42 protein-coding genes and 2 tRNA genes (1 of these 44 only partly in view) are annotated in these 45,354 nt (G+C 60.3%); 16 read left to right on the top strand and 28 right to left on the bottom strand.

The genetic code is table 11. The features are described from left to right. Positions 1 to 172 precede the first annotated feature (172 nt). The 3 genes from AAEZ09_RS15150 to AAEZ09_RS15140 are packed head-to-tail and all read left to right on the top strand — an operon-like array spanning position 173 to position 3,738. Positions 173 to 832 carry a paraquat-inducible protein A gene (locus tag AAEZ09_RS15150; RefSeq protein ID WP_045059200.1) on the top strand — a complete coding sequence of 220 codons (660 nt, stop codon included), beginning with the start codon at positions 173 to 175 and terminating at the stop codon, positions 830 to 832. After that, positions 819 to 1,442, top strand: coding sequence for a paraquat-inducible protein A (locus tag AAEZ09_RS15145; RefSeq protein ID WP_122838723.1), 624 nt, complete (start codon positions 819 to 821; stop codon positions 1,440 to 1,442). The genes AAEZ09_RS15150 and AAEZ09_RS15145 overlap by 14 nt, the downstream gene beginning before the upstream one ends. Next, positions 1,435 to 3,738 (top strand): PqiB family protein, encoded by a 2,304-nt coding sequence (locus tag AAEZ09_RS15140; protein ID WP_350599899.1) that lies wholly within the window; start codon positions 1,435 to 1,437, stop codon positions 3,736 to 3,738. The genes AAEZ09_RS15145 and AAEZ09_RS15140 overlap by 8 nt, the downstream gene beginning before the upstream one ends. A 114-nt stretch (positions 3,739 to 3,852) precedes the next feature. On the opposite strand, the gene mksF is transcribed toward AAEZ09_RS15140, so the two are convergent. From mksF to mksB, 3 genes are read right to left on the bottom strand one after another with little or no spacing between them, the layout of a single operon-like run. Next, positions 3,853 to 6,693, bottom strand: coding sequence for an Mks condensin complex protein MksF (gene mksF, locus AAEZ09_RS15135; RefSeq protein WP_350599898.1), 2,841 nt, complete (start codon positions 6,691 to 6,693; stop codon positions 3,853 to 3,855). Continuing rightward, a complete protein-coding gene (gene mksE, locus AAEZ09_RS15130; RefSeq protein ID WP_045059204.1) occupies positions 6,690 to 7,391 on the bottom strand; it encodes an Mks condensin complex protein MksE in 702 nt (233 codons plus the stop codon). The genes mksF and mksE overlap by 4 nt, the downstream gene beginning before the upstream one ends. Next, positions 7,381 to 8,658, bottom strand: a complete 1,278-nt coding sequence (gene mksB / locus AAEZ09_RS15125) for an Mks condensin complex protein MksB (RefSeq protein WP_045059205.1) — start codon at positions 8,656 to 8,658, stop codon at positions 7,381 to 7,383. Before mksB ends, mksE begins: the two co-directional genes overlap by 11 nt. Positions 8,659 to 8,863: 205 nt before the next feature. Here mksB and AAEZ09_RS15120 point away from each other — a divergent pair, with 205 nt between their 5' ends. Together AAEZ09_RS15120 and rimI are read left to right on the top strand one after the other, a co-directional pair. Then, positions 8,864 to 9,604, top strand: coding sequence for an energy transducer TonB (locus AAEZ09_RS15120; RefSeq protein WP_205891703.1), 741 nt, complete (start codon positions 8,864 to 8,866; stop codon positions 9,602 to 9,604). Continuing rightward, positions 9,597 to 10,049 (top strand): ribosomal protein S18-alanine N-acetyltransferase, encoded by a 453-nt coding sequence (rimI, locus tag AAEZ09_RS15115; protein ID WP_007942632.1) that lies wholly within the window; start codon positions 9,597 to 9,599, stop codon positions 10,047 to 10,049. The genes AAEZ09_RS15120 and rimI overlap by 8 nt, the downstream gene beginning before the upstream one ends. Before the next feature lie 119 nt (positions 10,050 to 10,168). Here the strand turns inward: rimI and AAEZ09_RS15110 are convergent, their stop codons facing one another. Further along, complete coding sequence (locus tag AAEZ09_RS15110; RefSeq protein ID WP_350599896.1) at positions 10,169 to 10,573, bottom strand: serine kinase/phosphatase; 405 nt, start codon at positions 10,571 to 10,573, stop codon at positions 10,169 to 10,171. Positions 10,574 to 10,714: 141 nt separating this feature from the next. On the opposite strand from AAEZ09_RS15110, the gene can reads away from it, so the two are divergent. After that, positions 10,715 to 11,350, top strand: a complete 636-nt coding sequence (gene can, locus AAEZ09_RS15105; protein ID WP_045059208.1) for a carbonate dehydratase — start codon at positions 10,715 to 10,717, stop codon at positions 11,348 to 11,350. Positions 11,351 to 11,362: 12 nt separating this feature from the next. On the opposite strand, the gene AAEZ09_RS15100 is transcribed toward can, so the two are convergent. After that, complete coding sequence (locus AAEZ09_RS15100; RefSeq protein ID WP_350599895.1) at positions 11,363 to 12,532, bottom strand: hypothetical protein; 1,170 nt, start codon at positions 12,530 to 12,532, stop codon at positions 11,363 to 11,365. A gap of 174 nt (positions 12,533 to 12,706) precedes the next feature. Further along, on the bottom strand, positions 12,707 to 14,125 hold the full coding sequence (locus AAEZ09_RS15095) for a short-chain fatty acid transporter (protein WP_045059210.1): 1,419 nt from the start codon (positions 14,123 to 14,125) through the stop codon (positions 12,707 to 12,709). Positions 14,126 to 14,328: 203 nt separating this feature from the next. On the opposite strand from AAEZ09_RS15095, the gene AAEZ09_RS15090 reads away from it, so the two are divergent. Then, positions 14,329 to 15,672 carry an MFS transporter gene (locus AAEZ09_RS15090; RefSeq protein ID WP_350599893.1) on the top strand — a complete coding sequence of 448 codons (1,344 nt, stop codon included), beginning with the start codon at positions 14,329 to 14,331 and terminating at the stop codon, positions 15,670 to 15,672. Between the two features lie 44 nt (positions 15,673 to 15,716). After that, on the top strand, positions 15,717 to 16,316 hold the full coding sequence (locus tag AAEZ09_RS15085) for a flavin reductase family protein (protein WP_045059212.1): 600 nt from the start codon (positions 15,717 to 15,719) through the stop codon (positions 16,314 to 16,316). A 97-nt stretch (positions 16,317 to 16,413) separates the two neighbouring features. Here AAEZ09_RS15085 and ggt read toward each other — a convergent pair whose 3' ends face one another. Next, positions 16,414 to 18,246, bottom strand: coding sequence for a gamma-glutamyltransferase (gene ggt, locus AAEZ09_RS15080; RefSeq protein WP_350599892.1), 1,833 nt, complete (start codon positions 18,244 to 18,246; stop codon positions 16,414 to 16,416). 152 nt (positions 18,247 to 18,398) lie between these two features. On the opposite strand from ggt, the gene AAEZ09_RS15075 reads away from it, so the two are divergent. After that, the gene (locus tag AAEZ09_RS15075; protein ID WP_350599890.1) at positions 18,399 to 19,508 is read left to right on the top strand and encodes a DUF2817 domain-containing protein; all 1,110 of its coding nucleotides are present in this window, start codon (positions 18,399 to 18,401) and stop codon (positions 19,506 to 19,508) included. Positions 19,509 to 19,666: 158 nt separating this feature from the next. Here AAEZ09_RS15075 and AAEZ09_RS15070 read toward each other — a convergent pair. Beyond that, positions 19,667 to 19,743: transfer RNA gene (locus AAEZ09_RS15070), tRNA-Met, on the bottom strand. Between the two features lie 116 nt (positions 19,744 to 19,859). Beyond that, entirely contained in the window at positions 19,860 to 21,917 is a 2,058-nt protein-coding gene (locus AAEZ09_RS15065; protein WP_350599889.1) for a methyl-accepting chemotaxis protein, read from the bottom strand. Between the two features lie 332 nt (positions 21,918 to 22,249). Between AAEZ09_RS15065 and AAEZ09_RS15060 the strand changes: the two genes are divergently transcribed. Further along, positions 22,250 to 23,467 (top strand): MFS transporter, encoded by a 1,218-nt coding sequence (locus AAEZ09_RS15060; protein ID WP_045059216.1) that lies wholly within the window; start codon positions 22,250 to 22,252, stop codon positions 23,465 to 23,467. A gap of 145 nt (positions 23,468 to 23,612) precedes the next feature. Here AAEZ09_RS15060 and ychF read toward each other — a convergent pair whose 3' ends face one another. From ychF to AAEZ09_RS15020, 8 genes are all read right to left on the bottom strand, one after another. Continuing rightward, on the bottom strand, positions 23,613 to 24,713 hold the full coding sequence (gene ychF, locus AAEZ09_RS15055; protein ID WP_045059217.1) for a redox-regulated ATPase YchF: 1,101 nt from the start codon (positions 24,711 to 24,713) through the stop codon (positions 23,613 to 23,615). A gap of 22 nt (positions 24,714 to 24,735) precedes the next feature. Beyond that, positions 24,736 to 25,320: an aminoacyl-tRNA hydrolase gene (pth, locus tag AAEZ09_RS15050; RefSeq protein ID WP_008037207.1), complete on the bottom strand. Its 585-nt coding sequence runs from the start codon at positions 25,318 to 25,320 to the stop codon at positions 24,736 to 24,738. Positions 25,321 to 25,480: 160 nt separating this feature from the next. After that, positions 25,481 to 26,089 (bottom strand): 50S ribosomal protein L25/general stress protein Ctc, encoded by a 609-nt coding sequence (locus AAEZ09_RS15045; RefSeq protein ID WP_045059218.1) that lies wholly within the window; start codon positions 26,087 to 26,089, stop codon positions 25,481 to 25,483. Positions 26,090 to 26,230: 141 nt separating this feature from the next. Continuing rightward, the gene (locus AAEZ09_RS15040; protein WP_003208392.1) at positions 26,231 to 27,172 is read right to left on the bottom strand and encodes a ribose-phosphate pyrophosphokinase; all 942 of its coding nucleotides are present in this window, start codon (positions 27,170 to 27,172) and stop codon (positions 26,231 to 26,233) included. Between the two features lie 45 nt (positions 27,173 to 27,217). Further along, positions 27,218 to 27,292, bottom strand: a tRNA-Gln gene (locus AAEZ09_RS15035). Between the two features lie 36 nt (positions 27,293 to 27,328). Continuing rightward, positions 27,329 to 28,180 (bottom strand): 4-(cytidine 5'-diphospho)-2-C-methyl-D-erythritol kinase, encoded by an 852-nt coding sequence (gene ispE / locus AAEZ09_RS15030; protein WP_350599908.1) that lies wholly within the window; start codon positions 28,178 to 28,180, stop codon positions 27,329 to 27,331. Positions 28,181 to 28,182: 2 nt separating this feature from the next. Then, positions 28,183 to 28,800, bottom strand: a complete 618-nt coding sequence (lolB, locus tag AAEZ09_RS15025) for a lipoprotein insertase outer membrane protein LolB (protein WP_045059220.1) — start codon at positions 28,798 to 28,800, stop codon at positions 28,183 to 28,185. Between the two features lie 4 nt (positions 28,801 to 28,804). After that, positions 28,805 to 30,529: a tetratricopeptide repeat protein gene (locus AAEZ09_RS15020; RefSeq protein WP_350599886.1), complete on the bottom strand. Its 1,725-nt coding sequence runs from the start codon at positions 30,527 to 30,529 to the stop codon at positions 28,805 to 28,807. A gap of 282 nt (positions 30,530 to 30,811) precedes the next feature. Between AAEZ09_RS15020 and hemA the strand changes: the two genes are divergently transcribed. The 6 genes from hemA to AAEZ09_RS14990 all read left to right on the top strand — a co-directional run bounded on the left by hemA (position 30,812) and on the right by AAEZ09_RS14990 (position 36,182). Further along, a complete protein-coding gene (gene hemA / locus AAEZ09_RS15015; protein ID WP_045059222.1) occupies positions 30,812 to 32,101 on the top strand; it encodes a glutamyl-tRNA reductase in 1,290 nt (429 codons plus the stop codon). Next, positions 32,098 to 33,180, top strand: coding sequence for a peptide chain release factor 1 (gene prfA, locus AAEZ09_RS15010; protein WP_045059223.1), 1,083 nt, complete (start codon positions 32,098 to 32,100; stop codon positions 33,178 to 33,180). The genes hemA and prfA overlap by 4 nt, the downstream gene beginning before the upstream one ends. Beyond that, positions 33,181 to 34,011 carry a peptide chain release factor N(5)-glutamine methyltransferase gene (prmC, locus tag AAEZ09_RS15005; RefSeq protein WP_350599885.1) on the top strand — a complete coding sequence of 277 codons (831 nt, stop codon included), beginning with the start codon at positions 33,181 to 33,183 and terminating at the stop codon, positions 34,009 to 34,011. Beyond that, a complete protein-coding gene (locus tag AAEZ09_RS15000; RefSeq protein ID WP_350599883.1) occupies positions 34,005 to 34,760 on the top strand; it encodes a molybdopterin-synthase adenylyltransferase MoeB in 756 nt (251 codons plus the stop codon). The genes prmC and AAEZ09_RS15000 overlap by 7 nt, the downstream gene beginning before the upstream one ends. Next, positions 34,753 to 35,544, top strand: coding sequence for a glutamate racemase (gene murI, locus AAEZ09_RS14995; RefSeq protein ID WP_045059308.1), 792 nt, complete (start codon positions 34,753 to 34,755; stop codon positions 35,542 to 35,544). The genes AAEZ09_RS15000 and murI overlap by 8 nt, the downstream gene beginning before the upstream one ends. Positions 35,545 to 35,663: 119 nt before the next feature. Beyond that, positions 35,664 to 36,182 carry an acyloxyacyl hydrolase gene (locus AAEZ09_RS14990; RefSeq protein WP_045059226.1) on the top strand — a complete coding sequence of 173 codons (519 nt, stop codon included), beginning with the start codon at positions 35,664 to 35,666 and terminating at the stop codon, positions 36,180 to 36,182. A gap of 55 nt (positions 36,183 to 36,237) precedes the next feature. Here the strand turns inward: AAEZ09_RS14990 and AAEZ09_RS14985 are convergent, their stop codons facing one another. The 11 genes from AAEZ09_RS14985 to AAEZ09_RS14935 all read right to left on the bottom strand — a co-directional run. After that, positions 36,238 to 36,543 carry a YkgJ family cysteine cluster protein gene (locus AAEZ09_RS14985; RefSeq protein WP_045059227.1) on the bottom strand — a complete coding sequence of 102 codons (306 nt, stop codon included), beginning with the start codon at positions 36,541 to 36,543 and terminating at the stop codon, positions 36,238 to 36,240. A 53-nt stretch (positions 36,544 to 36,596) separates the two neighbouring features. Continuing rightward, positions 36,597 to 37,100, bottom strand: coding sequence for a DUF2878 domain-containing protein (locus AAEZ09_RS14980; RefSeq protein WP_350599882.1), 504 nt, complete (start codon positions 37,098 to 37,100; stop codon positions 36,597 to 36,599). Continuing rightward, a complete protein-coding gene (locus AAEZ09_RS14975) occupies positions 37,093 to 38,364 on the bottom strand; it encodes a class I SAM-dependent methyltransferase (protein ID WP_350599881.1) in 1,272 nt (423 codons plus the stop codon). The genes AAEZ09_RS14980 and AAEZ09_RS14975 overlap by 8 nt, the downstream gene beginning before the upstream one ends. After that, positions 38,351 to 39,166, bottom strand: a complete 816-nt coding sequence (locus AAEZ09_RS14970; protein WP_350599879.1) for a DUF1365 domain-containing protein — start codon at positions 39,164 to 39,166, stop codon at positions 38,351 to 38,353. The genes AAEZ09_RS14975 and AAEZ09_RS14970 overlap by 14 nt, the downstream gene beginning before the upstream one ends. Beyond that, positions 39,163 to 40,410 carry an NAD(P)/FAD-dependent oxidoreductase gene (locus tag AAEZ09_RS14965; RefSeq protein ID WP_350599878.1) on the bottom strand — a complete coding sequence of 416 codons (1,248 nt, stop codon included), beginning with the start codon at positions 40,408 to 40,410 and terminating at the stop codon, positions 39,163 to 39,165. Before AAEZ09_RS14965 ends, AAEZ09_RS14970 begins: the two co-directional genes overlap by 4 nt. After that, the gene (locus AAEZ09_RS14960) at positions 40,407 to 41,189 is read right to left on the bottom strand and encodes an SDR family NAD(P)-dependent oxidoreductase (RefSeq protein ID WP_122838750.1); all 783 of its coding nucleotides are present in this window, start codon (positions 41,187 to 41,189) and stop codon (positions 40,407 to 40,409) included. The genes AAEZ09_RS14965 and AAEZ09_RS14960 overlap by 4 nt, the downstream gene beginning before the upstream one ends. A gap of 69 nt (positions 41,190 to 41,258) precedes the next feature. Next, positions 41,259 to 42,704: a deoxyribodipyrimidine photo-lyase gene (phrB, locus tag AAEZ09_RS14955; RefSeq protein ID WP_350599876.1), complete on the bottom strand. Its 1,446-nt coding sequence runs from the start codon at positions 42,702 to 42,704 to the stop codon at positions 41,259 to 41,261. 20 nt (positions 42,705 to 42,724) lie between these two features. Next, the gene (locus AAEZ09_RS14950) at positions 42,725 to 43,666 is read right to left on the bottom strand and encodes a MerR family transcriptional regulator (protein ID WP_045059234.1); all 942 of its coding nucleotides are present in this window, start codon (positions 43,664 to 43,666) and stop codon (positions 42,725 to 42,727) included. After that, the gene (locus AAEZ09_RS14945; RefSeq protein WP_045059235.1) at positions 43,666 to 44,625 is read right to left on the bottom strand and encodes a YbgA family protein; all 960 of its coding nucleotides are present in this window, start codon (positions 44,623 to 44,625) and stop codon (positions 43,666 to 43,668) included. The genes AAEZ09_RS14950 and AAEZ09_RS14945 overlap by 1 nt, the downstream gene beginning before the upstream one ends. Before the next feature lie 273 nt (positions 44,626 to 44,898). Continuing rightward, positions 44,899 to 45,114 (bottom strand): TIGR02450 family Trp-rich protein, encoded by a 216-nt coding sequence (locus AAEZ09_RS14940; RefSeq protein ID WP_045059236.1) that lies wholly within the window; start codon positions 45,112 to 45,114, stop codon positions 44,899 to 44,901. After that, positions 45,111 to 45,354 carry the end of an NAD(P)/FAD-dependent oxidoreductase gene (locus AAEZ09_RS14935; RefSeq protein WP_045059237.1) on the bottom strand. 743 nt of this gene lie beyond the right edge of the window, so 244 of the gene's 987 nt are visible here — the last part of the coding sequence; the start codon falls outside the window, past its right edge; it ends in the stop codon at positions 45,111 to 45,113. The genes AAEZ09_RS14940 and AAEZ09_RS14935 overlap by 4 nt, the downstream gene beginning before the upstream one ends.

Genomic DNA, 45,354 nt, shown 5'->3' with positions numbered 1-45,354 from the left:
ATGTGAGAGTAGGTCATCGTCAAGATTAAATTCCGAAACCCCTATCTGCGTATGCAGGTAGGGGTTTTGTTTTTGTCTGGAACAAAAGCAACTATTTGCAGCACAAATAGGCACAGTTATTTTCAGTTCAGGACACTAGAATAGGTCCAACTATTTCGGAGCCAGCGCCTTTATGCCAGATTCGGTTGACGCCCCCGGGCTGTCAGAATTACCGCTGGAAGACTTGGTAGCCTGTCATGAGTGCGACCTGCTGATGCGCAAGCCGCAGCTCGCCCATGGCGAGAAAGCGCTGTGTCCTCGTTGTGGCTATGAACTCTACGCGCACCGGCATAACGTCGTGCAACGCAGTCTCGCCCTGGTGATCGCCGCTCTTCTGTTGTTTATCCCGGCGAACTTTTTACCCATCATGGAGCTCAATCTACTCGGACAATCGTCGCAAGACACTGTCTGGAGCGGTGTTGTGGGGTTGTTCGACACCGGCATGCAAGGTGTGTCGGTCGTCGTGTTCCTGTGCAGCATGGCCATCCCGCTGCTCAAGTTGCTGTGCCAGCTGGCGGTATTGCTGAGCATCCGCTTTGACGTCGGCCGCAGTTACGGTTTGTTGCTATATCGCATTTATCACCATTTGCGCGACTGGGGCATGCTTGAGGTCTATCTCATGGGCGTCCTGGTTGCGATCGTGAAGCTGGCAGATATGGCAGCGATTACCGTCGGACTCGGTTTGGCATGTTTCATCAGTTTGTTGTTGGTTCAGGTCTGGCTGGAAGTGGTGATGTCGCCCCACCAGATCTGGCAGGCTCTATCAGGAGAGGATGCCCATGCGGGCGATTGATGCAGGCATTCTGATTTGCACCGAATGCCATGAGTTGAACAGGCAGGACGCTGACACCGACGAGCAGGTCTGTACTCGATGTGGTGCGTTGGTCCATGAGCGCCGTCCGAACAGCCTGGTGCGAACCTGGGCGCTACTGATTACTGCTGCGATTTTGTACATCCCGGCCAATGTATTGCCCATCATGACGGTTACCTCCCTGGGGCAGGGCGATCCCAGCACCATCATGTCCGGGGTGATCCAGTTGGTTCAGCACGGCATGATCCCCATTGCAGCCGTGGTGTTCATTGCCAGCATCGTCGTGCCGACCTTCAAACTGGTAGGCATTGCATTGCTGTTGTTCTCGGTACAACGCCACCAGCCGCTGTCGGCCCGCCAGCGCATTCTGATGTACCGCTTTATTGAATTCATTGGCCGCTGGTCGATGCTCGATATCTTTGTGATCGCCATTCTCGTGGCGGTCGTGAATTTCGGACGGCTTGCCAGCGTCGAAGCCAATCTTGGTGCCATTGCGTTCGCCAGTGTGGTGATTCTGACAATGCTTGCTGCAGTTACTTTCGATCCCCGACTGATTTGGGATAACACGGAGTCGGACGACGACCATGACTGATTTGCCAACAGCTAAAACCCGACCGGCCTCGAACTGGTCGGCTATCTGGGTGTTACCCCTGATCGCCCTGATCATCGGCGGCTGGCTCGGCTGGCGAGCCTATAACGAGACCGGCATCGAGGTTCAGGTGCGGTTCGAAAGTGGTGAAGGCATTCAGGCCAACAAGACCGAAGTCGTCTACAAAGGCATGTCGGTGGGTAAGGTCAAGACCCTTAAACTCGACGACGAAGGCGCCTCCAAAGGCGTGATCGCCACCGTCGAGATGAACAAGGATGTCGAGCAATACCTGCGCACCAGCACCCGCTTCTGGCTGGTCAAGCCAAGCGTCACCCTGGCTGGTATTACCGGCCTGGAGACCCTGGTTTCGGGTAACTATGTCGCGATCAGCCCGGGCGAAGGGGAGCCCACTCGCAAGTTCAAGGCGCTTGCCGAAGAGCCACCGTTATCCGACGCCAAGCCCGGCCTGCACCTGACCATCAAGGCCGACCGACTGGGTTCGCTCAACCGCGGCAGCCCGGTGTTCTACAAGCAGATCAAGGTCGGCCAGGTGAAAAGCTACCTGTTGTCTGAAGATCAAAGCACTGTTGAACTCAAGGTCTTCATTGAGCCTACTTACGCCAATCTGGTGCGTAAACATACTCGTTTCTGGAACGCCAGCGGCATCAGCATCGACGCCAATCTTTCCGGCGTGAAGGTGCGCAGCGAATCCCTGGCCAGCATCGTTGCAGGCGGTATTGCCTTTGCGACCCCGGAAAACCGCAAGGACAGCCCGGCAACCGATCCGAGTCTGCCGTTCCGGCTCTATGAAGATTTCGACGCTGCCGCAGCCGGTATCCGTATCAAGGTCAAGCTCAGTGATTTCGAAGGTTTGCAGGCTGGTCGTACGCCGGTCATGTACAAAGGGATACAGGTCGGCAACCTGAAGGCGCTCAAGGTCGATCCTGACCTGACGGCGGCCACTGCCGAGCTGACCCTGGACCCGCTGGCCGAGGACTATCTGGTCGATGGCACTCAGTTCTGGGTGGTCAAACCCTCGATTTCCCTCGCTGGCATCACGGGTCTGGAAGCGCTGGTGAAGGGTAACTACATCGCCATACGCCCCGGCGACAAGGGGGCGGCGCCGCAGCGTGAATTTGTCGCAAGACCCAAGGCTCCGCCTCTGGACCTGCGCTCACCCGGGCTGCACCTGGTCCTGTTTACCGAGAACCTCGGCTCGCTGGAAGTGGGCAGCCCGATTCTCTACAAGCAGGTGAAGGTCGGTTCGGTCCAGAGCTATCAATTCTCCAAGACCCGTAAACAGCTGGTGATTGGCGTTCACATCGAGAAGGAATATGAAGGCCTGGTCAATGCCTCCAGCCGATTCTGGAATGCGAGTGGCGTCACCCTCACGGGTGGGCTGACGGGTGGCATCCAGGTCAAGAGCGAGTCACTGCAAAGCCTGATGGCCGGTGGTATTGCTTTTGAGACCCCGCAAGCCAAGGCGCCGTTGCAGAAGCGTATCCCTCGGTTCCGCCTGTTCCCTAGCCACGACGAGGCCAACCAGAAAGGCACCCTGGTCACCATCAAGGTCGACCGCGCCGACGGTTTGCGCACCGGCACTCCTGTGCGGTTCAAGGGGCTGGATGTCGGCAAGATCGAGGACGTTGATCTCACCGATGACCTGCAGTCCGTGGTGCTCACCGCGCGAATTACCGAAGTGCCGGAGCGTATTGCCCGGGTCGGCAGTCAATTCTGGGTGGTCAAGCCGGAGTTGGGTCTGATCAAGACCGCGAACCTGGAAACCCTGGTAACCGGTCAATACATCGAAGTGCAACCCGCGCTGAAGAGCCAGGGGCCGCAGAAGAGTTTCGTGGCCTTGTCCAGCCCGCCAGAAGTAGCCAAGGTGGAGCCTGGCTTGAGCCTGGTGTTGAGCGCGGCTCGTCGGGGCTCGTTGAAGATCGGCGTGCCGGTCACCTACCGGGAAGTGGCGGTAGGCAAGGTGACGGGGTACGAGTTGGGGCAGACAGCGGATCGCGTGCTGATCCACATCCTGATTGAACCCAAGTACGCGCCGTTGGTGCGCAGCGGTACGCGGTTCTGGAACTCCAGCGGTTTCGGATTCGACTATGGACTGTTCAAGGGAGCGACGATGCGCACCGAGTCTCTGGAAACCCTGATTCAGGGTGGCATTGCGTTCGCCACCCCGGATGGCGAGCGCATGGGTAACCCTGCGCGAGCGGAACAGACATTCCCGTTATTTGATAAGTTCGAAGATGAATGGCTGACCTGGGCGCCGAAGATCGCGATCGGTAAATAATTATCGGCGGCGGTGCTGCCGTCATCGCGAGCAGGCCCTCGCATTCACCGAGCAGCTTGGACAAAAAAGGCCGCGGTCCATTGGATCGCGGCCTTTTGTTTGGATCAGGCAGGATCAGACCGCATCCAGCTCCGGTTCATCGGCTGCCACATTGACCACAGGCTTCACTTCATCGTGACGGCGAATGTACTTCCAGTCCGCCTCGTCGATGTAAATCCCATTCGGTCCGCTGCCGCCTTCCAGGTCAATGGCGACACTGGCGCAAACCTGCGGTTTAACACTCGCCAGAATCGGCACGAAACCCAGTTGCAGGCTGGTTTCCAGCAGGGCTGCCTGGTTCTTCTCGTCGATGTCCGCCGCTTCGTCGAGGTAGTAGGGCAAGCGCACCCGGCCGGCCTGGTCGCGGTCCATCAAGTGCAACAACAGGTACATGTTGGTCAACGCCTTGATGGTCATGGTGGTGCCGTTGGACGCAGCACCATCGATGTCGGTGTGGATGACGGGCTGGCCGTTGACCTTGGTGATCTCGAATGCCAGTTCAAACAGGTCCTTGAGGCCCAACTGGTTGTGGTTGGCAGCAACCAGGCGTGCCAGATACTCCTTGGCCTCCTCGTTCCTGTTGTCCTGATCGGCGCTCTGGCTGAGGTCGAATACCGAGAGGGTTTCACCTTCTTCGTACTGGCCGGCACTGTGGATGATCTGGTCAATGTGTTTCAAAGCTTCCTTGTTCGGCGCTAGCACGATGCGGAAGCTCTGCAGGTTGGACACCTGGCGTTTGTTGATCTCGCGGTTGAACAGGGCCAGTTGATGCTCAAGGCTGTCGTAGTCGCTGCGGATATTGCGCAGTGTCCGCGCGATGTCAGTGACCGCGGCGCGGCGGGCCTTGCCCAGGGTCAGCGCTTCGTCGGTGCGATGCGCGTAGGCATTGATCAGCAGTTGCAGGCGCCGCTCCATGTCGTCTTCGCTGTCGAACTTGGCAACACCCTTGAGACGCACCTGGGCGTAGAGTGCATCGATCTGCCCATCGCTGCGCAACAGTCCCTGCCAGCTGTCCTGGTAGTCATTGAGCAGCGGCAGCAGGTTGTCCATGGAATCGTCGATCGGGTCCATGAACGGCGTACCGAACGGCAGGTCTGCCGGCAGCAGTTGGCGGCGGCGCAAGGCGTCGTCGAGCGTGCGCTGCTTGGCTTCCATGTCGCCGATCTGCCGCCCTACCAGTTGCAGCTTGGCCGACAGTTGCTGGACTCGCTCGGTGAATGCATCGCTGGAGCGTTTTAATTCGTCCTGCGCGGCTTCCATCTGGGCCAGCTGTTCCAGCTTGTCGCCTTCTTCTGCGCTCAGGGTTTGCGAGCGACGGAAATCCTCCAGCGCCTTTTGCGCGTCCAGCACTTGCTGGTACAACGCTTCGGTCTGGGTCTTGCTCGCCGCGCGGTCGGCGGCCACGGCAGCTTGAGTTTTGAGTTGCTTGAGTTCTTTTTCCAGGCGCTCTCTCTGGTCGCGCAATGCGGCGCGGTCAGCCAGGGCTTGCAGGGCCGGCGGCTCGATGTGCGACATATCGATGGACAAGCCAGGCACTTCGAATCGCTCGCCCTTGAAGCTGTCCAGAATCAGCTCCATGGACTTGACCCACTGTCCGTCCTCATCCAGCGCAATACCGTGTTCACCCAGTGGCAGGCTGAACAGGGCACTGTTGAACAGGCGCATCAAGCGCTCGACGTCCTGTTGCGAGAACTCTTCGCGCAGTCGGGCGTAGCTGTTGTTGTCGGCATGATCGAGCTGCTGCTTGACCGACTTCAGGCGTTTTTCCAGGTCGCGCAGACGCTCTTCGAGGTCTTCGGCGCTGAATTGGCGGGACTGGGCCAGCGCACCGGCCAGTTCGTCGTGCGCATCCTTGGCCGCCAGCAGTTGCTGTTCCAGGACCTTGACGTCATCGACCAGGGCAAAGCGATTCTTCAGTACCGACAATTCCCCCAGCCAGCGCTGGATGCCGGAAATTTCCCGTTCCAGGCGCATCAACTCCTGAGTGCCGCCGCGCTGATCGTTTTGCAATGCGTCCTGTTCGTTGCGGTAGTGCTCGGCCTGGATGGTCAGCTCTTCCTTGCGCGCACTGGCATAGTCCGACCAGGTGCCCAGTAACGAGTCGAGCAGCGGCGAGATGCGGTGCAGTTTGCCGCGCAGGATATTGCGCTGGGTCACGCCGGCCGCAAGGGCTTCGACCAGCGGGCCGGCCGTGACCAGCGAGTTGTAATCCTGCTCCATGCGGCGCACATCGCGGAACGCTTCTTCGCACGCCGCGATGTAGTCCACGCTGCCGGAGCGCAGACTGTGTTCGAACGCATCGAGGAACAGCTGCTTGAGCTTGGCCGCGGTGATTTCGCGCATGTGCAACAGGTTGATGAACAGCGCGCGGAACGTCTTCAGGCTTTGTTCGCTGGTGGAGCGCAGTGGAATCAGGGTCAGGTCCAGCGGAATCGATGTGTGACCGCCCACCAGCAAACGACGCAATTCATCCGGCTTGAGTTCGTAGGCTTTCAGGCCCTCGCGCTCAAGGTTGGTGAACAGCTCTTTCTGACGCAGGCAGGTGTCGTTCTTCTGGTAGTGCGCCAGGTCCAGTTTGCCGGCGTAGGCAAAGAACTGGTGACCAAAACCACCGCCCGGGCCGCGACCCACCACGCCGATCACGTGCGGGCCATGTGGCAGGGACACTTCAACGAGGATGTAACTGGTGTCCGAGGCGAAGTAGAAACGCCGGGATTGTTCCAGGCTGTACTTGCCGAAACTCATGTCCGACATGCGCGCCAAGATCGGGAACTGGAGCGCGTTGATCGAGGCGGATTTGCCGAGGTTGTTCGCGCCGTAAACCGACAGCGGCTCTTCCAGCGGGAACAGGCCGAGGCTGTAGCCGGCGGTGTTCAAAAGGGCGAAGCGGCGAATGCCGTAGCGTTCCTTGCTCATGCGTCGGTCTCCTGTTCTTCGGCAATGGCGCGCGCCATGGCGTCTTCTTCGCTTTCTTCTTCGAAGTCAGTCAGATCCAGTGGATCATCGGTTTGCAGCAGCTTTTCATCGCTGTCGTCATCGATCAGCAATGGAACCGGCAGCGGCAACACGCTGTGCAGACTGGCCGCCAGGTCGCGGTCCTGCTGCACCGACAGGCAGACATCGAGGAAGCGGTGCATCGGCGGCAGGAAGCGATAGACGCCGTTTTCTTCGCCGGCGAAACCGAGTTGGGTCATGCGACGCATGATTTTTTCTTCGAGCTCTTCGACAGTTTGCACTTCGGCCTGGATAAACAGGTCGCGGTACTTTTCCAGTAGCGACGGCAATTCATCGCGACCCAGGCTGCCTCCGTCAAGCACGGCGATCGGGTCTCGCCCCTGATCCGCCAGATGCTCGACCAGAATGAAAGTAAACAGCGCCAGGCGTTGGGCGGTCTTGTTCACCGCAGCGGCGGCGAGGTCCGGCACGAAGTAATAGAAGCCGCGGGTATCGCAGACCAGCTCGAACCCCAATGCCTTGAACAGCGTGCGGTACTGGTCCTGGAAGTTCGACAGTTGCGCGTACAGCTCTGGATCACGGCGGCTGACGTGGTAGCCCTTGAACAGCTCGCGGAATATCGGTGCCAGCTGGGACAGTTCGGATAGATCAAGATGCATGTGGGATGCTCGCGGAATCCTCGGCGGCGCTGTCGCGGGCCGAGAGCAGGGCGAAGGAGCGCAGGCTGACCTGGTGCTCATGAGTGTGGTAGTCGCGGCGTTCGAGACGCTCGCGCTGGAAACGTTTTTCCCGCGACAGGCGCGAGAACCAGTACAGCAACTCGTCGGTGGCGCCGTCTGGCTCCTGCTCCAGCAGCCAGGCCATCAGGTCCGGCATCGGCAGGGCGTCTTCGCAGCGTTCAAGCATTTCGCGAACGGTACGTGGCGCACGCGGGGCTTCGCCTTTCTGGGTTTTGTGAGCCTTGGGGAAACGCGCCGGTTTCGGCTCGAAACGGGCCAGTGCATACACGTACGCTTCGACCTGGCTGGCGCTGCCAAGGAAGGTGCTTTGCGGGCGGGTGAACATTGGCATGGCCGCTTGGGGGACCGCGTCCAGGCCTTTGCGCCGGATAGCCGACAAGGCCAGCGCCGCGCCACGGGTCACGGCATTGTGCCGACGGGCCTCTTCACGCAACGGCAGGAGCAGTTCGCGGGCGTGGCGCAGGGTCAACTGGGCGCTGGTCTGCATTTCGAGGATGCGCGCATGGGTGCGCAGCAGCATGTCGTCGTCGACCAGGTGGCCCAGCCGTTGCTGTTCGGTGAGCATCTTCAGCAGGACATTCTCGACCTTGCGTACGCCTTGCTCGAAAGCACCGTCGGCATTGACCAGCTGGATCATCGGCTCGACGTATTCGTCCCAGGTCGCCAGCACTTCGGCGTAACGCTGGCGCAGGGGAATCTGCCGGTCGCTGGTCTTGGCGCGCTCGGCGACGGCCACAAGAGCCTGTTCGTCGTTGGCAAGTTTCTTCAAAACGTCCCGTACGCGCATGTCCAGCAGGCGCAATTGACGTGCGAGGTCGTGGCCGTCGCGGATGTCGAACGCATCCTGGATGTAACCGGCCAGGCGCTCGAGGTGGCGCAAGTAGGCTTCGATTTCCAGACACAGGCCCAGGCGGTGCTCACGGCGCAAGTAGGCGAGGAAGTCGTGAATCTGCGCATTGAGCTCGAAACGGTTCGGGCTTTTTGCCACAGGCACCAGGATGTCGAGGCGAATCCACACATCCAGCAGGCTGGTGATGTCCTGCGGCGTGCTGTCCAGTTGCTGGGCGCCCAATTGCGTGCGCAGTTCGTTGAGGCTCAACGTGCCCTGGTCGAAGTGCTCGCACAGTGGCTCCAGAAGTGCCCAGTGTTCAGCGAGGGCGCGCAAGACGCGCTTGGGTTCGATCATCGGAATGGCCGGCTGGTTGGCGATAAAAGCAGCGATTGTACTGCATCGCGCCCATTGCGATTAACTCTCGGGACGGACAGTCGGCTTTCTGTCGATCAAGCGCGGGCGATCTTGCGAGAAGGGCGGTAGAATCCACGCACTTTAGTTATCCACAAGTGGCCGACCTTTGCTTATCGAGTCCTGTCGCCGCGCTTATTTGACCGCCATGCAGGTGGTCAACTGGCTGCCGCGCACCGAATTGCCCTTCGCCGCGCCGTCGCGGCCCGAGCTGCTGGAGACACCGCAACCCGTGGTCGTCGCTCCGATAGCAATGGCCGCTGTGGCTGAGGCGCCCGTGCAGCCGCAGGCCAAGCCCGCCGAGCGGGTGAAGATCGAGGTGCCTCGGCCTTCGCTGGCCAGCACCCGCACGGATGCAAAAGTCGAAGAAGTGGCCGCGCCAGTCGTGGTCAAGCCACCAGTAGTGCCGCCGCCGCGTTTCGCCCTGCAGTTGCTGCGCGCCGGTCGCTGCCTGCTGCTGGTCGAGTTACCCACAGGTGAAACATTTCAAACCCGCGACCCTGCCTATCTGCTGCTCAAGGACATGCTGCGCGCCGCCGGCCTGCCGGACAGCCCACAGATAGTCGGTGACCCCGTGCGCTGGCCGCTGCTGGCCCGGGGCACCATGGATCAAGGCCCGGAAGCCGCTCGTGACTTCGTGCAGGGTTTCCTCTCGGCCCGACTGGAAGATGCACCGTGCGTCTGCGTATGGCTGATCGGTCTGCCGGCGGTACGTTTCGCTGGCGAGGAAAACGCCGAATCGTTCAACCGTGAACTCCAGGTCGAAGGCCTGGGCTCGGTCTGGGCCCTGCCGGGCCTGGAATTATTAATGGAAGAGCCACAGCGTAAGGCTGATGTCTGGCAAGCCATGCGTCGGCTGATGGCGCGCTGGAAAGAATCAAATGAGTGACGCTGTATCGTTTCGCCCCATGATCGAGGCGGACCTGGACGCTGTACTGAAGATCGAATACGCGGCTTACAGCCATCCGTGGACCCGCGGGATTTTTCTTGATGGGCTCGGCAAGTACCAGATCTGGCTGATGTTCGAAGGGCAGCAACAGGTCGGCCACGGCGTGGTACAGATCATTCTTGATGAAGCGCACCTGTTGAACATTACGGTCAAGCCGGAGAACCAGGGCCGTGGCCTGGGCCTGACGTTACTGGAGCACCTGATGTCGATTGCCTACAAGGCCGAGGCACGGGAGTGCTTCCTGGAAGTGCGGGACAGCAATCGTTCGGCGTTTCGCTTGTATGAGCGGTACGGGTTCAACGAGATCGGGCGGCGCCGGGACTATTATCCGGCGGTTGGCGGCAGGGAAGATGCGGTGGTCATGGCCTGCACACTGGTGGATTGAACACAGATACCCCGTAGGAGCTGCCGAAGGCTGCGATCTTTTGATTTTATCCACACCAAGATCAAAAGATCGCAGCCTGCGGCAGCTCCTACACGGGAGAATTCCGTCAATCGGGTAGGTCAGCGATTCCCGTCCAGCGGATCACGCTGCGCCAGTTCCGCTTCATCCAGGCCATTGCCTCCGCCGATGTCATCTTCATCGACAATGCTCAAGTCCCAGTCTGCCTGACCTTCTTCGCCTGCTTCCCGGGCATCCCTTGCGCCGTCTTCGAGGATGAGCGTTTCCGGGCTCATGTCATCATCCGTGGGTTCGTGGTCTTTGGTGGAGGCGCCCGTCATGCCGGCCTCCCGCACCCGCTCAGGCGGCATCCGGTGTTCGCGCTCGTTGTCCGGCAGTTCGTCGCCAATCCGGGCGCCGGGTTCGTCTTCGTCAAAGTCCAGTTCATGCATTGAACCCATGCGGTCTTCGTTGTCATCGATGGGCTCGGGTTGCGCCGCGTCGAAAGGACGTCGTGAATCAGTCATGGTATTTCCTCATACTGTGGGCCTTACTAGGGTGGACCCACAGGGCTGGCGAGAATTCCACCTGCCTTAGTTGCATCGATCGCGTGACCCCGACGGGTGGTTGTCTGTCATAGAAGCGCACCATTCTTGAGGCTCTACAGCATGAACGAATTACAAGATCTGATTGATAACAACGAACGCTGGGCTGAAGCGATCAAACAGGAAGATCCGGACTTCTTCTCCAAGCTGGCTCGCCAACAGACCCCCGAATACCTGTGGATCGGTTGCTCCGATGCGCGGGTGCCGGCGAACGAAATCGTTGGCATGCTGCCCGGCGACCTGTTCGTCCACCGCAACGTGGCGAACGTGGTGCTGCATACCGACTTGAACTGCCTGTCGGTGATTCAGTACGCGGTGGACGTGCTCAAGGTCAAGCACATCCTGGTGACCGGCCACTATGGTTGCGGCGGCGTACGGGCATCGATGCAGGACCGCCAGCTGGGCCTGATTGATGGCTGGCTGCGCTCGATTCGCGACCTGTATTACGAAAAACGCGAAGAGCTGGCGCTGTTGCCAACTGAAGAGGAGCAGGTGGACCGCCTCTGCGAGCTGAACGTGATCCAGCAAGTGGCCAACGTCGGCCACACCAGCATTGTGCAAAATGCCTGGCATCGTGGACAGAAACTGTCGATTCACGGTTGCATCTACGGCATCAAGGACGGTCGCTGGAAAAGCCTGAACGCAACCATCAGCGGCTTCGAGCAGTTGCCGCCACAGTACCGTCTGCGTCCGCTGTAGCGCTTTTCGCGTCTACAGCCCCTGGCCCGGTGCAACCGTGGTCGCCGAAGTTTTCAGCTGGCTGAGCTGGGACCTGATCGGTGCCGATGCACAGTTGGCGACGGCCTGGGCCGGGGGCAGGTTGCGAATCGAGGTATAGAACAGTTCGCAGGTTTTTTCCGTGCGAGTGACTTGCCAGGTCTGGGTACAGCTCTTCAATTGCGTCGCCGGATCCCTGCCGGGGGCGCTGCCCATGCCGGCCTGCCAACACGCAGCGCTCAAATCCTGGCCCATCACCTTCAGGCCTGCCGCGTCAGCCTGGGCCTGGGCATCCTTGCCGGAATAGGCGGCTGGATTGGCCGCGTACCAGATGTAGCTCGGGTGATTGGCGCCCAACACGGGTATTTTGACCCCGGCATTTGGGCTGATCGTCGCCAGCCCCAACACGCTGACGGTGGGGCCGTATTGCGCCTTGACCCAGCTGCGCACCGGCGCGCCAAACGCGATCATGGGTAATGCCGCGCCGCTGGCAGTGCGGCTGAGCTCCCTGACCATGGTGGTCTGATAGTCGGTGAAATAATTGTAAACGCCCTCCAGGTCCTTGCCCGCAGTCGCGGGTGCGGCAATCGGGGCGATGTCGATGATGGTCTGGTAAGCGGGTGTTTGCGCGGCTGGGATGCCGTTGGCGGTTAGCAGCGTGGCCCAACGATCAGTGGTGGCCGAGCGCAGGTAATCCTGGGCCTGGGTCAGCGAATAGTCCGGCGGAAAGTGCAACAGCTCGATACTTTTACGATTGTTCAGCGCCATGCCCAAAGGCAGGAACAGTGACCAGTTGTACGCCCACTTGCCGTCAGCGTTCAGTCTGTTTGCGCCGGACCAGGCCAGGTCTCCGGCGTCGAGCAGGGCTTGCAGTGGTTTGTGATAACCGGCAGGCACCCCGGTGATTTGCGCGTAAAGCTGATCGTTATCGGTTTTGACCCGCACCTTTGCCGTGGCGTAGCCATCGCGCTGCACGCTTTGGCCCAGGTAGTGCTCGACGGTTTGCTCCAGCGTCCAGTTGCGAAAGCACACGACGCCGCAGTTGTTGGGGTAGGCGAACAGACGCGTGACGCGTTCAGTGCTGCCCAGTTTCAGATCGACATCGGCGTGGGCGGCGGCACTCAGGGTGAGGGCCGCGAGGGTAAGTGCTGTGCGTTTGAACATGCTCAGATCCTTTTAAGCCTGTGATTGCGCAATTGTCGAAGGTTACTGCAGCCATCGCGCGTGCGATGTCAGCTGCAGCCTGTAATGGTGTCAGGAGATGGCGAACCGTGGGGTAGGAACAATCCACCGAACAACTCTGGATGCACCTGCTCGAACAGGTGCATCCAGCGACATTTATGGCATCACGGGCGGCGTGTAGGTCAGCGTCGTGCCCAGCGCCCACAGCAGAAACAGCACCAGTGGCGTGTGCACCAGCAACTGCACGAACGAGAATCCGATCAGGTCCCGGGCCTTCAATCCCAGTACGCCCAGCAGCGGCAGCATGTAGAAGGGGTTGATGAGGTTAGGTAACGCTTCGGCGGCGTTGTAGATCTGCACCGCCCAGCCCAGGTGGTAGTTGAGGTCTGTGGCCACCTGCATCACATAGGGTGCTTCGATGATCCACTTGCCGCCGCCGGACGGAATGAAGAAGCCGAGGATCGCCGAATACACACCCATCAACAGCGCGTAGGTGTCGTGGGAGGCGATGCTGACGAAGAAGGTCGAGATGTGGTGCGCCAGGGTTTGCGCATCGGTACCCTTGACGGTGGTCATCAGTGCGGCGATCGAACCATACAACGGAAACTGGATCAGCACTCCCGTGGTAGTCGGCACGGCTCGGGCGACTGCATCGAGGAAGCTGCGCGGACGCCAGTGCAGCAGGGCGCCGAGCATGATGAACAGGAAGTTGTAGGTGTTCAGCCCGGAGATCGCGCTGATCGCCGGCTTGGTCGAGAATTCATGGAACAACCAGCCGGCCGCCAGCAGGACCAGCAGGATAGTCAGCAGCGGGCTGTGTTCCAGCCACTCGCCAGGGCGAGTGCGCGGTTGCAGTGGCGGCAGATTGAAACTCGGGTCGATGCCGCAGGCTTTTGCGTCACGGGCCGTATTGGGGCCTGGGGCGGTGGCGTAGGCAATGATCAGAGAAATGATGATCAGCGCCAGCAGCAGTACGCCCGACTGCCAGAGAAAAATGGTTTCGGTGAAGGGAATGACCCCGGTAATCGACAGGATCGACGGCGGCAGGCTGGCCGGGTTGGCCTGCAATTGCGCCGCCGATGACGACAGACCCAAGGCCCAGACCGCACCCAACCCCAGGTAAGCAGCGGCGCCGGCAGCACGATAATCCATCTTCAGATCGGTACGGCGGGCGAGGGCACGCACCAGCAAGCCACCAAATACCAGGGACAGTCCCCAGTTCAGCAACGACGCGACCATGGAAATCAGCGCGACCCAGGCGACGGCGGAGCGGCCGTTTTTCGGGATGCGTGCCAATCGGTCGATCAGTTTCACAGCCGGTGGCGAGCTGGCGACGACATAACCGCCGATCACCACAAACGCCATCTGCATGGTGAACGGAATCAGGCTCCAGAAGCCATCGCCGAAGGCCATGGCGGCATCGGTGGGCTTGGCGCCCATTGCCATGGTGGCAAGGGCCACGATGATCACGGCCAGTGCCGCAAACACCCAGGAGTCGGGGAACCAGCGTTCGGCAAAGCTTGAGCAGCGCAGGGCAAAGCGGGCATAGCGGCTATCGTCGATATCAGCGGCCACGGGAGAACCTCGAATTTTATGTTTATTGTGGTCTTCAGGGCCTCGTGGGCCCGTCTGGACAGGTGCCAACAGTAAATCAAACGCTGTATTTTTTGTGACCAACTTTTACCGCTTTGGGACTTTGGTCTAACGGGTTGTCCGCAGACGGATTTGCGTAGACCATGGGCGCCTAGAATTTTTTGCCCGTGCCAGAGTGTTTTTTCATGACTGCCCAAACCGATGTGCGCCCGGCGCCGTTCACTCGTTCGGACTACAAGACCCTCGGCCTTGCCGCGTTGGGCGGGGCGCTGGAAATCTACGATTTCATTATTTTCGTATTTTTCGCCCTGACCCTCAGCCAACTGTTCTTCCCCCCGGAAATGCCGGAGTGGCTGCGCCTGCTGCAAAGCTTCGGGATCTTCGTCACCGGTTACCTGGCGCGCCCATTGGGCGGCATCCTGATGGCGCATTTTGCTGACAGACTGGGACGCAAGAAGGTCTTCAGCCTGAGCATCTTGATGATGGCGTTGCCTTGCCTGCTCATCGGGATCATGCCGACCTACGCCCAGATCGGTTATTTTGCGCCGTTGCTGTTGCTGGCCCTGCGTATCCTGCAGGGCGCAGCGGTAGGCGGTGAGGTGCCCAGCGCCTGGGTCTTCGTCGCCGAACACGCGCCGGTCGGCCATCGCGGTTACGCGTTGGGATTCCTGCAGGCCGGGCTGACCTTCGGCTACCTGATCGGCGCGCTGGCGGCGACGTTCCTGGCGCAGGTCTTCACCCCGCAGGAAATCCTCGATTACGCCTGGCGTTATCCCTTCCTGCTAGGCGGGGTGTTTGGTGTGATTGGAGTCTGGTTGCGCCGCTGGCTCAGCGAAACCCCGGTATTCATGGCGATGCAGGCCAAGCGCGAAGCGGCGGTCGAGCTGCCATTGCGCACGGTCCTGCGCGAACATCGCCTGGCCATGCTGCCGGCGATGATCCTGACCTGTGTTCTGACCTCGGCGGTGGTGGTGTTCGTGGTGATCACCCCGACCATGATGCAGAAAACCTTCGGTATGAGCGCCAGCTACACCTTCGGGCTCAGCGCCCTGGGCATCGTGTTCCTGAATGTGGGTTGCGTGCTCGCCGGATTACTGGTGGATCGCATCGGCGCCTGGCGTACCGTTATGCTCTATAGCCTGCTGCTGCCAGTGGGCATTGCAGTGCTCTATAGCTGCCTGATCAATGGCGGGAGCTGGATTGGCCTGGCTTATGCCATTGCCGGTCTGTGTTGCGGCGTGGTGGGTGCGGTGCCGTCGGTGATGGTCGGGCTGTTCCCAGCGCATATTCGTGTATCGGGAATCTCCTTCACCTACAACATCGCCTACGCCGCATGGGCCAGTATCACGCCGTTGTTGCTGATCGGGCTAATGCCTTGGAGCCCCTGGATATGCGTAATATTCAGTGCAGTGATGGGCGTGGTCGGGGTCGCCAGCGCGGCGTATTTCGGTGCGCGCAGGACGGCGCGCAGAGGGTGGTCGACGCGGTCGGACAGTTCGCCAGTCAACTGGCGACCTGAGCAGGATTAACCCGTATCCCGCTACAATCAGCGTTTTCTCCTGGAGCAGACAGCATGCACGCTTCCCATCGCCGGCCCGTACCCTTGAACAAGGCTTATCGCCTGCTCAATCACGGGCCGACCGTACTGGTCAGCGCCGCCCACGATGGCCAGCGCAATATCATGGCGGCGGCCTGGGCTATGCCACTGGATTTCGAGCCGCCGAAAATTGCCGTGGTGCTGGATAAGTCCACCTGGACCCGACACCTGCTGGAAGCTTCGGGGACCTTCGTGCTGAACGTGCCCTGCGCCGCCCAGGCCGACATCGTCCAGACCGTCGGTTCTACATCCGGGCTGGAAATCTCCCGGGCGCCGGGCCAGGACAAGTTCCAGGCCTATGCCCTGCAGACATTCAGCGGCGAGCAGGTGGCAGCGCCGATGCTCGAAGGCTGCGTCGCCTGGCTGGAATGTCGACTGTTGCCGGAGCCTGGTAATCACCAGCAATACGATCTGTTTCTCGCCGAAGTCATAGCTGCCCAGGCTGACGCGCGGGTGTTCAGCGATGGCCGCTGGCACTTCGAAGGGCACGACGAGCTGCGCACCTTGCATCACGTCGCGGGCGGGCATTTCCTGAAGATTGGTGATCCGGTGGACGGCAAGATTCTGCTGGTTTGAATCGGGTCCGCTGCCAGCCAACATTAGCCTGACCCGGATGCACTGCCTAAAAAAGGGCCTGCCACCCGGTAAGCCCTTTCCCACTCGCACAAAACGCTCAATCCCCCAACGCTTCCCCCTCGCGGCGCGGATCAGCACCGCCCGCCAATGTGACCTTGCCCTGCGCATCCTTGACCCGAACTATCGCCTGGGTGCCGCTGGTCATGTCGATCTCGTTCACGTTGTGCCCTTTGTCCTTCAACGTTTGAATCAGCTGTGTACTGAACTGCCCCCGTTCCAGTTCCGTCGGGCCGTTACGGCTGCCGAAGTTGGGCAGATTGATGGCGGCCTGCGGGTCGAGGTTCCAGTCGAGCAGGCCGATGGTCGACTTGGCGACGTACTCGATGATCTGCGAGCCGCCTGGGGAGCCGAGGGTGGCGAGGAACTCGCCGGTCTGTCGATCGAAGATCAGGGTGGGCGCCATGGAGGAGCGGGGGCGTTTGCCCGGCTCGACGCGGTTGGCGACTTTCCGGCCGTTTTCTTCCGGGATGAACGAGAAGTCGGTCATCTGGTTGTTGAGCAGGAAGCCTTGCACCATCAGGTGAGAGCCGAAGGCGGATTCCACGGTGGTGGTCATGGAGACCGCACCACCCTGGTCATCGACGGCCACCACTTGCGAGGTCGAGATGCGCAGAGGTGAACGGTCCGGTGCATAGGCCACCTGTATGCCCGGAGGTGTCCCAGGTGTGGCCGTGCCCATGCTGCGTTCGCCGATCAGGGCGGCGCGGCTGGCCAGATAAGTCGGGTCCACCAGGCCTTTTACCGGGACGGGCACGAAGTCGCTGTCGGCGACGTACTGGGCGCGGTCGGCATACGCAAGTCGCTCGGCTTCGGAGATCAGGTGCACAGCTGCAGGCGCAGGTTCGATGCCGGCGGCTCGGGTGCTTTTGACCGGTTTCAGTGGCGCCAGGGCATAACGCGGGTCACGAGTTTCGAGGGCCTGCAAGGTGCCGAGGATCTGCGCCACGGCGATTCCGCCCGATGACGGCGGCGGCATGCCGCAGACCTGCCAGCGCTTGTAATCGGTGCACAGTGGTGCGCGTTCCTTGGCGGAATAGCCGATCAGATCGTTCAGCGACAGGCTGCCGGGATTGGCATGCCCCTGAACCTTGGCCACGATTTCCTGGGCGATGGGACCTCTGTACAGCGCATCGGCACCTTCCCTGGCGATCCGTTTGAACGTGGCGGCCAGCGCCGGGTTTTTCAGGGGAGTGCCTGCGGCTTTCGGGCTGCCATCGGCGTTGCGGAAATACGCCATCATGTCCGGCGAGCGCGGCATGGACGAATCCGACGCGATCAACTGATGCAGACGAGGTGAGATAGGAAAACCTTGCTCCGCGAGTCTGATCGCCGGCTCGAACAGCTGTGCCCAGGGCAGGCGCCCGTGTTTCCGGTGAGCCAGTTCCAGTGCCCGCAGCACGCCGGGTGTGCCCACCGAACGACCACCAATCTGTGCCTGCGTGAACGGCATCGGTTGGCCGTCGGCTTGCAGGAATAGCTTCTCGGTGGCACCGGCGGGCGCGGTTTCACGACCGTCGTAGGTGCGCACTGTTTTGCCGTCCCAAAGTACGATCAAGGCGCCGCCGCCGATACCCGAGGATTGCGGCTCGACCAGCGTCAGCACCGCTTGCATCGCGATAGCGGCGTCAATTGCCGAACCGCCCTGGCGCAACATTGCTCGTCCGGCTTCGGCGGCGAGCGGATTGGCCGCTGCGGCCATATGCTTTGAGGCGTGCCGGGCCTGCAGGTCGGTGCGATAGCCCGAGGCCGCTTCCGGTGCGAGGGGTAATGTCGAAACGGGCGGAGCGTTGCACGCGGCAAGCGTTAGCGCACCGGCAATCAGCGAAAGGGCTGACAACCGATAGCGATTGCAGTTAAAGGCTGTGAACACGCGGGGCACTCCGTCCGTGGGAAAGGTCCGGGGACTTTATCGGCCTACAGCCAGTGACGCAAACCATAGGCGGTTTTAGTCCTTCATCCATTGACGGATTTTCTGTAGGGTCAAGGGCAGCAGACACGTCAGAAGATCAACAAGAGGCAGACATGCACACCGACTTCCCCACACAGCCAAGCTATGGCGCGCAGCGTCAACAGTTTCTGGCCGCAGCGAATGCCGCCGGCGCGACTGTGACCGAATATCCGCATCCCCTCAACGGCCCGTTCGGTGAACGGCTGAGTACCGATGTGGCGGTGCTCGGTGATCCGGGCGCCAAGCGCTTGCTGATCGCGCTAAGTGGCACTCACGGGGTTGAAGGCTTCTATGGCTCGGGCTGCCAGATCAAGTGGATGCAGGAGTTGGGCAAGCGCGTGTTGCCCACCGATGTCGCGGTGGTGTTTGTCCATCTGATCAATCCCTGGGGCACAGCGTGGCTGCGCCGGGTCAACGAAGACAACATCGACCTTAACCGCAATCACCTGGATTTTGACGATTCGCTCCCGGACAACCAGGCCTATGCAGCGCTGCATGAAATCTATGCCTGTACCCAGCTGGCGGGCCCCGAGCGTGATCGCGCCGATGCGCTGCTTGACGAGCAGATCCACAAGCACGGCTGGCCGGCGGTGATGTCGATTGTCGAGGGCGGCCAACACAGTCATCCTGACGGCCTGTTTTTTGGCGGACGGGCACCGAGCTGGTCGAATCGTACGCTGCAGCAGATCCTCCAGGAGCACGTCGCCCACGCTGATGTCGCCATGTGCTTCGACTTGCACACCGGCGCGGGGGAGTACGGCCATCCAATGTTGCTGACCATCACCGAGTCCGCTTATCCAGCGTTGGCGGATGCGCAGGCAATCTACGGGCCGTGGCTCTACACGCTGCTGACCGGCGCCGACACCTTGAGCGAAACCGGCGTCGCCGCGACGGCCACCGGCTACACCTCACAGGCGCTGATCGACGCGCTGCCGCAAGTGCGATTGATGCCTTTTGTGATCGAGTGTGGGACTTATCCGGGGCCCGAAGTACATCGTCATTTGCGCAACGACCATTGGCTTCATCTGCACGGCAATCCAAGTGATGCGGTAGGGCGTGGAATCAAGCAGAACCTGCTGGAACAATTCTATCCCGCGGACGGCGACTGGCAGGCGATGGTCTGGCTGCGGACGTGGCAGATCTGGGAGCGGGGGGTGTCTGCGTTGGCGTCGATGCGGTGGTGATCCTGCTGGCGATAGCGGCCGCAAAATCGATCCAGGACTAGAGTATCTCCTTGCCGACAAGCCGCGCTCCTGCAGGATTTGTGTCAGCAGAGAAGCCTGCGTACTTTTCTCGAGGCATAAAAAAACGGCCTACCTTTCGGTAAGCCGTTTTTAGTACTTGGTGGCTACACAGGGACTTGAACCCCGGACCCCAGCATTATGAATGCTATGCTCTAACCAACTGAGCTATGTAGCCAAGTGGCGCGCATTATTCACCGGTAACGGGGATGCGTCAAGCGTAAATTTAAAATATTTCTCTACGCTTTCAACCGCTTATCCACCCGGTGCTATAAAACGCGGCGGTGGGCGCTGTCAGCCGAGCTGAAACCTCCCGGTATTGGCGCTCAATGCCTTGCTGCCTTGGCTCAAGGTGTCCGCCGCAAGGTTTACGGCGCGGGCCCCTTCCAGCAGCCGCACTGCCGCCTGATCAACCTGCTGGATGTTGCCGCTGACCTCATCGGCGGTGCTGGCCTGTTCCTCTACCGCTGTCGCAATGTGCGCCAGGGTGTCGGTGACGCCTTGCACTGCGCTGGCAATTTCCCCGAGTCGTTCGCCCAGCCCGGTGACCGACTGCGCATCGTTCTGTGCCTGGCTGCAGGCCGCTTCCATCAGGCTCACCGCTTCATCCACCGTTTGCCGCAGGCTATCAACGGTCTGGGCTATCTGCGCGGTAGAGGACTGCGTGCGTTTCGACAAGCTGCGCACTTCGTCAGCCACCACGGCGAAGCCGCGGCCCTGATCGCCCGCGCGGGCGGCCTCGATGGCGGCGTTAAGGGCCAGGAGGTTGGTCTGCTCGGCCACTCCGCGAATGGTGTCCACTACCAGCTGAATCTGCTGCCCCTGTTCGCTCACCCGGCCGAGTGCCGCCGCTGTCTCGTTCAAACGCTGGTTGAGCTGCTGGATACTTGCCGTGGTGCGCTGGCTGTCGCGACTGCTGTCGGCAGCAATGCGCCGCGTGTGCTGGGCGCTGCCCGAGGCCTGTTCGCAGCTCTGGGCCACGCCTTGGGACGTGGCGGCCAGTTGGGTGGCCGCCGCGGCGATCTGGCTGATCTGCAGTTGTTGTGCCTCGACTTCGCCCAATGCGCCGCTGGAATGCTGGTTGAGCGCGCGCACGGCGTTGCTCAATTGCAGGGTCTCGTGATCCACCCCCAGCATGCTGTTGCGCAACTGCACCACCGCGACGTTTAGCGCGGTGCTGATAGCCGCCAGCTCGTCGCGACCCTGTACCGGCACCTGCAGGCTGAGGTTGCCATCGCGCAGCGCTTCGGCCAGCACTGTAATACCGCTGGCGCTGCGCCGGATGGACGTTTGCAGGCAGGTGAACAGATACAGCGCCGCCAGCAGCAGGCAGCCGAAAATCGTCGCCACACCGATGACCTGGCGCATCGCCGAGCCATGGTAGTCATCCAGGCGCTGATCCAGCGAGCCCAGGGACTGTTGGCGCAGGGAGGCGAGGTCGACCAGCAAGGCGTCCAGACCACGCTCAAAGTCTTCGTGCTTGAGCTTGATGCTACCGCCGAATACGCCGTCATCGAGAACTTTCAGCTCGGCATCCAGGTGCTTGAGGCTGTCCTGGTAGCGCCCTGACCAGGTTTGCAAGTCGCTGGGCAGGCGCGATTCCAGCAAGCCTGCGGTTTTCACAAGCTGCTCCCGGGCGTCGCCGATACGACTGCGCAGGTCTCGTAGCTGCAAGCGGCTTTGCAAGGTGAATTGCCCAGACACCACTGAGGCCTGACCGATGCTCGCCAGGCGTCCGACCCGTTCGATCAGGTCCGGCACGTGCTGAGTGGAGATCTGCGTGAGCAAATAGGTTTCCAGCCATGGCGCGAGGGTCAGCCGGTTGTCCATGGCAATTTGCTCGCGCAGGGCTTGCAGGGCGCTCAAGGCACCGGTGAAGCGATCGTAACCGTCGGGCCACCAACCGATGCTGCCGAGGCTTTTTGAATCCAGGCCTTCAAGGGCGGCCTGCAGGGCCTGGTAGCGCGCCAGTGTTTCATCCCGGGCACCTTCGGCAGCGAGGGTATTACCCAGCTCCACAGCCGCTTGGGCGATGGCTGGCTGGGCCTCGTCAAACGAAGCCATGGCGGCGAGCGTGGCGGGCGTGGGTTGACGATTGGTTTCCGTGGCTCGCCAGCGCGCGGCGCGATCCCGTTGGGCTGCGAGCAGATTGTCGAGCGCATCCAGTGACAGCAGTTGCCGAACCCCGGCACGCTCTTCGGAGATCAGATTCAGTTTGCTGCGGTAATCCTGCCCGATCATCCACAGGCTGCCCGCCAGCGGCAGAATGAACAGCAAAAACAACAGTTGAAACTTGCGTGCGAAGCCAAAGCGCCCCAGCAAGCCAATGCCCGGTGATAAAAAAGCCTGCATGCCCCGTGACTCCCCTGGGCACCACGCACCATTGGCGTGCGCCGAGGCCGTGTTGGCCGCGACTGGTGCCCGTTTAAAGGCCTCGAAAGTTCACCCTCGTCCGCTCTGTAGGCCGACTGCGTAGCGAAACTTCCCATTCTCGGTCCCCTTTGTAAGGGGCCGCGTTTAAAGGAAGTGGTAACGCAAGATTCAGACCATGGCGATGCGCTATTACCCGCATGGAAAGCATTCGTAAATGTCGTTAGCAGGCTAAGGGGATGGCGCTGATGCACTGAAAAATGGCACATTGACGCTCCTGCCCATTTGCACCCACCCGTTGTGCGGAAATTCTCATGGCTATCAGCAATGCCCAGACCGGCGCCGCGCCGGCATCAGCGACTTCACAAAGCAGCCCTTTGGTCATGCGCATCATCGGCGCCGTGGCGCTGGCCCATTTGATCAACGACCTGATCCAGTCGGTCTTGCCGTCGATCTATCCGATGCTCAAGGCCAATTACGGCCTGACGTTTACCCAGGTCGGCCTGATTACCCTGACTTTTCAACTGACCGCTTCGCTGTTGCAGCCATGGGTCGGCTATCACACAGACCGTCATCCCAAGCCGTGGCTGCTGCCGGCCGGGAGCGTATGCACCTTGATCGGCATACTGATGATGTCGGTGGTCGGCAGCTTTCCAATGATCCTGCTGGCGGCGGCGCTGATCGGTATCGGCTCTTCGACCTTTCACCCGGAGGCTTCCCGGGTAGCGCGACTGGCCTCGGGCGGGCGGTTCGGGTTGGCGCAGTCTACTTTCCAGGTTGGCGGCAATGCGGGCTCGGCGTTCGGTCCATTGCTGGCGGCAGCCATTATCATTCCGTTCGGCCAGGGGCATGTGGCATGGTTCGGCCTGTTCGCGGTGTTTGCGCTGTTTGTGCTGCACCGCATCAGCCGCTGGTACGCCAATCACCTGAACCTGTTCAAGCTCAAACAAGGGCAGGCGGCAACCCACGGTCTGTCGAAGGGGAGGGTGACCGGCGCACTGGTTGTGCTGGGGCTGCTGGTGTTCTCCAAGTACTTCTACATGTCCAGCCTCACCAGTTACTACACCTTCTACCTGATCGAGAAATTCGACCTCTCGGTGGCCAGTTCGCAACTGCATCTGTTTCTGTTCCTGGGGGCGGTGGCAGCCGGTACGTTCTTCGGTGGCCCGATCGGCGACAAGATTGGGCGCAAGGCCGTCATCTGGTTTTCGATCCTTGGTGTTGCGCCTTTCACCCTGCTTTTGCCTCACGTTGACCTGTTCTGGACCAGCGTCTTGAGCGTGGTGATCGGTTTCATCCTGGCGTCGGCATTCTCGGCCATCGTGGTGTACGCCCAGGAGCTGGTTCCGGGCAATGTCGGGATGATCGCCGGGATATTCTTTGGCTTGATGTTTGGTTTTGGCGGGATTGGCGCGGCGCTGCTGGGCTATCTGGCGGATGCCCGCGGGATTGAGTTCGTGTATTTCCTGTGCTCGTTCCTGCCATTGCTGGGGGTGTTGGCGATCTTCCTGCCGAGAACCAGAAAGGCCTGAAGATCAAAAGATCGCAGCCTTCGGCAGCTCCTACTGATGTGAGGTGTACACCCTCTAGGAGCTGCCGGAGGCTGCGATCTTCGAATAATCTGACAGGTACAAAAAAGCCGCGTATTGAACGCGGCTTCTTCTTGAGCGGGGAGTCTTACACGTTGAAACGGAAGTGCATCACGTCGCCGTCTTTAACAATGTAGTCCTTGCCTTCCAGGCGCCATTTGCCGGCTTCCTTGGCACCGGCTTCGCCCTTGTACTGGATGAAGTCGTCATAGGCGATGACTTCGGCGCGGATGAAGCCTTTTTCGAAGTCGGTGTGGATCACGCCAGCGGCTTGTGGTGCGGTCGCACCGACGCGTACGGTCCAGGCGCGGACTTCTTCAACGCCGGCGGTGAAGTAGGTCTGCAGGTGCAGCATTTCGTATCCGGCGCGAATCACTCGGTTCAGGCCAGGCTCTTCCAGGCCCAGGGCCTCAAGGAACATGTCCTTCTCTTCGCCGTCTTCAAGCTCGGCGATTTCGGCTTCGATCTTGTTGCAGACCGGAACCACCATGGCGCCTTCTTCTTCGGCGATGGCCTTGACGATGTCCAGCAGCGGGTTGTTCTCGAAACCGTCTTCAGCGACGTTGGCGATGTACATGACCGGCTTGGTGGTCAGCAGGTGGAAGCCACGAATCACCGCCTTGTCGTCGGCACCCATGCTCTTCATCAGGGTCCGTGCAGGCTTGCCCAGGGTGAAGTGAGCGATCAGTTGCTCAAGCAATGCCTTTTGAACCACGGCGTCCTTGTCGCCGCCCTTGGCGTTGCGCGCGACTTTCTGCAGTTGCTTCTCGCAGCTGTCGAGGTCGGCGAAGATCAGTTCCAGGTCGATGATCTCGATGTCGCGTTTCGGGTCGACGCTGTTGGAAACGTGAATCACGTTCTCGTCTTCGAAGCAGCGGACCACGTGGGCGATCGCATCGGTTTCACGGATGTTGGCCAGGAACTTGTTGCCCAGGCCTTCACCTTTCGACGCGCCGGCCACCAGGCCTGCGATGTCGACGAACTCCATGGTGGTCGGCAGGATACGCTTCGGATTAACGATGGCAGCCAAAGCTTCCAGGCGCGCATCCGGCATCGGCACGATCCCTGTGTTCGGTTCGATGGTGCAGAAGGGGAAGTTCTCGGCCGCGATCCCGGATTTGGTCAGGGCGTTGAACAGGGTGGACTTGCCGACGTTAGGCAGGCCGACGATGCCGCAATTGAATCCCATGGTGTTTCCCCTCGGGTAAAAGTCAGGCCTTCTGGCTGTGCAGGTTTTTCATCGCGCGGTTCCATTCACCGGCGAGGATATCCGGCAGCACGCCGAGGGCAAAGTCGATGCTGGCATCGAGTTTTTCCTGTTCGGCGCGTGGCGCACGACCCAGGACGAAGTTTGAAACCATACTGGCTACGCCCGGGTGGCCAATGCCAAGCCGCAAGCGGTAGAAGGTATTCTGATTGCCCAGTTGCGCAATGATGTCGCGCAACCCGTTGTGACCGCCATGGCCGCCGCCCTGCTTGAGCTTGGCAACGCCCGGAGGCAGGTCGAGTTCGTCATGCGCCACCAGGATTTCTTCGGGCTTGATGCGGAAGAATCCTGCGAGTGCCGCCACGGCCTGGCCGCTGCGGTTCATGTAGGTGGTGGGGATCAGCAGACGAACATCCTGACCCTGATGCGAATAGCGCCCGGTCAGGCCGAAATATTTGCGGTCCGCCACAAGGTTCACGCCTTGTGCGTTCGCGATGCGCTCAACAAAAAGGGCCCCTGCGTTATGCCGGGTCTGTTCGTATTCAGCGCCTGGATTTCCCAGGCCAACGATCAGTTTTATGGCAGTCACGATAGGGGCCCTTCCTTGGAGTGGTGGTTAACATCGCCGAGTGCGGCGAAAGTGGACGACAAGTGCTCATTTACCATTATGTAAACTCCGCGTTCTCGCCCGCTTTCTCGCTACGTACTAGTCCGCGATGTTACCGGTCACTCCGGCGAACAGAGTGAAATTACTCTGCAGCGCCTTCTTCAGCAGCGTCTTCTTCTGGAGCAACACGTGGAGCGTGAACGTTGGCAACAGCCTTGTCGTCACCGTGTGCCAGAGCAACAAACTCAACGCCTTTAGGGGCTTTGAGGTCGGACATGTGAATGATGTCGCCGATTTCAGCGTTCGACAGGTCGACTTCGATGAACTCAGGCAGGTCCTTCGGCAGGCAGGTCACTTCGATTTCGGAAGTAACGTGCGAAACTTCGCCGCCTTTCTTGATCGGAGCTTCTTCGCCAACGAAGTGTACAGGCACGACAGCGGTCAGTTTCTGGCCAGCTACAACGCGTACGAAGTCAGCGTGCATCACGTGGCCTTTGGCCGGGTGACGCTGCAGAGCCTTGATGATCACGTTTTGCTTGGTGCCGCCAACGTTCAGTTCGATGATGTGGCTGTAAGCCGCATCGTTTTCGAGCAGTTTGGCAACTTCTTTAGCCAGCATGCTGATGGATTCAGGGGCTTTTTCGCCACCGTAAACTACAGCAGGTACCAGGCTTGCGAGACGACGCAGGCGGCGGCTCGCACCTTTCCCCAGGTCGGAACGCACTTCAGCATTCAGGGTAAATTCGTTCATGTTGTATCTCCAAAATAACCACATTCGCCCTAGCGTTTGCGACCAGCGCTAAAGGCGATATGGGCAAAAAAGCCCCGCCCCGACAGGAATGCCGGGGCGGGGCGCTTTTCGTCAACGAGATGTTCCAGAAGGGCAGGGCCCTTAACGGAACATCGCGCTGATCGATTCTTCATTGCTGATGCGGCGGACCGCTTCAGCAACCACCGGCGCGATATCCAGTTGACGGATACGCGAGCAGGCTTGAGCAGCAGCGGACAACGGGATGGTGTTGGTCACCACCAGTTCGTCCAGCATGGAATTCTCAATGTTTTCGATCGCCCGACCGGACAGCACAGGGTGTGTGCAGTAGGCGAAAACCTTGGCAGCGCCATGCTCTTTCAGGGCCTTGGCCGCGTGGCACAGGGTGCCGGCGGTATCGACCATGTCATCGACCAGAATACAGGTACGCCCTTCGACATCACCGATGATATGCATCACTTCAGAGTGATTGGCTTTCTCACGGCGTTTGTCGATGATCCCGAGATCCACACCCAGAGATTTGGCAACGGCACGTGCACGCACGACGCCACCAATGTCCGGGGACACGATCATCAGGTTTTCGAAGCGCTGATCTTCAATGTCATCCACCAGAACCGGGGAGCCGTAGATGTTATCTACCGGAATATCGAAGAAACCCTGGATTTGGTCAGCATGCAAATCAACCGTGAGAACACGGTCGATGCCGACTACGGTAAGCATGTCAGCTACGACTTTCGCGCTGATAGCCACACGTGCGGAACGCGGACGGCGATCCTGACGGGCATAACCAAAGTAAGGAATTACAGCAGTGATACGAGTAGCCGAGGAGCGGCGGAAGGCGTCAGCCATCACTACCAGTTCCATCAGGTTATCGTTGGTCGGAGCGCAAGTCGGCTGAATAATGAAGACATCTTTACCGCGGACGTTTTCATTGATCTCGGCAGTAATTTCGCCGTCGGAGAACTTACCGACAGAGATGTCACCGAGAGGGATATGCAGCTGACGTACGACACGCCGAGCCAGATCGGGGTTGGCATTCCCCGTAAAGACCATCATCTTGGACACGCGCAGTACCTAGAGGCTGAGGGTAACCTGGATGAGTATAGAAAATGGCAGGGGCGGCTGGATTCGAACCAACGCATGGCAGGATCAAAACCTGCTGCCTTACCGCTTGGCGACGCCCCTGTATCTGTTGCAACGAGTACCCAGTACTCGGTTCCTTTAGAGCAGACTCTGCAGCTTGCGATGCAACATCGAAACGTTGCTTCCTTTTGCTACAAACCCTGTAAGGGTCTCTGTAAGAAGGGCCGAGACTTTATCAGCTTCAGCTTTGCTTGGGAAGCCCCCAAACACACAACTTCCAGTTCCGGTGAGTTTTGCTTCGGTAAATTTACCTAACAAATTCAATGCGTTACGTACATCTGGATAACGCCTTGCTACTACCGGCAAGCAGTCATTTCGACTGTTTCCCTTGGGAACGGGGCGCACTTTAATGGGAGGAGTGTTACGTGTCAACAGCGGATCAGAAAAAATTTCTGCTGTACTTACAGATACTTGCGGTACCAGTACGAGATACCACGGTTCTTCGGGGTCTACAGGGGTGAGTTTCTCCCCCACGCCCTCGGCAAAAGCGGCATGGCCACGCACGAAAACCGGGACGTCTGCGCCCAGTGTCAGGCCGAGTGCGGCCAGGCGATCTGCGTCCCAGCCCAGTTGCCAGAGATGGTTCAGGCCGAGCAGGGTGGTGGCAGCATTGGAGCTGCCGCCACCGATGCCGCCGCCCATGGGCAGGACTTTATCGATCCAGATGTCGATCCCGAGCGGGCAGCCGGATTGCTCCTGCAGTTGTCTTGCAGCGCGAACGATCAGATTGCTGTCGTGAGGGACGCCGTCGAATTCGGTGTGCAAACGGATCACGCCGTCATCGCGAACGGCGAAGGTGATCTCGTCACCGTAATCCAGGAACTGAAAAATCGTCTGCAGCTCGTGATAACCGTCTTCGCGGCGACCAAGGATGTGCAGCATCAGGTTGAGCTTGGCCGGTGAGGGCAGCGTCAGGCGCGCAGCAGTCATGTTCACTGCCCCAGTTTGCGTGGTTGCCATTCCTTGATCACCAGCGTGACGTCAAGGTCGGTACCGTGCAGCTTGATGCGCTCGGGCAGCCAGAAACCGTTCTGCTCGGCATAACTCAGATATTCAACCTGCCAGCCATCCTGGTCGAGATTGGCCAGGCGGCTATCGGCGTCCAGGGTCAGGCGGCTTTTGCTGTCGGGAGCCGGGAGTCCGCGCACCCACCAGGCCAGGTTGGACACCGGCAATTTCCAGCCCAGCTGTTCTTCGAGAAGGATTTCCGGGTTCGGCGCGTCATAACGACCCTGGTTGGCGACTTCCAGCGACACCTTGCCGGGGCGACCGGTCAGGCGTGCAGCGCCCCGACCCAGGGGGCCAGACAGACGGATGTCGTAGTAATCCTGGCGTTGCAGCCAGAACAGGGTGCCGCTGCCCGAATCCTTGGGTGCGCGAATGCCGATCTTGCCGTTGATCTGCCAGCCATCCAGTCCCGTGAGCTGCTGTTTGTGCTCACGCCATTGGGCGGAATTACCGTGACCTTCGACGGATTCGCGAGCGCCGAAGCCCGCGCAACCGGCGAGCAGGGCGATGAAGCTGAAAACGATGAAATGGCGCAAAAACATAATCTTAAAGAGTCTCTGATCCGGTCAGGCGCTTGATGGTGCCGCGCAGTAGTGGGCTGTCGGGCTGATCCTTGAGGAATTTGCCCCAGATTTGCTTCGCTTCACGCTGTTTGCCGTTCGCCCAAAGGACTTCGCCCAGGTGAGCAGCGACTTCCTGGTCGGGAAAGCGCTCCAGGGCCTTGCGCAAATAGCGCTCGGCCTCGTCCAGATTGCCCAGCCGGTAGTTGACCCAGCCGAGGCTGTCGAGAACCGCCGGGTCCTCCGGGTTGATCTGGTGCGCCTGTTCGATCAGGGCCTTGGCTTCGGCGTATCGCGTTGTACGGTCAGACAGGGTGTAGCCGAGGGCGTTCAACGCCATCGCATTGTCCGGGTCGCGCTTGATGATCAGGCGCAGGTCTTTTTCCATTTGCGCCAGATCATTGCGTTTTTCCGCCTGCATGGCGCGGGTGTACAGCAGGTTCAGGTCGTCCGGGTATTGCTGCAACGATTTTTCGAGAACAGCCCAGGCCTTGTCCTGTTGCTTGTTGGCGGACAGGGTTTCGGCCTCGATCAGGTACAGCTGGATGGCGTAATCGGGCTGTTCGTCTCGCTGAGCGGCCAGGCGACTCTGGGCTTCGGCAGTCTTGCCGTTGTTCATCAGGATATCCGCCTGGCGCAATTGTGCCGGCAGGTAATCATTGCCCGGCCCTACCTGTGCATATTCGGCCAGGGCGCCCTGTGGATCGTTGCGCTCTTCAGCGATACGTCCTAGGTTCAGGTGCGCCGAGTCGACATGGCTGTCCCGGGCAATGAGGTCTTCGAGGTAGCCCTTGGCCTCTTCCCAGGCCTTGGCTTCCAGGCAAACCAATGCCAGCGAATAGCGCAGTTCGTCGTCTTCAGGGTATTGCTGGACCAGGCTGGAGAACTCGACCTTTGCGTCTTCCATGCGGTCCTGTTCCACCAGCATGCGTGCGTAGGTCAGGCGCAGGCGTTTGTCGTCGGGGTATTGCTTGATGCTTTTGCGCAGCAGCGGCAGGGCCTCGTCACCACGATCGAGGGACTGCAACAGGCGCGCCCGCAGCAGGATCGGGGCGATTTCGCCATCTTCCGGCGGATGGTCTTCGAGCAGGGACAAGGCGCCCTTGGCATCGCCGTCCTGTTGCAGCAACAGGGCCTTGCCGAAAATCAGCTGGCCGTTGTCGGGATGGCGTTGCAGCAAGCGGTCAAAACTTTGCATCAAACCGTTGCGCGTGTCCTGGTCGGTGTCGGCAGCGGACAGGGCGAGGAAGTCGAAGTGGGTGTCGCCTTTGCCTTGCAGGACCTTCTCCATGTACACCATGGAGTCGTCATAGCGCCCGGCACGAGCCAGTTGCACGGCAGCAGCCCGTTGCGCCTCGAGGTCGTCCGGGGCGTTTTTTGCCCAGATGAGCGCGGTGTCCAGGGCGGCCTGGTCGGCGCCCAGGTACTCGGCAATCCGGAACGCCCGCTCGGAGATCCCCGGATCCTGGGTGTTGATGGCCTGGGTCACGTAGTTGTCCAGGGCAATGTCGAAACGATTGCGCTGGCCAGCCAGTTCCGCGCTCAACAGGCTGAAGACGGTTTCTTCGCTGAAGGAGCTGTAGACCATGGGCTTTTCAGGGGCCGGAGTGCTGTCTTCGACCGGCGACGGATCGTCCGGAGACACGGGCGCCATGGCCTGGCAGCCGCTGAGGAAGACAAAAGCAAGGAGCAACGCGGAGGATCTATTCATATAGGAAGAGGACGACTAACCTGCGGTCGGATCATCATGACACAAGCCTTCGGCCAAACATAACCGAGTCTCGAAGGATGACTTTACAGAGTCAGGTGGTCAGGACGATCGTAGAAGCTGCAGCAGGCTGCGATCTTTTGATCTTGCCCTTACCGCACCTTTAAAATCTCAAAAGATCGCAGCCTTCGGCAGCTCCTACAGGGGCGATAGATATCGAGTAGTTGTTCTGAATCTGTCGAAGTAGGACAATTGCCGGCTTCACGTCACTATCAGCGACCTTGAATGGCCTTCCTTGCACTCGGTATTAACCACAAGACTGCTTCAGTAGACGTCCGCGAGCGCGTGGCCTTTTCCCCTGAGCAGCTGGTAGAGGCTTTGCAGCAGCTCTGCCGACTGACCGACAGCCGCGAAGCCGCGATCCTTTCCACCTGCAATCGCAGCGAACTCTATATAGAGCAGGATCACCTTTCGGCTGACATCGTGTTGCGCTGGCTGGCCGATTATCACCATTTGAGCATCGAAGAGCTGCGCGCCAGCAGTTATGTGCACGAAGATGATGCGGCAGTTCGTCACATGATGCGAGTCGCCTCCGGGCTCGACTCGCTGGTGTTGGGCGAACCGCAGATTCTCGGCCAGATGAAATCGGCCTACGCGGTAGCCCGGGAAGCCGGGACAATCGGGCCGCTGCTCGGGCGACTGTTCCAGGCTACGTTCAATGCGGCCAAGCAGGTGCGCACCGACACTGCCATCGGCGAGAACCCGGTGTCGGTGGCCTTTGCCGCAGTCAGCCTGGCGAAACAGATTTTCAGCGACTTGCAGCGCAGCCAGGCTTTGCTGATTGGCGCCGGCGAGACCATTACCCTGGTCGCCCGTCATCTGCACGAACTCGGGGTCAAGCGTATCGTGGTCGCCAACCGCACGCTGGAGCGCGCCAGCATCCTGGCCGAGCAGTTTGGCGCGCATGCGGTATTGCTGTCGGATATCCCGGCCGAACTGGTGCGCAGTGACATCGTCATCAGCTCCACCGCCAGCCAGTTACCGATCCTCGGCAAGGGCGCGGTGGAAAGCGCCCTGAAGCTGCGCAAGCACAAGCCGATCTTCATGGTGGACATCGCCGTTCCCCGGGATATCGAGCCGGAAGTTGGCGAACTCGAAGACGTCTACCTCTATAGCGTCGACGACCTGCACGAAGTGGTCGCGGAAAACCTCAAGAGTCGTCAAGGTGCGGCGCAGGCGGCGGAAGAGATGGTCTCCATCGGCGCCGAAGATTTCATGGTGCGCCTGCGTGAACTGGCCGCGGTGGACGTGCTCAAGGCCTATCGTCAGCAAAGCGAACGCCTGCGGGACGAAGAATTGCAGAAGGCCCAGCGCATGCTGGCCAATGGCGGCAGCGCCGAAGAGGTGTTGATCCAACTGGCACGCGGCCTGACCAACAAACTCCTGCACGCCCCGAGCGTGCAGTTGAAAAAGCTCTCTGCCGAAGGTCGCCTCGATGCGCTGGCCATGGCCCAGGAACTCTTTGCCCTCGGTGAGGGCTCATCGGATAGCTTTTCGGATAAGAAACCGCAATGAAAGCTTCACTGCTCAATAAGCTGGACATCCTCCAGGACCGTTTCGAGGAACTGACCGCCTTGCTTGGCGACGGCGAAGTCATTTCCGACCAGACCAAATTCCGTACTTATTCCAAGGAATACGCGGAAGTCGAACCTATCGTGCAAACCTATAAGCAGTTGCTCAAGGTTCAGGGTGATCTGGAAGGCGCCCAGGCGCTGCTCAAGGACAGCGACCCGGACATGCGCGAAATGGCCGTGGAAGAAGTCCGCGAAGCCAAGGAGCAACTGCTCGAAATCGAAGCCAGCCTGCAACGTATGCTGCTGCCCAAGGACCCGAACGACGGCCGCAACGTGTTTCTCGAAATCCGCGCCGGCACTGGCGGTGATGAGGCGGCCATTTTTTCCGGCGACCTGTTTCGCATGTATTCGCGCTACGCCGAGCGCCGTGGCTGGCGGGTGGAGATCCTCTCGGAGAACATCGGCGAACACGGCGGCTATAAAGAAGTGATCGCCCGCGTCGAGGGCGACAACGTCTACGGCAAGCTCAAGTTCGAATCCGGCGTGCACCGGGTGCAGCGGGTTCCTGCCACCGAATCCCAGGGTCGTATCCACACTTCGGCCTGCACGGTGGCGGTATTGCCCGAGCCGGACGAGCAGGAAGCGATCGAGATCAACCCGGCGGATTTGCGGGTCGATACCTATCGCTCCTCAGGCGCCGGTGGCCAGCACGTCAACAAGACCGACTCGGCGATCCGCATCACTCACTTGCCGTCGGGCATCGTGGTCGAGTGCCAGGAAGAGCGTTCCCAGCACAAGAACCGTGCGCGCGCCATGTCCTGGCTGTCGGCCAAGCTGAACGACCAGCAGACCAGTGCCGCCGCCAATGCCATCGCCAGCGAGCGCAAGCTGCTGGTGGGCTCGGGCGATCGCTCGGAACGGATTCGCACCTACAATTTTGCCCAGGGCCGGGTCACCGACCACCGGGTCAACCTGACGCTGTATTCCCTCGATGAAATTCTCACCGGTGGCGTCGATGCGGTAATCGAGCCGTTGCTGGCCGAGTACCAGGCTGATCAATTGGCAGCGATAGGTGAGTAAATGACGATCATTGCCAGCCTGCTACGCGCCGCCGATCTACCGGACTCGCCCACCGCGCGCCTGGACGCAGAGTTGCTGCTGGCTGCGGCCCTGGGCAAGTCCCGGAGCTTTTTGCACACCTGGCCGGAGCGCATCGTACCAAGTGAAGCGGCGCTCAAATTTGCCGGGTACCTGCAGCGCCGTCGTGGCGGCGAGCCGGTGGCCTATATTCTTGGCCAACAGGGTTTCTGGAAGCTCGACCTGGAAGTCGCACCGCACACCCTGATCCCGCGCCCGGACACCGAGCTGCTGGTAGAGGCCGCGCTGGAGTTGTTGCCGGTCGCCCCTGCCAGGGTGCTCGACCTGGGCACCGGCAGCGGCGCAATTGCCCTGGCCCTGGCCAGCGAGCGCCCGGCGTGGCAAGTCACCGCCGTGGATCGCGTGCAGGAAGCCGTCGCGCTGGCCGAGCGCAATCGCCAGCGCCTGCACCTGCACAACGCCACCGTGCTGAGCAGTCATTGGTTCAGTGCGTTGCAAGGTCAGCGCTTCGAGCTGATCATTAGCAACCCGCCTTATATCGCCAGCGCCGATCCGCACCTGGCCGAGGGCGATGTGCGCTTCGAGCCTGCCAGTGCGTTGGTCGCCGGCATCGATGGTCTCGACGATCTGCGCCTGATCGTCGACCAGGCCCCGAACCACCTCGATGCCGGTGGCTGGCTGATGCTCGAACACGGTTACGATCAGGCTCTCGCCGTGCGCGATTTGCTGATGACCCGTGGCTTTGAAGAAGTCCACAGCCGCACCGACCTGGGCGGCCACGAACGTATCAGCCTTGGACGCCTGCCGTGCTGAATGATCAGGAATTGTTGCGCTACAGTCGGCAGATTCTGCTGCAGCACGTCGATATCGATGGCCAATTGCGGCTCAAAGCCAGCCGGGCGCTGATCATCGGCCTGGGCGGTCTCGGCTCGCCGGTAGCCCTTTACCTGGCGGCGGCGGGCGTGGGCGAATTGCACTTGGCGGACTTCGACAGCGTCGACCTGACCAACCTGCAGCGTCAGGTTATCCACGACACAGACAGCGTCGGCGTGAGCAAGGTCGACTCGGCGATCCGCCGACTGAGCGCGATCAATCCCGAAATCCAGCTCAAAGCCCTGCGCACCGCCCTCGACGAAGATTCCCTGGCCGCCGCAGTGGCTGCGGTGGACCTGGTGCTAGACTGCTCGGACAATTTTTCCACCCGCGAAGCCGTCAATGCCGCCTCCGTACTGGCTGGCAAACCCCTGGTGAGCGGCGCCGCCATTCGCCTCGAAGGACAATTGTCGGTGTTCGACCCAAGACGTCCGGACAGTCCCTGCTACCACTGCTTGTATGGCCACGGCAGCGAAGCCGAACTGACGTGCAGCGAAGCCGGGGTCATCGGCCCTCTGGTGGGCCTGGTCGGCAGCCTGCAAGCACTCGAAGCGCTCAAGCTGCTGGCCGGGTTCGGCGAACCGCTGGTGGGGCGACTGTTGCTGATCGATGCCCTGGGCGCGCGCTTTCGTGAACTTCGGGTCAAGCGCGATCCGGGCTGCGCGGTCTGTGGTCCTGCCCGTGCGTGAGGCGCCGATTGGCGTATTCGATTCCGGTGTCGGCGGGCTATCGGTACTGGCCGAGATCCAGCGCCTGTTGCCCGACGAGACTCTGCTGTACGTTGCCGATTGCGGCAACGTCCCCTATGGCGAGAAATCGCCGGAGTTCATCCGTGCGCGCTGCAGCGTCATGGCGCGCTTTTTTCAGCAACAGGGCGCCAAGGCGCTGGTGCTGGCCTGCAATACCGCCACGGTGGCAGGCGTGGCCGATTTGCGCCGTGACTACCCTCAGTGGCCCATCGTCGGCATGGAGCCCGCAGTAAAGCCCGCAGCGGCCGCGACCCGCAGTGGTGTGGTCGGTGTACTCGCCACTACCGGTACGTTGCAAAGCGCCAAATTCGCCGCGCTGCTCGACCGTTTTGCCACCGACGTACGAGTGATCACCCAGCCATGCCCGGGCCTGGTGGAGCTGATTGAGGACGGCGACCTGCACAGCCCGGTGCTGTGCAAGCTGTTACTCGGCTACGTGCAGCCCTTGCTCGACGCCGGCTGCGACACGATCATTCTTGGCTGCACCCACTATCCCTTCCTCAAGCCGCTGCTCAAGCAGATGATCCCGGCGCACATCAGCTTGATCGATACCGGGGCTGCAGTAGCACGCCAGCTTCAGCGTTTGTTGGCCGAACGCGAGCTGCTTGCCGCAGGCCCGGCGCGGGCTGCGCAGTTCTGGACCAGCGCCAATCCACAGCATTTCAGTAATATCTTGCCATTACTCTGGAATTCCCCCGGCGTAGTGCGTAGTTTCGACTTGTAAAAAAAATGTGAAATGTATCGGAATAGTCTGAACTTCTGAGTAGGCGCAGACTTCTATAGCTGTGATTAATGGCGACACCAAAAAAACCATACGAATTCGTTCGGAAAAGGATGTTTCTAGTGAAGCGACTATTCTGCTTGGCTGCGCTTGCGGCCACACTATTGGGGCACAGTTTTACCGCACAGGCGGCAGGCGTGGAGTTCGGGGTCGGAGCGACCAGCGATTCAACCATGACCTATCGGCTGGGCATGCAGTTTGATTGGGACAAGAGCTGGTGGCAGACCGACGTTGGTCGACTCACCGGTTTCTGGAGCGGCGCGTATACCTACTGGGAGGGTGACAAGACTTCCAGTAACAACAGCCTGTCGTTTGCACCCGTGTTCGTCTACGAGTTTGCCGGCCAGAACGTCAAGCCGTACATCGAAGCCGGGGTAGGTGTGGCGTTTTTCTCCGACACCCAGCTTGAAGACAACAACATTGGCCAGTCCTTCCAGTTCGAAGACCGCATCGGTTTCGGCCTGCGCTTCACGGGCGGTCATGAGGTCGGGATTCGTGCCACGCACTATTCCAATGCCGGCCTGAGCAGCCATAACGACGGTGTCGAAAGCTACGCCCTGCATTACACGATGCCCCTGTAACGGCGGGATTAATTCATGCGGGAACGGGCTTGCCGGTTCCCGCATGAATCTGCGTTCAACGATACGCCGTGGTAATGCCCCGGCGTTCCTCGATGCACTCCGGTGCCCCCATCTCGAATTCCCGGCAGATCAACGGACGCTTCTCGTAGATCGTGCACATCATGGTGTTGCGATCCAGCGCCGCACACCAGCCGTCATCCAGACGCAGCATGACTTCCCCACCCCAATCATCGGTGTCGATAAAGCGCTCGGGCACGCCCGTGTCGGTAATCAGCATGACTTCGAGCTGGCAGCAGCAGGCTGCGCAAGTCGAGCAGGTGACCGCAGGCTCGGCAACGGGTGTGAGGGGAATGGTTTTCATGGTGCGCAGTGTAAGGCAGTGGGCTGCACGAGTGTGAAAGCCCTGACAGACGTTTAGTGTGGAGTGTTCGACGCCAGCCGTCGGGCCATGAAATGCAGTGCCGGAAACAGCAGCGCCCAGAGCAGGCCGATGCCCACCAGTGTCGGCCAGGGTCCATAGGGAAACTGCACGCCGGCCAGTTGGCTGCCGGCGTAATACGACAGCGGCCCGCCAAGGCCGCCCAGAATGCTGGCAAGCCACCACGGTTTGGCACTCCAGGCCAGGCAGTGGCGCAAGGTCGTGGCCAGCAGTGCCCAGAGCAACATCAGCCACAGGGGTATCAATGGCGCGACGTCGGTGAAGTCGAACACCCCCAGCCAGCGCAGTGTGCTGTCCACTGTAGTCCCCAGCAGGACCACACTGAGAATCAAGCGACCTTCATCGCTCCAGCGACTTATCCACAGCAGATGGATCACCAATGCCGCCAGTGGCACCAGTAACCACAAACTGTCGCCACCCATTACGCAAGCGAACCAGCCCATCTGGAAGAGCACGGCATTGGCAAAGCGCTCACGCATGAAATCGACCCAGCAGCGGCTCAGTGATTGCCGCCGGTTTGGCCAGCAGCATTTGCGCGGTACCGATGGTGCGTTCCAGGAAACCACCTTCGCAGTAGCACAGGTAGAACTCCCACAGCCGCAGGAAGTGATCGTCGTAACCCATTTCGCTCAGGCGGTTGTGCGCCCGACGAAAATTCTCGTGCCACAGGCGCAGTGTCTTGGCGTAGTGCAGGCCGAAGTCTTCCATGTGCAGCAGGTTCATGTCGGTGTCGCGGCTGACGATTTCGAGCATTTTCTGCACGCAGGGCAGGGCGCCTCCGGGGAAAATGTAGCGCTGGATGAAGTCGACGTTGCTCTTGGCCTGCTCGTAGCGCTGGTCGCGAATGGTGATGGCTTGCAACAGCATCAGGCCGTTGCTCTTGAGCAACTGCGCACATTGCTTGAAGTAAGTCGGTAGAAAGCGGTGGCCGACGGCTTCGATCATTTCTATCGACACCAGCTTGTCGTACTGGCCAGTGAGGTCGCGGTAGTCCGACAGCAGCAGCGTGACCTGATCTTGCAGCCCGAGCGCCTCGATCCGTTGCGCGGTAAATGCAAACTGCTCTTTGGACAGTGTGGTGGTGGTGACCTTGCAGCCATATTGCTGCGCTGCGTACAGCGCCATGCTGCCCCAGCCCTTACCAATCTCCAGCAGGTGATCGGTCGGCTTGAGCGCAAGCTTCTGGCAGATTCGTTCCAGCTTGTTCAACTGCGCCTGCTCGAGAGTGTCCTCGGGCGTGAGGAACTGTGCCGCCGAATACATCATGGTCGGGTCGAGAAACTGTTCGAACAGCTCATTGCCCAGGTCGTAATGCGCGGCGATGTTCTTCTGCGAGCCCTTGCGCGTGTTGCGGTTGACCCAGTGCAAACCTCGCACCAGCGGCCGCCCCAGCTTTGCCAGGCCGCGTTCCAGGGCGTCCAGCACGTCAAGATTGCTGACGAAGACCCGCACGACGGCAGTCAGGTCCGGCGAACTCCAATAACCATGGATGAACGCTTCACCGGCGCCGATCGAGCCGTTGCTCGCCACCAGGCCCCAGGCCGCGGCGTCGAGAATGTGGATTTCACCGAGCAAATGGCTGCCTGGCGTGCCGAACATCTGACGCTCGCCGTCTTCAACGACCACCAGCTGTCCATGTTTGAGGTGCGCCAGTTGCCGCAGTACCCCGCGACGCAATAACAGGCCTGTGATGCCATTGGTATTGAACAACGGGGCCTTGGCCGAAACGCTAGAGGATTTCATGGCGGCAGTCCTTGGGGACAACAGTGGCGGTTTGAACGCTGCCATCGGCAGGTTGATGAGCAAAAACGGGGGTGCCCTTGAACAGCAGGCGTACGGCTTGCCCGTAGATTGCCAGGCAGGTTTTCCCGGTCATCCATGGAAAGCGACGCAAGTATCGGTGCAGGCTGGTGCGATCGAGGGCTTCGCGCTCCAGGTTGAGCGTGGCGTCGAACAGCTTCAGCTCGCCTTGCCAGTCCGCCATGTGCACGCCCAGTTTTGCTGCGGCAGGACTGAAGCTCATCCGGTACTCAAGGTCCCGGGGTAAAAAAGGCGATACATGAAAGGCCTTGGCCACCGCGAAATGCTGATGGAAATCCGCAAGGTTTTCCGGCGGTCTGGCCGGCAACACGTAGTGATAGCGTTCACGCCAGGGGGTATTGGTGATTTCGCAGAGAATCGCCGCCAGTTGGCCATCGGCTTCGTGGCAGTAGAAAAAACTGACCGGGTTGAACGCCAGGCCCCAACTGCGTACCTGGGTCAGCAGGCAGATCGACCCTTGCGGCTCATGGCCGATGGCCTGGCCGACCTGTTGGCGCACCGCGTCGATCAAGCGCATGCCGGTACCGGTAAAGGCCTTGAGATAATCACCTTCACGAAACGAGAAAGGCGCCAGGCGGCTGCGACCCGCCAGCGGCGACAGCGCGAGTACCGCGTCCTGCTCGTCGAGGTCCAGGTAGAGCAAGCCGATCCGGTAGCGAAATTGGTGCTGCCGCGGACTGAACCGTCGGTGAGCAATCCAGCCACTGTAGAGGGCGCTGTTCACAGGGTTTCACCCAACGCGCCAGCCACGCGCAGTGCGCTGACCACGCCATCTTCATGAAATCCGTTGCCCCAATAAGCCCCGCAGTACCAGGTATGGTTCGCACCGTTGAGCTCTTCCCAGCGAGCCTGGGCGGCGACCGCAGCCAGGCTGAACTGCGGATGGGCGTAAGTGTATTTGGCCAGTACCTTGAATGGGCTGATGCCGGCGCTCTGGTTCAGGCTGACGCAGAACCGGGTAGGGCTGTCGATGCCCTGCAGCAGGTTCATGTCGTAGGTGACGGCCGCTGACGTGTGCCCGGGCCCTCCAAGCCGATAATTCCAGGCCGCCTGGGCGAGTTCGCATTCGGGTAGCAGGCGAGTATCGGTGTGCAACACCACTTCGTTATCGGCGTAGGGCATTGCACCGAGGATCGATTGCTCGGCGGCACTCGGGGCGGACAGCAGTTTTAGCGCCTGATCGCTGTGACAGGCGAACACCACTTTATCAAAGCGCTCGACGCCGGCAGCACTGTGGATAACGACGCCGTCGGCGTCACGCTCGACTCGCGTGACCGCACAGTTGACGCGGATCCGGTCAGCCATCGGCGCGATCAAAGGTGCCACGTAGGCACTCGAGCCGCCCTCGATCACCTGCCACTGCGGGCGGTGAGTCACGGACAGCAGGCCGTGGTTCTTGAAAAACCGCACGAACGCCTGCAGTGGGAAAGCCAGCATGTCAGCCATGGACATCGACCAGATTGCCGAGCCCATGGGCACGATGTAATGCAGGATGAATCGTTCGCCGTATTTGCCGGCCTTGAGGTATTGATCCAGGGTGGTGTCAGCGCTGATCCGTTGTTCTTCCAGGTCGCGCAGCGCCTCTTTGTTGAAGCGCACAATGTCGCGCAACATGCCCCAGAACCCGGGGGACAGCAGGTTTCTGCGCTGGGCGAACAGGCTGTTGAAGTTGTTGCCGTTGTATTCCAGGCCGCTGTCCGGGTCCGTTACGGAAAAACTCATGGTGGTGGGTTTGAAGCGCACACCGAGCAAACCGAGCAAGCGAATGAAATTGGGGTAAGTCCAGTCGTTGAACACGATGAAACCCGTGTCCACGGCGTAATTGCGCCCATCCACGGTGACATCCACCGTGTGGGTATGCCCGCCGATCCAGTCGCTGGCTTCGAACAGGGTGATCTCGTGGCTGCGGTTGAGCAGGTGGGCGCTGGTCAGCCCCGAAATGCCGCTGCCAATGATGGCTATTTTCACGGGATGTCCTGTATCGGTGGATTGCTGCGCACCATGCGTTTGCCGATCGCCAGCTTGACGCAGTTGGGCATCTTCGACAGTGGCCACAGGGCCGCCATGAACAGCGCCGGGAAGGCGATTTCCAGTGGTCGGTTATTCAGCTTGGCGAAAATATGCCGGGCGGCTTTATCCACAGGCCAGCTGAGGGGCATCGGAAAATCGTTTTTGGCGGTCAGCGGTGTATCGACAAAGCCCGGGCTGACCACGGTGACTTCGATGCCTTCGCACGCCAGGTCGATGCGCAGGGATTCGAACATGTAGCGCAAACCCGCCTTCGATGCGCCGTAGGCCTCGGCCCGTGGCAGCGGCAGGTAGGTGACCGAACTGGCCACTCCCACCAGGTGCGGCGCGGTGCCCGCGCGCAACAGAGGCAGCGCGGCTTCAACGCAGTAGGCACTGGCGAGCAGGTTGGTGCGCACCACGTATTCGATGATCGAGGCATCGAACTGCTGGGCGTCGACATACTCGCAAGTGCCGGCATTGAGGATGACGGTGTCCAGCGACCCCCATTGCTCGGTGATCTGCTCGCCGATCTCGCGGACCGTCTGGCTGTTGGTCAGGTCGCCCGCCACGATCAGGACTTGACCGGGATACCGTTGCGCCAGCGCTTTCAACGGCGCCGTCGAGCGCGAGCTGACGGCCAGGTGCGCGCCAGTCTTGAGGATCTCCTCGGCCAATGCGGCGCCAATGCCGCTGCTGGCGCCGGTCAACCAATAACGGCGTGCAGGTGTAAGGCTCATCCCATTCTCCTTTGCAGCCCGGCGATCACCGGGCCCAGTGCAAACTGTGTGGCAAGGCTCACTGCTACATCATGCATGGCCGCCTCCTGCGTCCTGCCTCGACGGCAGGTTCTTGAATGCAGCCAGCGCCCGTTGGCGCGAGGTGCTCAAATTGACGATCGGCGATGGATAGTCGGCAACGCCGAACAGCCCACCAAGATCGGCCGGGTTGTGCACTTCCTTTTTATTCAACCCATTCAGTTCCGGTACCCACTGCTTGATGAACAGGCCTTCAGTGTCGAATTTTTCCGACTGGCTCAGCGGATTGAAGATGCGGAAATAGGGGGCGGAGTCGGTGCCGGTGGAGGAACTCCACTGCCAGCCACCGTTATTCGCCGCCAGGTCGCCGTCGATCAGATGGCGCATGAAGAAGCGCTCGCCTTCACGCCAGTCGATCAGCAAGTTCTTGGTCAGAAACATGGCCACTACCATGCGCAGCCGGTTGTGCATCCAGCCGGTTTCAAGCAACTGGCGCATGGCGGCATCTATGATCGGCAAACCGGTGCGTGCCTCCTGCCAGGCGAGTAGCTCTTCAGGCGCGTCGCGCCAGGCCAGGGCCTCGGTCTCCGGGCGGAACGCCCGGTGGCGAGAGACCCGCGGGTAGCCGACCAGAATATGTTTGTAGAACTCGCGCCACAGCAGTTCATTGATCCAGGTGACTGCCCCGACCTTGCCGCTCTCGAATTCGCCTTGATTGCTTTGCAGGGCCGCGTGCAGGCATTGGCGCGGGGAGATCACGCCGGCTGCCAGGTAGGCCGACAGCTGGCTGGTACCGGGTTTGGCAGGGAAGTCCCGCTCGCTTTTGTAGTAGTCGATCTGGGCATCGACGAAGGCGTCCAGGCGGCGCCGGGCTTCGGCTTCACCCGCCGGCCAAAACGAACGCAAGTGTTCGCCAGGCGCTTCGAAGCCTTCTACCTGGGCCGGGACTTTGTCGCTCTCGATGTCCAGCGCGGTTTGTGGCGCGGGTGCCGGTACTTGGCCCGGCAATGAGCGGTGCAGGCGTTCGTAGCAGACCTTGCGGAACTGGCTGAAGACCTGGAAGTAAGTACCGGTCTTGGTCAGCACGCTGCCTGGCTTGAAGAACAGTTGGTCGAGATAGCTATGCCAACCGATGTTTTTGGCCTCGAGCGCCTCGGCCACCGCAGCGTCTCGAGCGGTTTCGTTGACGCCGTACTCCTCGTTGACGTGTACCGCTTCGATCTGCAGTTGCTGGCACAGCTCGAGCAGCACTTGTGGCGCTTGATGCCAGTGGGTGGCGGTACGGATCAGCAGGGGTATGTTCAGTTCGCCCAGCGAGTGGCTGAGCACGGCCAGGTTGCGCAGCCAGAAATCCACCTTGCACGCGGCATCGTCGTGCTCCAGCCATTGCTGCGGGCTCAGCAGGTAGACGGCCACGCACGGGCCACGGCCAGCAGCGGCCGAGAGCGCAGTGTTGTCGTGCAGGCGCAGGTCGCTGCGCAGCCAGATCAGTTGCATGCGGGTGTCCGTTGAGCTCATCAGATGACCCCCCGCAGGACCAGTTCCTGGTGCGCCGACAAGGGATCTTCGGCCAGGAACAGCTCGGGAATACCGGAGGTTTTTGCGGACAACTCGACGTGGTGAATGCAGACGGTCGGTCCGGCAATCAATTTTGGGCAACCGATGCCATTCAAAAGTTTCGGTAGCTGACCCAGGTTCATCGCTTTACTGGAATACAGCAGCACGCCACGGGCTTGCAGGTGTTCAACCGCCAGGGCCAGCTCCCCGTTCGGTAGCGGCCAGTCGAACACTTCGACGGGGCAGTCGGCGCTGCTGATGAGCCAGGCGGTCAGCCACAGGTGCGGTTCCAGTGGCAGGTCTGACTGATTGACCAGCAGCACAGGTGCGCTGCGTAATTGCCGGTTGTTGTGGTAAATGCGCGCGCCGAACTTGCTGCGTAACCAGGAGTAAAGGAAACCTCGCTCCATCTGCGCGCCAAATTGGCCCTGCCAGCGTTGTTCCAGCTCCTTGAGCAGCGGCAGCAACAGCTGCTCGCACAAGGTTCGCGGTGGGTACAGCGCCATCGCCTGATTGACGGCGTCGTCGAGGGCACGTTCATTCAGTCCGGTGACTGCCAGCAGCAAGGTCTGGCGCAGCACATGCCAATCGTTTTCGATCGGTTCGCTGGTGACTTGTGGAGTGTCGAGCAATTGCTTGACCTGGCTGACAGCCACGCCACGATTGAGCCAGGTGAGGATGGTCAGGATACGTTGCACATGTTCAGCCGAGAACAGCCGATGCCCCTTGGGCGTGCGCTGCGGCACGATCAAACCGTAACGCCGTTCCCAGGCTCGCAAGGTCACGGCATTCACGCCGGTTTGCCGAGCCACTTCACGGATCGGCAGCCAGCCTTCGTCCAGGGCTTTCTTGAAATCGTCGCCGAGGTCTTCGCTGGCGCTGGTGTCGAGTGGGTTAGTCATTAAATCGCATTTCGCAGGCTGAGGTTTTCCGGGTGCGGTTGCAGGTAAACCTGTTGCGCGATGTAAGGGTCCGGGTGTTGGCGGAAGTGGTGCTTGAGCAGGGTCATGGGCACCACCAATGGCACGATGCCGTGGCGGTATTGGCCAATAACGTGCTGCATTTCCTGTTTGTCTTCGGCACTTATCGCCTGTTTGAGATAACCGCTGATGTGCTGCAAGACATTGCTGTGGGTGCGCCGCGTGGCGCATTTTTTCAAGGCTGCCATCAGCTCGCTGAAATAGCGCGGGCCGATGGTGTCGGGCTCTGTCTGACCCATGGTGCCCAGCAGGTTGCCCAGGGTTTTGTACTGCACCGGGTTATGAGCCATCAGCTGGTATTTGTAGCGTGAGTGGAATTCGGTGAGGCCGCGACGGCTCAGCCCTTCGCGCAGTAATTGTTGCCAGGCGCTATAGGCGAACACCCGAGTCAGGAAGTTTTCCCGCAGTACCGGATCGTTGAGCCGGCCGTCTTCTTCCACCGGCAAGTCCGGATGACGCTCGCAAAAGGCCTGGGCATAGATGCCGCGTCCGCCGCCGTCTACCGGTGCACCGTTGGCATGGTAGACCTTGACCCGGTCAAGGCCGCAGGAAGGCGACTTCTGCATGAAGATGTAGCCACAGATATCGCCCAGTTCAGCGGCCATTTGTTCGCCATAGGCGGCCAGCGGCTCAGTGACATTGAGGTCCGGGTTGACCGTGCCGACCGCTTGAGGATGTTCAGGGTCGCCAATCAGGCGAATCGGTTGGCGCGGGATACCCAGGCCTATCGCCACTTCAGGGCAGACCGGTACAAACTCGAAGTAATCGGTGAGAGTGCGACTGCACAGCCGCGATTCCTTGTGTCCGCCGTTGAAGCGAACTTCGGCGCCCATCAGGCAGGCGCTGATGGCAATTTTCGGTTTCACGGCGGAGTTGGACATCAGGGCACCTCGAATCCAGACCTGTACAAACCCGAAGATATGTACAACATGACTTCATCATAGATTCGAAGCTGTACAAGTCAAATCATTTGTACAGGTTTTGTGAGGAGCTTGTGCATGCCCTGCCGGCGGGGGTTGCCACGGGCGGCGTTTAGACTGCCAGGACTCTGCAGGAGCGAGCTTGATCACGAGGGTGGTGAACGAGGACGTGGGGAATCTGGATGAACGCGACGTCTGGGATTTCTTCGCGAGCAAGCTCGCGCCTGCCGGTGGTTAATTCCAGCCCAACTTCCAGGCGTCGCTGTTTTTCAGGGCTTGCCAATCCATGCGTTGATTGCGTTTGGTTAATACCGCCTGCAACTCAATTTCCAGCACCACACCTTCCTCATCACGGAACAGCTCGGTCACCATAAAGTGTTTTTCGCGGTGTTGCGGTTGGGCTGCTGTCCATTTCGACAGCAGCAGTTTACTTGGGTTGATGCGATTCATTGCAAGTGCTCGTGCAGACGACGGGCAGCTTCCTGGCCGCTGAGCCAGGCGCCTTCGACGCGGCCCGACAGGCACCAGTCGCCACAGGCATAGAGTCCCAGATCGGCGTCAGCCAGGGTGCCCCATTCATGGCTGCTGGCTGGACGGGCGTAGAGCCAGCGGTGGGCCAGGCTGAAGGTGGGCGCCGGCATGGCGCTGTGCAGCAATTCGGCGAATGCGCCGTGCAATTGTTCGATCACG

It is taken from the genome of Pseudomonas sp. 65/3-MNA-CIBAN-0223 (assembly GCF_040310425.1).
Lineage (GTDB): Bacteria > Pseudomonadota > Gammaproteobacteria > Pseudomonadales > Pseudomonadaceae > Aquipseudomonas > Aquipseudomonas gregormendelii.
The sequence above is the reverse complement of the archived record's forward strand: the minus strand, read 5'-3'. Positions and strand labels throughout refer to the sequence as shown.

What these genes read in the sequence shown, in the direction of transcription:
- AAEZ09_RS15110 (WP_350599896.1), bottom strand. Translation starts at nt 10,573, where the DNA reads ATGACTGATTCACGACGTCCTTTCGACGCGGCGCAACCCGAGCCCATC.
- AAEZ09_RS15075 (WP_350599890.1), top strand. Translation starts at nt 18,399, where the DNA reads ATGCACACCGACTTCCCCACACAGCCAAGCTATGGCGCGCAGCGTCAA.
- AAEZ09_RS14985 (WP_045059227.1), bottom strand. Translation starts at nt 36,543, where the DNA reads ATGAAAACCATTCCCCTCACACCCGTTGCCGAGCCTGCGGTCACCTGC.
- AAEZ09_RS15065 (WP_350599889.1), bottom strand. Translation starts at nt 21,917, where the DNA reads ATGCAGGCTTTTTTATCACCGGGCATTGGCTTGCTGGGGCGCTTTGGC.
- AAEZ09_RS15100 (WP_350599895.1), bottom strand. Translation starts at nt 12,532, where the DNA reads ATGTTCAAACGCACAGCACTTACCCTCGCGGCCCTCACCCTGAGTGCC.
- AAEZ09_RS14960 (WP_122838750.1), bottom strand. Translation starts at nt 41,189, where the DNA reads ATGAGCCTTACACCTGCACGCCGTTATTGGTTGACCGGCGCCAGCAGC.
- AAEZ09_RS14945 (WP_045059235.1), bottom strand. Translation starts at nt 44,625, where the DNA reads ATGTCCAACTCCGCCGTGAAACCGAAAATTGCCATCAGCGCCTGCCTG.
- AAEZ09_RS15085 (WP_045059212.1), top strand. Translation starts at nt 15,717, where the DNA reads ATGCACGCTTCCCATCGCCGGCCCGTACCCTTGAACAAGGCTTATCGC.
- AAEZ09_RS14980 (WP_350599882.1), bottom strand. Translation starts at nt 37,100, where the DNA reads ATGCGTGAGCGCTTTGCCAATGCCGTGCTCTTCCAGATGGGCTGGTTC.
- mksE (WP_045059204.1), bottom strand. Translation starts at nt 7,391, where the DNA reads ATGCATCTTGATCTATCCGAACTGTCCCAGCTGGCACCGATATTCCGC.
- phrB (WP_350599876.1), bottom strand. Translation starts at nt 42,704, where the DNA reads ATGCAACTGATCTGGCTGCGCAGCGACCTGCGCCTGCACGACAACACT.
- AAEZ09_RS15145 (WP_122838723.1), top strand. Translation starts at nt 819, where the DNA reads ATGCGGGCGATTGATGCAGGCATTCTGATTTGCACCGAATGCCATGAG.
- rimI (WP_007942632.1), top strand. Translation starts at nt 9,597, where the DNA reads ATGAGTGACGCTGTATCGTTTCGCCCCATGATCGAGGCGGACCTGGAC.
- AAEZ09_RS15090 (WP_350599893.1), top strand. Translation starts at nt 14,329, where the DNA reads ATGACTGCCCAAACCGATGTGCGCCCGGCGCCGTTCACTCGTTCGGAC.
- AAEZ09_RS15045 (WP_045059218.1), bottom strand. Translation starts at nt 26,089, where the DNA reads ATGAACGAATTTACCCTGAATGCTGAAGTGCGTTCCGACCTGGGGAAA.
- AAEZ09_RS15150 (WP_045059200.1), top strand. Translation starts at nt 173, where the DNA reads ATGCCAGATTCGGTTGACGCCCCCGGGCTGTCAGAATTACCGCTGGAA.
- AAEZ09_RS14940 (WP_045059236.1), bottom strand. Translation starts at nt 45,114, where the DNA reads ATGAATCGCATCAACCCAAGTAAACTGCTGCTGTCGAAATGGACAGCA.
- ispE (WP_350599908.1), bottom strand. Translation starts at nt 28,180, where the DNA reads ATGACTGCTGCGCGCCTGACGCTGCCCTCACCGGCCAAGCTCAACCTG.
- AAEZ09_RS15020 (WP_350599886.1), bottom strand. Translation starts at nt 30,529, where the DNA reads ATGAATAGATCCTCCGCGTTGCTCCTTGCTTTTGTCTTCCTCAGCGGC.
- prfA (WP_045059223.1), top strand. Translation starts at nt 32,098, where the DNA reads ATGAAAGCTTCACTGCTCAATAAGCTGGACATCCTCCAGGACCGTTTC.
- ychF (WP_045059217.1), bottom strand. Translation starts at nt 24,713, where the DNA reads ATGGGATTCAATTGCGGCATCGTCGGCCTGCCTAACGTCGGCAAGTCC.
- mksB (WP_045059205.1), bottom strand. Translation starts at nt 8,658, where the DNA reads ATGATCGAACCCAAGCGCGTCTTGCGCGCCCTCGCTGAACACTGGGCA.
- mksF (WP_350599898.1), bottom strand. Translation starts at nt 6,693, where the DNA reads ATGAGCAAGGAACGCTACGGCATTCGCCGCTTCGCCCTTTTGAACACC.
- hemA (WP_045059222.1), top strand. Translation starts at nt 30,812, where the DNA reads ATGGCCTTCCTTGCACTCGGTATTAACCACAAGACTGCTTCAGTAGAC.
- AAEZ09_RS14950 (WP_045059234.1), bottom strand. Translation starts at nt 43,666, where the DNA reads ATGACTAACCCACTCGACACCAGCGCCAGCGAAGACCTCGGCGACGAT.
- AAEZ09_RS15060 (WP_045059216.1), top strand. Translation starts at nt 22,250, where the DNA reads ATGGCTATCAGCAATGCCCAGACCGGCGCCGCGCCGGCATCAGCGACT.
- can (WP_045059208.1), top strand. Translation starts at nt 10,715, where the DNA reads ATGAACGAATTACAAGATCTGATTGATAACAACGAACGCTGGGCTGAA.
- prmC (WP_350599885.1), top strand. Translation starts at nt 33,181, where the DNA reads ATGACGATCATTGCCAGCCTGCTACGCGCCGCCGATCTACCGGACTCG.
- lolB (WP_045059220.1), bottom strand. Translation starts at nt 28,800, where the DNA reads ATGTTTTTGCGCCATTTCATCGTTTTCAGCTTCATCGCCCTGCTCGCC.
- AAEZ09_RS15120 (WP_205891703.1), top strand. Translation starts at nt 8,864, where the DNA reads ATGCAGGTGGTCAACTGGCTGCCGCGCACCGAATTGCCCTTCGCCGCG.
- AAEZ09_RS14975 (WP_350599881.1), bottom strand. Translation starts at nt 38,364, where the DNA reads ATGAAATCCTCTAGCGTTTCGGCCAAGGCCCCGTTGTTCAATACCAAT.
- AAEZ09_RS15140 (WP_350599899.1), top strand. Translation starts at nt 1,435, where the DNA reads ATGACTGATTTGCCAACAGCTAAAACCCGACCGGCCTCGAACTGGTCG.